The sequence below is a fragment of the Paraburkholderia sp. 32 genome, from assembly GCF_050435345.1.
Classification (GTDB): Bacteria; Pseudomonadota; Gammaproteobacteria; order Burkholderiales; family Burkholderiaceae; genus Paraburkholderia; species Paraburkholderia tuberum.
The window spans coordinates 2,638,457-2,696,127 of the sequence record NZ_JBNDKD010000001.1; the positions used below are offsets into that span (position 1 = coordinate 2,638,457).

General features: G+C 60.5%; 39 protein-coding genes and 4 pseudogenes (2 of these 43 running past the window's edge). 8 read left to right on the plus strand and 35 right to left on the minus strand.

The window, feature by feature from the left end; translation table 11 throughout:
• From OKW26_RS12295 to OKW26_RS12315, 5 genes and pseudogenes are all read right to left on the minus strand, one after another.
• Positions 1 to 1,077: pseudogene (locus OKW26_RS12295) on the minus strand (DUF1800 domain-containing protein); it reaches 421 nt to the left of the window's first position.
• 81 nt (positions 1,078 to 1,158) lie between these two features.
• On the minus strand, positions 1,159 to 1,671 hold the full coding sequence (locus tag OKW26_RS12300) for a periplasmic heavy metal sensor (RefSeq protein ID WP_429353778.1): 513 nt from the start codon (positions 1,669 to 1,671) through the stop codon (positions 1,159 to 1,161).
• Positions 1,668 to 2,084 (minus strand): hypothetical protein, encoded by a 417-nt coding sequence (locus tag OKW26_RS12305; RefSeq protein ID WP_429353779.1) that lies wholly within the window; start codon positions 2,082 to 2,084, stop codon positions 1,668 to 1,670. The genes OKW26_RS12300 and OKW26_RS12305 overlap by 4 nt, the downstream gene beginning before the upstream one ends.
• A pseudogene (locus OKW26_RS12310) lies at positions 2,081 to 2,671 on the minus strand (RNA polymerase sigma factor); the annotation flags it as partial. The gene OKW26_RS12305 and the pseudogene OKW26_RS12310, both read right to left, overlap by 4 nt.
• Positions 2,672 to 2,915: 244 nt before the next feature.
• A complete protein-coding gene (locus OKW26_RS12315) occupies positions 2,916 to 3,233 on the minus strand; it encodes a YXWGXW repeat-containing protein (protein ID WP_184060263.1) in 318 nt (105 codons plus the stop codon).
• A 289-nt stretch (positions 3,234 to 3,522) separates the two neighbouring features.
• On the opposite strand from OKW26_RS12315, the gene OKW26_RS12320 reads away from it, so the two are divergent.
• From OKW26_RS12320 to OKW26_RS12335, 4 genes are all read left to right on the plus strand, one after another.
• Positions 3,523 to 5,247 carry a phospholipase C gene (locus OKW26_RS12320; RefSeq protein WP_429353780.1) on the plus strand — a complete coding sequence of 575 codons (1,725 nt, stop codon included), beginning with the start codon at positions 3,523 to 3,525 and terminating at the stop codon, positions 5,245 to 5,247.
• Positions 5,248 to 5,409: 162 nt separating this feature from the next.
• Positions 5,410 to 6,855, plus strand: coding sequence for a cytochrome-c peroxidase (locus tag OKW26_RS12325; RefSeq protein WP_429353781.1), 1,446 nt, complete (start codon positions 5,410 to 5,412; stop codon positions 6,853 to 6,855).
• Positions 6,856 to 6,953: 98 nt separating this feature from the next.
• Entirely contained in the window at positions 6,954 to 7,640 is a 687-nt protein-coding gene (locus OKW26_RS12330) for an HAD family hydrolase (protein ID WP_184060269.1), read from the plus strand.
• 208 nt (positions 7,641 to 7,848) lie between these two features.
• Positions 7,849 to 8,103: a hypothetical protein gene (locus OKW26_RS12335; RefSeq protein ID WP_090805865.1), complete on the plus strand. Its 255-nt coding sequence runs from the start codon at positions 7,849 to 7,851 to the stop codon at positions 8,101 to 8,103.
• 95 nt (positions 8,104 to 8,198) lie between these two features.
• Here OKW26_RS12335 and OKW26_RS12340 read toward each other — a convergent pair whose 3' ends face one another.
• From OKW26_RS12340 to OKW26_RS12380, 9 genes are all read right to left on the minus strand, one after another.
• Positions 8,199 to 8,591: a carboxymuconolactone decarboxylase family protein gene (locus OKW26_RS12340; RefSeq protein WP_429353782.1), complete on the minus strand. Its 393-nt coding sequence runs from the start codon at positions 8,589 to 8,591 to the stop codon at positions 8,199 to 8,201.
• Positions 8,592 to 8,687: 96 nt separating this feature from the next.
• On the minus strand, positions 8,688 to 9,398 hold the full coding sequence (locus OKW26_RS12345; RefSeq protein WP_429353783.1) for a GNAT family N-acetyltransferase: 711 nt from the start codon (positions 9,396 to 9,398) through the stop codon (positions 8,688 to 8,690).
• A 99-nt stretch (positions 9,399 to 9,497) separates the two neighbouring features.
• Positions 9,498 to 10,973: a glycosyltransferase gene (locus OKW26_RS12350; protein ID WP_429353784.1), complete on the minus strand. Its 1,476-nt coding sequence runs from the start codon at positions 10,971 to 10,973 to the stop codon at positions 9,498 to 9,500.
• A gap of 13 nt (positions 10,974 to 10,986) precedes the next feature.
• On the minus strand, positions 10,987 to 12,072 hold the full coding sequence (locus OKW26_RS12355) for a CgeB family protein (RefSeq protein ID WP_429353785.1): 1,086 nt from the start codon (positions 12,070 to 12,072) through the stop codon (positions 10,987 to 10,989).
• Positions 12,073 to 12,077: 5 nt separating this feature from the next.
• Positions 12,078 to 13,391, minus strand: a complete 1,314-nt coding sequence (locus OKW26_RS12360) for a glycosyltransferase family 4 protein (protein ID WP_429353786.1) — start codon at positions 13,389 to 13,391, stop codon at positions 12,078 to 12,080.
• Positions 13,388 to 14,359 (minus strand): polysaccharide deacetylase, encoded by a 972-nt coding sequence (locus OKW26_RS12365; protein ID WP_260334548.1) that lies wholly within the window; start codon positions 14,357 to 14,359, stop codon positions 13,388 to 13,390. Before OKW26_RS12365 ends, OKW26_RS12360 begins: the two co-directional genes overlap by 4 nt.
• Positions 14,360 to 14,364: 5 nt before the next feature.
• Entirely contained in the window at positions 14,365 to 14,916 is a 552-nt protein-coding gene (locus OKW26_RS12370; protein WP_429353787.1) for a hypothetical protein, read from the minus strand.
• Positions 14,913 to 16,025: a glycosyltransferase gene (locus OKW26_RS12375; protein WP_429353788.1), complete on the minus strand. Its 1,113-nt coding sequence runs from the start codon at positions 16,023 to 16,025 to the stop codon at positions 14,913 to 14,915. Before OKW26_RS12375 ends, OKW26_RS12370 begins: the two co-directional genes overlap by 4 nt.
• Positions 16,022 to 17,191, minus strand: a complete 1,170-nt coding sequence (locus OKW26_RS12380) for a nucleotide sugar dehydrogenase (RefSeq protein WP_429353789.1) — start codon at positions 17,189 to 17,191, stop codon at positions 16,022 to 16,024. Before OKW26_RS12380 ends, OKW26_RS12375 begins: the two co-directional genes overlap by 4 nt.
• Before the next feature lie 822 nt (positions 17,192 to 18,013).
• Between OKW26_RS12380 and OKW26_RS12385 the strand changes: the two genes are divergently transcribed.
• Positions 18,014 to 18,691: an acyltransferase gene (locus OKW26_RS12385; protein WP_429353790.1), complete on the plus strand. Its 678-nt coding sequence runs from the start codon at positions 18,014 to 18,016 to the stop codon at positions 18,689 to 18,691.
• 113 nt (positions 18,692 to 18,804) lie between these two features.
• Here the strand turns inward: OKW26_RS12385 and OKW26_RS12390 are convergent, their stop codons facing one another.
• The 14 genes and pseudogenes from OKW26_RS12390 to OKW26_RS12455 all read right to left on the minus strand — a co-directional run bounded on the left by OKW26_RS12390 (position 18,805) and on the right by OKW26_RS12455 (position 44,003).
• Positions 18,805 to 19,887 (minus strand): alginate lyase family protein, encoded by a 1,083-nt coding sequence (locus OKW26_RS12390; protein ID WP_429353791.1) that lies wholly within the window; start codon positions 19,885 to 19,887, stop codon positions 18,805 to 18,807.
• A 249-nt stretch (positions 19,888 to 20,136) separates the two neighbouring features.
• Positions 20,137 to 21,234, minus strand: a complete 1,098-nt coding sequence (gene glf / locus OKW26_RS12395) for a UDP-galactopyranose mutase (RefSeq protein WP_429353792.1) — start codon at positions 21,232 to 21,234, stop codon at positions 20,137 to 20,139.
• The gene (locus OKW26_RS12400) at positions 21,227 to 23,284 is read right to left on the minus strand and encodes a glycosyltransferase family 2 protein (RefSeq protein ID WP_429353793.1); all 2,058 of its coding nucleotides are present in this window, start codon (positions 23,282 to 23,284) and stop codon (positions 21,227 to 21,229) included. The genes glf and OKW26_RS12400 overlap by 8 nt, the downstream gene beginning before the upstream one ends.
• Before the next feature lie 100 nt (positions 23,285 to 23,384).
• Positions 23,385 to 25,721 (minus strand): FkbM family methyltransferase, encoded by a 2,337-nt coding sequence (locus OKW26_RS12405; protein WP_429353794.1) that lies wholly within the window; start codon positions 25,719 to 25,721, stop codon positions 23,385 to 23,387.
• On the minus strand, positions 25,714 to 26,985 hold the full coding sequence (gene wecC, locus OKW26_RS12410) for a UDP-N-acetyl-D-mannosamine dehydrogenase (RefSeq protein WP_429354226.1): 1,272 nt from the start codon (positions 26,983 to 26,985) through the stop codon (positions 25,714 to 25,716). The genes OKW26_RS12405 and wecC overlap by 8 nt, the downstream gene beginning before the upstream one ends.
• Positions 26,986 to 27,146: 161 nt before the next feature.
• Positions 27,147 to 28,319 carry a chain-length determining protein gene (locus OKW26_RS12415; RefSeq protein ID WP_429353795.1) on the minus strand — a complete coding sequence of 391 codons (1,173 nt, stop codon included), beginning with the start codon at positions 28,317 to 28,319 and terminating at the stop codon, positions 27,147 to 27,149.
• Positions 28,316 to 28,978, minus strand: coding sequence for an ABC transporter ATP-binding protein (locus OKW26_RS12420; protein WP_184046778.1), 663 nt, complete (start codon positions 28,976 to 28,978; stop codon positions 28,316 to 28,318). Before OKW26_RS12420 ends, OKW26_RS12415 begins: the two co-directional genes overlap by 4 nt.
• The gene (locus OKW26_RS12425; RefSeq protein WP_429353796.1) at positions 28,975 to 29,793 is read right to left on the minus strand and encodes an ABC transporter permease; all 819 of its coding nucleotides are present in this window, start codon (positions 29,791 to 29,793) and stop codon (positions 28,975 to 28,977) included. Before OKW26_RS12425 ends, OKW26_RS12420 begins: the two co-directional genes overlap by 4 nt.
• 6 nt (positions 29,794 to 29,799) lie before the next feature.
• Positions 29,800 to 30,969: a polysaccharide biosynthesis/export family protein gene (locus OKW26_RS12430; protein ID WP_429353797.1), complete on the minus strand. Its 1,170-nt coding sequence runs from the start codon at positions 30,967 to 30,969 to the stop codon at positions 29,800 to 29,802.
• A gap of 754 nt (positions 30,970 to 31,723) precedes the next feature.
• Entirely contained in the window at positions 31,724 to 33,055 is a 1,332-nt protein-coding gene (locus OKW26_RS12435) for an aminotransferase class I/II-fold pyridoxal phosphate-dependent enzyme (RefSeq protein WP_429353798.1), read from the minus strand.
• A gap of 37 nt (positions 33,056 to 33,092) precedes the next feature.
• Positions 33,093 to 34,020 (minus strand): annotated as a pseudogene (locus tag OKW26_RS12440) (UDP-3-O-acyl N-acetylglycosamine deacetylase).
• Positions 34,017 to 41,681 (minus strand): SDR family NAD(P)-dependent oxidoreductase, encoded by a 7,665-nt coding sequence (locus tag OKW26_RS12445; RefSeq protein ID WP_429353799.1) that lies wholly within the window; start codon positions 41,679 to 41,681, stop codon positions 34,017 to 34,019. Before OKW26_RS12445 ends, OKW26_RS12440 begins: the two are co-directional and overlap by 4 nt.
• 2 nt (positions 41,682 to 41,683) lie before the next feature.
• Positions 41,684 to 43,204, minus strand: a complete 1,521-nt coding sequence (locus OKW26_RS12450) for an LTA synthase family protein (protein ID WP_429353800.1) — start codon at positions 43,202 to 43,204, stop codon at positions 41,684 to 41,686.
• 13 nt (positions 43,205 to 43,217) lie between these two features.
• Positions 43,218 to 44,003 (minus strand): SDR family NAD(P)-dependent oxidoreductase, encoded by a 786-nt coding sequence (locus OKW26_RS12455; protein ID WP_429354227.1) that lies wholly within the window; start codon positions 44,001 to 44,003, stop codon positions 43,218 to 43,220.
• Between the two features lie 412 nt (positions 44,004 to 44,415).
• On the opposite strand from OKW26_RS12455, the pseudogene OKW26_RS12460 reads away from it, so the two are divergent.
• Positions 44,416 to 45,507, plus strand: a pseudogene (locus OKW26_RS12460) (ISL3 family transposase); the annotation flags it as partial.
• Positions 45,508 to 45,618: 111 nt separating this feature from the next.
• Here the strand turns inward: OKW26_RS12460 and OKW26_RS12465 are convergent.
• The 7 genes from OKW26_RS12465 to OKW26_RS12495 form a co-directional block, all read right to left on the minus strand.
• The gene (locus tag OKW26_RS12465; protein WP_429353801.1) at positions 45,619 to 45,915 is read right to left on the minus strand and encodes a hypothetical protein; all 297 of its coding nucleotides are present in this window, start codon (positions 45,913 to 45,915) and stop codon (positions 45,619 to 45,621) included.
• 1,152 nt (positions 45,916 to 47,067) lie between these two features.
• Positions 47,068 to 47,472 (minus strand): hypothetical protein, encoded by a 405-nt coding sequence (locus tag OKW26_RS12470; RefSeq protein WP_429353802.1) that lies wholly within the window; start codon positions 47,470 to 47,472, stop codon positions 47,068 to 47,070.
• Positions 47,473 to 48,175: 703 nt separating this feature from the next.
• Positions 48,176 to 48,517: a cytochrome o ubiquinol oxidase subunit IV gene (gene cyoD, locus OKW26_RS12475; protein WP_090805900.1), complete on the minus strand. Its 342-nt coding sequence runs from the start codon at positions 48,515 to 48,517 to the stop codon at positions 48,176 to 48,178.
• Positions 48,518 to 49,123 carry a cytochrome o ubiquinol oxidase subunit III gene (gene cyoC, locus OKW26_RS12480; RefSeq protein ID WP_018425052.1) on the minus strand — a complete coding sequence of 202 codons (606 nt, stop codon included), beginning with the start codon at positions 49,121 to 49,123 and terminating at the stop codon, positions 48,518 to 48,520.
• Positions 49,123 to 51,144, minus strand: a complete 2,022-nt coding sequence (gene cyoB, locus OKW26_RS12485) for a cytochrome o ubiquinol oxidase subunit I (RefSeq protein ID WP_429353803.1) — start codon at positions 51,142 to 51,144, stop codon at positions 49,123 to 49,125. Before cyoB ends, cyoC begins: the two co-directional genes overlap by 1 nt.
• Before the next feature lie 3 nt (positions 51,145 to 51,147).
• Positions 51,148 to 52,038, minus strand: a complete 891-nt coding sequence (gene cyoA / locus OKW26_RS12490; RefSeq protein WP_184060279.1) for a ubiquinol oxidase subunit II — start codon at positions 52,036 to 52,038, stop codon at positions 51,148 to 51,150.
• A 391-nt stretch (positions 52,039 to 52,429) separates the two neighbouring features.
• Positions 52,430 to 53,986: an NADH-quinone oxidoreductase subunit M gene (locus OKW26_RS12495; protein ID WP_429353804.1), complete on the minus strand. Its 1,557-nt coding sequence runs from the start codon at positions 53,984 to 53,986 to the stop codon at positions 52,430 to 52,432.
• Positions 53,987 to 54,673: 687 nt separating this feature from the next.
• Here OKW26_RS12495 and OKW26_RS12500 point away from each other — a divergent pair.
• Positions 54,674 to 55,405, plus strand: coding sequence for an ABC transporter ATP-binding protein (locus OKW26_RS12500; protein WP_429353805.1), 732 nt, complete (start codon positions 54,674 to 54,676; stop codon positions 55,403 to 55,405).
• Positions 55,395 to 57,671, plus strand: the 5' portion of a protein-coding gene (locus OKW26_RS12505) for an FtsX-like permease family protein (protein ID WP_429353806.1). 303 nt of this gene lie beyond the right edge of the window; only the first 2,277 of its 2,580 coding nucleotides appear in the window; the start codon lies at positions 55,395 to 55,397; its stop codon lies off the right edge, out of view. Before OKW26_RS12500 ends, OKW26_RS12505 begins: the two co-directional genes overlap by 11 nt.

Here is a 57,671-nt window from a genome sequence, read left to right on the forward strand (position 1 = left end):
GGCAGATCGCCGTCGCTGCGCGCGAACGCATCGGCCAGACGTTCGCCGACGCCAGGTGGCGGATTGTCGGCGACGAAATGGCGCGCGAGCTTCGTGCCGATATGCTGCGCGGTGGCCGGTGCGTGCGCGAGGTCGTGCAGGATCGCGAGCGCCTGCTGTTCGCCGGCTTCGTCGTAGCGGCGTCCCATGATCGTGCACGAGCCGGGCTCGTGCAGCGCGGGACGAAACACGAAGCTGCCGGGTTCGCCGTTCTGTTCCAGCGCGCGCCGGTTCGCATTGGCGCCGCCGTTCCCCGGATTGCCGACGAGACTCCAGCCGGTCAGCGCACGCGCGAACTCGGTCACGTCGTCCTGGCTATAGCCGCTGCGCACGCCGAGCGTATGCAGCTCCATGATCTCGCGCGCGAGGTTCTCGTTGAGTCCACGTTTGTTGTCCGGATTGCGCTGCGCGGCGCGCAGCGCGGCCATGCTGTCGGGGACCGACCGAGCGGGTCTGGTCGAGGAATAGCTGCATGGCCGGATGACGCTCGACGGCCACCAGCATGTCCTCGAAACGGCCGAGCACGTGCGGGCGAATCGCCTCCGCTTCGAACGACCCGGCGAGCGCCGCGACGCCGGGCTTTTCGGTCGACACCGCGAAGTGATTCGCCCAGAAATGCACGAGGCGTTCGATGAACGGCGTCTGCGTGGTCAGCGCGCTTGCGACGCGCGCATTGACCGACGAGCGGTACATGTCGAGGATTTCGACGCGCAGTGCTTTTCTTTCGGCTTGCCTGGCGGCTTGCGCGTCGGTCTGGCTGGGTGCTGCGGTGTGGTTCGCATTCTGGCTCGGGTTGGTCTCCTCACCCGCTTTCTGTTTCGACTGCTGCTCCATCTGCATGCGCTGCTGCACGAGCTGCGTCGACAATGCGATCGAATCGGGTTGGTTCGCCCACGCGTCGGGCCGCGGCTGATATTGCTCGAACTGCGCGAGCAGCCAGCCCTTCGGATCGGCGGGCGGCGTGTCGTCGGCGCGCGCGCCGAGGCCGAAGCGGTTCAGTGCGATCGCCGCGGCATTCAGGTTCGGTGAGTTGGCCATACGATCCTCGTGGCAGGTAGGACACCTGCATGTCCGTTAAACGGACGACACGCTGAAATCCGTCGCCATCGCGCGCATTTTTTATTCGCTCGATGCGGCATTCGCCGCCGGTTTTTTCGCGTTCGGCGCCGGCTGCGCTTCGCGCCATTGCCCGCGCAACTTCAAACTCTCGGCGAATTCGACGCGCTCCTCGGGCGTCAGCGTCGCCGCGAAATCGGCGACGCTCGCTTCGACCATCGCGCGCAGGCTGACGTCGGCCGCGCGCGTGCGCGCGAGCGCGGCATCGAGTGCGGCGCGATCGAACTTCGGCGCGGCCAGCAGACGCAGCACCTCACGACGCCCTTCGCGAGCGTCGCGCGCATATTGGCGGCCTTCGCGCCGCGCGCTCTTCAGGCCGTCGATAAACGCCTGCCGCTGCTGCGCCGACAGCGGCTCGGCGGCGAACCGCAGCGCGCGCCGGTCCTGCGCCGCCGCCGGCGGATTCGCACCGTGCGCGGCGAACCATTGATACGCGCCGCCGGCGATCGCGCCGAGCAGAAACACGTTGAGCACCGCCGAGCCCAGCAGCGCAAATTTCCACGAGCGCCCGTTCATTCGCCGCTCCAATCGGCGGAGCTGCCGCCGAAGCTCGAAGTCAGATACGAGGATTCATGCACGACCGGCGCGTTCCCGGTCAGCACGAAGAACGACACCGCGAACGCCCCCGCCACGCCGCCGAGCAGCCCGACACCTGCCACCGCCGCGCCCGACCACCACAAACGCCAGCGCGCGGCTCGGCGTCGCGACGGCGCGCGGTCGATGATGCGACGCTGCAGTTCGAGGCTCGGCGGCTCGAGCTCGTCGGCGGCGAGCCACGCGTCGAGGCTGGCCGCGTCGCTCAACGCCGCATCGGCTTCGTCGCGATGCGCGCGCGCCCACGCCTGCGCGGCTTCGCGTTCGCGCTCCGGCCAGCGGCGCGCGTCGGCGCCGTACGCTGCAACGATCTGATGGAATCTTTCGGGCGTCATGACTTGTCCTTGCTAAGGCCGCTGCCGGCCAGTTGAGCGCGCAAACCGCGGCGCGCGCGGCTCAGCAGACTCTCCAGCGCATCGACGCTGACGCCCATCAAGGCGGCAGCGTCGAGGTTCGACATCTCCTGGTAGTAGGTCAGCACGAGTGCCTCGCGCTGTCGCGCCGGCAGCGCGGCGAGCGCCGCGCGCACGCGCGCGTGGTCGGCACGTGCTTCGAGCCGCGCGTCGGGCGGCGCGGCGGGATCGGCCGAATCGGGCAGTTCGTCGCTCGGGTCTTCGCGCTGGCCGCGCAGACGGTCATAGCAAAGATTGAGCGCGACCCGATGCATCCACGTATCGAACTTCGCTTCGCCTTCACGCCAGCGGGCCGCCTGTTTCCAGATTCGCACGAAGACCTCCTGCGCGACGTCCTCCGCTTCCATGCGATCGCCGAGCATGCGCGTGGCGAGCGCAAGTAGCCGCGGCAGCTTGCACGCGACCAGCGAGCGGACCGCGCCGGGCTCCGCGCGGCCCACCCGCGCGATCAGCTCGGCGTCCGGATCGGGTGGTGCGTCGCTCAAGGCGTGCGGCTCGGTCGCGACATCACGCGCGCGCTTTCGCGTGAGGACCGCATCACGGGATCAACGTCGTTCACTTGCCGCCGCTCCTTCAGCTGTCGTGTCGTTATGTTGTCGTGCCGCTACGCCGCTATCCGGCCAGGTATCACGTACGCGGTCAATATACGACGACCGCCGGCCGGTAATAGGCCGGGCGTGCCGGATAGACCACACAGCCGGCGAGCGAGGCCGCCAGCAGAATCATCACGAGTGTTTTCATCGCAAGACTCGTTCAAGCCCAATGTCCTTCGATCCAGCGCCAGTGCGGCCCACGTTGCGCCCAATGCCCGGGCACCCAGTGATAGCCGACGCGCACCGGCTGCCAGTGGCCCGGCACCCACGCATAGCGGCCGTGCTCCCAGCGCCAGCGGCCCTGATCCCACACATAGCCGTCCCGTGGCGCGGGCACGACTTCGACGCGCGGCGGCGGCGGTGCCATCGGCGCGATCATCACTTGTGCGGAGGCGGGCGCGGCCGTCAGCGTGGCCGCGCAGCACAGCGCGGCGCTCAGCGTGGAACCGAGCAGACGAGCGATGCGGTTGGTGTTCATGTCGATTTCTCCCTTCAAAGCTGGAACAAGTCGGCGCCCAGGACGGCCCCGTTTCTACTTGAACGCAGCAGCGGAAGAAATCCGTCGCGCTATTGGCAAAAAAGCACGAATACAGTCGGGTTCACGAAAGGCAATAGTCGGCGTATTGCCCGAAAACTTTCATTTTTTGATGGTCCAATGCCCGGGCTGCAATCAATGGCGTCGGCCGTTACGCTTCTAACAACAATTTCCAGCACCGTTCATACCTATCGATGGAAGGGCTGGACCGCGAATGTGGAGCCACCAAAAAATGTTTCGTAAAGCCCTTTTGCCCATTCCGTTTGCCGCCGCACTGTTCGTGCTGAGCGCATGCGGAAACAGCAGCGTCAGCTCTCCTTCGACTGCATCCGCGCCGGCCTCCGCACCGGCTGCTACCGTATCCGCCCAGGACGCGTTGGCCACGGCAACGCCGATCAAGCACCTCGTCGTGATCTTCGGTGAGAATCGTTCTTTCGATCACTACTTCGGCACCTATCCGAACGCGCAGAACCCGGTCGGTGAACCGGCGTTCACGGCGGCGAACACGCCGGCCCAGATCAACAATCTGAATCAGAATTCGCTTCTGGCGAGCAACCCGAACTTCCTGAACACGGCGAACAACGCGGCCTCCGCAGGCAGCGGTATCAATCCGTTCCGCCTCGACCGCAGCCAGGCCAATACCAACGGCCAGTCGCACGACTACATGAAGGAACAGCTCGCTTACGACAATGGCGCGGCGGACCTGTTCCCCAAGTACACGGGTAACAACAGCGCCGGCAGCGGTTCGACGTTCGGCACGCCGGGTCTCGTGATGGGTTATTTCGACGGCAACACGGTCACCGCGCTGTGGAATTACGCGCAGAACTTCGCGATGAGCGACAACATGTACACCGACACGTACGGTCCGTCGACACCGGGCGCGCTCGAGGTGGTTTCCGGCCAGACCAACGGCGCTATTCCTGCGAACGGTGCCGCTCAAGGCGACAACGTGATTGCCGACGGCGCGGGCAGCTTCACGATGAACGGCGATTCCGACCCGACCGGGGACGTGTGCAACACCTCGACGTCGAGCGGCCAGGCCACGCTGAGTTCGAATAACAAAAACATTGGTGACCTCCTCAACGCGAAAGGCATTACGTGGGGCGGCTTCATGGGCGGCTTCGACCTGAGCGCCACCAACTCGAACGGCACCACGGCGTGCAAGCGCAGTACCTACTCGTCGGTCCTCGGCGCAACGAAGACGGACTACGTACCTCACCACAACTGGTTCCAGTACTACGCTACGACGGCCAACCTGGCGCACACGCGCCCGACGTCGACCGCGCTGATTGGACAGACCGACCCGCTCGATTCGACGGCGACGCCGGTGCACCATCAATACGACGTCAACGACTTCTTCACGGCCGTCTCGGCGGGCAACTTCCCGTCGGTCAGCTACCTGAAGGCACCGGCCGTCGGCGATGCGCACCCGGGCAACTCGGATCCGATCGACGAGCAGGCGTTCGTCACGAAGGTCGTCAACTTCCTGCAACAACAGCCGGACTGGAAGAACACCGCCGTCATCATCACGTACGACGATTCGGATGGCTGGTACGACCACGCTTATGCGACGCCGACGACTTCGTCGTTTGACGCCACCGCCGACCAGCTGAACGGCGCCGGCACCTGCAACGCAACGGGCGCGAAGCAAGGCGTCGGCGTGACAGGCGCGGCTGTCAACGGCCGTTGCGGCCCGGGAACGCGTATTCCGCTTCTGGTGATCTCGCCGTACGCACGTAGCAACTACGTCGACCACACGGCGATCACTCAGGCTTCGGTTGTCAGGTTCATCGAAGACAACTGGCTCGGCGGCACCCGCATCGGCAACGGATCGCACGATGCGGCGACGGGGAGCATCGCGTCGCTGTTCGACTTCACCAACGGTGGCAAAACGCCGGCGTTGTACCTCGACACGAACCTTGGCACCAAGCTGTCGGCTCCTCCTGCAACGAACTAAGGAGCCACCGTTTATCCGTCCGTTCTGCCGCACAGGGAAGTACGCGGTGTGACGTTCAGGGAACGGAGCTGTTGATGCCCGTCAATCAGTGATGACGTCGAGCCAGCCGGTACGGTGGCTCGACGTGCTTGTTTGCAGTTCAGCTTGCCTACCGCTATCGCCATGAATCGTCGTTCGAACGCTACCTTGTCTTCGCAACTACCCACCGCAAGCGCCCCGTCCCCTCGCGCCGCGAGCAGCATGTGGCGTCGCCTGATCCTCCGGATAATTCTGGGCATCGTGCTGCTGGGCGCCGCTCTGGTTGGCTACGCGCTGATCTATCCCGAGCGTATGCCCGCGGCGATCGGCGATACGGTCGAGAATCTGACGGGCCTCAACGCCCATCCGGTCAAGCTCCTGCGTCCCCCCGTCGCGCCCCTTAGCGCGGTCGCGGTACTCGGCAGGGACCTGTTCAATGATCCGTCGCTTTCGGCGTCGGGCAAACAGTCGTGCGCGTCGTGCCACAGCGCCGCGCACGCTTTCTCGCCTCCCAACGACCTGACGGTACAACCGGGCGGCCTTCACATGACGGAAGCGGGCTATCGGCCTGTGCCATCGCTCGCGTACCTGTATCGCCAGGCGCCGTTCAGCATCGGTCCCGATCAGGGCGATACCGACGCCGCACCGGTCAGCCTCGATACGCAGGCCTCGGCCGCGCTAGGCGTGCAGCGCGCCCAGAAAACCGCGGGCGTTGCGCCTGCCGCGCCGGCTATGGTGCCGCAAGGGGGACTCTTCTGGGACGGCCGGGCAAGCACGCTGCAGGACCAGGCGCTTGGGCCGCTGACCAACCCGGTCGAGATGGCGAACCCCGACCTGGCTTCGGTTGCCGACAAGCTAAGGCACTCGAAGCACATCGATACACTCAGACAACTTTTCGGTCCGCACGTCGTCAACGATCCCGATCTGCTCGTGTCGGAAGCCATGTTCGCGATCGGTCGGTATGAATTCGAAGACCCGGCGTTCCATCCATTCTCGAGCAAATACGACGCCTGGCTCGAAGGACGTGCACGCCTCACGCGAGCCGAACTACGTGGCTTGCGTCTGTTCAACGACAAGGACAAGGCCAATTGCGCGGGTTGCCACCTGAGCCAGCCGACGTCGGACGGACTTCCACCTCTTTTTACCGACACGCAGTATGAAGCGCTCGGCGTGCCGCGCAATCGCGAACTTGCGCCGAACAGGAATCCGAAGTTCTACGACATGGGCATTTGTGGGCCCTTCCGGACCGACATGGCCAGGCAGACGCAGTATTGCGGCATGTTCCTGACGCCGACGCTGCGCAATGCCGCCGAACGCAAGACGTTCTTCCACAATGGCGTGTATCACGACCTCAAGCAGGTGCTGGACTTCTACGACCTGCGCAATACGTCGCCGGACAGAATCTATCCGCGCGATGCGTCGGGCAAGGTGCAGAAGTACGACGATCTGCCGCCGCAATACCATGCGAACGTGGATGTCGCCGATGCGCCGTTCGACCGCAAGTTCGGCGACCAGCCCGCAATGACCGATCAAGACATCCAGGACATCATCGCGTTCATGAAGACGCTGAGCGACGGGTACAAGGACTGAGCAGCCGCGCTGGACGCCGCCGCTGCAGCTTCCAGGCTGCGGCACGCGGCCCGGTGCGGTATCCTTGCCGGTCCGCGACCTTATCCCTACCCTCCCCGATGGCCGATTTTCCTTTCGACGCCGTGCTCTTCGACTGCGACGGCGTGCTCGTCGATTCCGAACCCATCACGAACCGCGTGCTCACCGAGATGCTCGGCGAGCTCGGCTGGCATTTGAGCGTCGAAGAGACGATGCGCATTTTCGTCGGCAAGATGGTCAGGGACGAAGCCGCGTTGATCGAGGCGCGCACCGGCTTCGCGATCACGGCCGGGTGGCTGGCGCAGTTCCGCGCGCGTCGCAACGTGGCGCTCGACAATGAGTTGCGCGCGATCGACGGCGCGCCTTTCGCGGTTCGCGCGCTGCAGCAGAGGTTGAATGGACGCATCGCGGTGGCGTCGGGCGCGGATCGCATCAAGATCGAATTGCAGCTCGTGAAGGCCGGCATCCTCGACTGCTTCGACGGACGCATCTTCAGCGGCCACGAAACGCCGCGCAGCAAGCCGTTTCCCGACGTCTACCTCGCCGCGGCCGCGGCACTCGGCGTCGAGCCGACACGCTGTGCGGTCATCGAGGATACGGTGACGGGCGCGACCGCGGGCGTCGCGGCCGGCGCGACGGTATTCGGCTATTGCCCGACGCACCTCGGCCATAGCAGCGCGACCGCGTTGCATGGCGCGGGCGCGGTGCACGTGTTCAGGGAGATGGCCGAGCTACCGGCGTTGCTCGCGGGATGGGGCACGCGCTGATCGACCGACGTGTTGGCGGTTGAACGACACCGGCTTGCCGCAAGTTGGCCAACGCCGATCAGTTTTCGACTGCGCAGATCCGGTCGATCAGCGCTCGACCCAGCACAGACGTTGAATCCCGCCGCATGGCATGGTGCGTGCAACTGGAACGACCGGGCGCAAAGCATTTGCGCGCTCGATACCCATCCAACGTTGCCGGAGATTCATCATGTCGAACTTGACCCTTGCCGACCTGTCGCGCTGCGACGACCTCGACCACGCAGCTGCACAGTCCGTGCGCGGCGGCCACTCGTGTTTCCCGCACGAATACCCGCCTTCGTGTTACGGCGAAAAACCGCCGGTTCGCGGCCCGTCGTACTACAACCCGCCCTCCTACAACCCCTGCCAGCCCGTGCATTACGGCTGCGGGCCGGTCTACACCCCGGTCTGCCATCCGGAGCCGGTCAAGATCGTGCCGCTGTAAGCACGAGGCCCAGCGCCGCTGCGTACGACGGCGCAATCACGCATGGGTTGCGGCCCGGGTTGGTACGATCGGGCCGCATCGCGCGCTTCGTGCTCTTATTTGAAGGCCGGATCGATTGGCACGCGATAGCCGACCGCTAGCCGGTTCGTTTCGTTAGCCATCCCGACGATGGCCTGCAGCTCGCCGAACATCTCGTCGGTCATGCCGGCGCGGCGTGCCGCCGCCGTGTGGCTCGCGACGCAATAGCCGCAGTTGTTCGTCACGCTGACCGCGACGTATAACAGCTCCTTGACGAGCGGGTCGAGCGCGCCGGGCGCCATCACTTCCTTCAGGCTGTCCCACGTGCGCGTGAGGGTCGGCGGATGCTGCGCGATGTACTTCCAGAAGTTGTTCACGTCGTCGACCTGGCGGGTCGCTTTGATGTCGTCGTAGACGGCTTTGACTTCGGGTGATGCGTCCGTGTATTCGATTGCTTTGGGCTGGTTCATGCGGGCTCCTTGGCGTGTCGGTTGGGGGTGTGCGTCGGGGTATTGTGCACTTGCAGTGGCGGATGCGTGAGGCGAATGTGTACCCCACCGCGCCTCTCAATCCTTCCTGACCCACTCCATCCGCACCGACTCGAGTTCTCGCGGCAAACGCGCTGAGACAGGCGCCCGGCGCGGCAATTCGACGAAGCCGAGACGCCGGTAGAGCGCGTATGCGCGCTTGTTGCTGATCAGCACATCGAGCACGAGTTGCTGCCGATCGCGTTCGCCACGCCCCGCACGAGCCTGCAAATTCATCAGCTCACCCGCGCGCATCGCATCCGCAAACAGCGTGCTGAAAACACCCGTGCCGCGCAGGCGCTCATGTGTCGCGCAATGCGCGATCAACCTCTGCGACGACTTCGGCGCCGGCAATTCGCTCTCGAGCACGAGGCCGCGCAACAACATGCGAACCGTGCGGCGCAAGCCAAAGAACAGCAGTAGCATCAGCGCGACGTGCGGATCGTCGAACCATGCGTGGCGTCCGTCGTGCAGCGCGAGCACCGCGACCGGCTGATCGTCCCCGGTCACGGCCACACGGTGGCGTCGATACGAAAAGCGCCCGAGCTTCGAGGCAAACGCAAACGCCAGAAATTCGATGCAAGCTTCGGCCGGCTCACCGAGAAAGAAACCGAATTCACGCACGCCAGATGCGAAGATCAGCGGCGCGCATGCTTCGGCATCGTCGGCGCGCGCGGCGCGAAAGCGCAGGAGGAGCGGTTCGTCGTCGCGAGCAGGCGCGTGCGCACGTGCGGGTTCTACGGCATACATAGCAGACTGCCCTTTCGTGGATTCGTTGATTCTTTGTGTTTAGCGCGGCAGGCGCGCGAGCGCGCACTGGTCTTTATAATTAGCCAAGCTGACAGGAAGTCAGAATCTTTTAAAAGTTCGCTTTTCCTTGTACGTCCAATAGAGCACCATGCCAAAACCGACGCACACAGTCACATTCAGTGGAATCAAAAAATAATTTCCTCTTTTGAATCCTAGCAGTACCGAAATCGCCGAATAGAGGAAGCTGAAGACCTCGCCCGCCAGCAACACGGTATTGATCCGCGGCATGATGGCGCGATAGCCATTCGTGCCTTTCGGCGTTCTGTGAAAGTCGCCATACACGCCGAACAGAGCACGCACGCCGCCGACGAAGTAGTACCAGGCCATCGGCAAAAACATCGCGATATAGCGGTAGGTGTCCCACAAATCTTTCACGGCGCCCCGCTTGTCATCGAAACGTGCCCCGCGGCGCGCACCGAGCGTATTTTCGAGCCCCCAGAGCACAGCCAGGCCGAAGAACGTAAACGCCCCCCAGCGCATGAATGCGGCATCGAAATGCACGAAACAGGTAAGCGGCAGGCTCAGCAAGATCAGTACATAGATTGACGCGAGCAGCACCGACGAAAACATCACGGAGATAGCGTGCATTCGCTTCATCAGAGGCATGCGTTGCACCACCATCTGCTTCACATGCTTGAAGCCGCTATGAATTAGTCCGCGCCCCCAACGCTCGCGTTGAATGCGAAATGCGCTAATGGTCTCGGGCAGCACCGACATCGACACCACGTCGCGCAAATAAGCGTATTTCCAGTCGCCGAATTGCGCGCGATAACCGAGATCGACGTCTTCCGTGACGGTCGACGCATTCCACCCGCCCAACGCATCGACGCACGCCTTGCGCCATACACACGAACTGCCGCTGAGCGATGCCATGTCGCCATCCTCGCTCAGGCCGACCGTCACGTATTGCTGATGGCCCATTTCCATCGCCTGGAAACGCGTCAGAAATGACACGTCGCGATTCTCGTAACCGATGCCCGTCTGCAGGAATCCCAGTTTTGGGTCCCGGAAACACGGAATCGTCTTCAGCAGAAAGTCGACGGGCGGCACGAAATCCGCGTCGAAAATAGCGAAGAACTCCCCGCGCGACTGCTGAATGCCGTTGACCAGATTGCCCGCTTTGTAGCCCTTGCGGTCGAGTCGCCTAAGCAGGCGAATATCGACGCCTTGCGCCGCGTATTGCGCGACTTTCCCGCGCGCGAGTTGTGTGGTGCCGTCCGACGAATCGTCGAGCACCAGAATTTCGAGCAATTCCGCGGGATAGCTCAGACGACAGGCGGCATCGATCAGCCGCTCCACCACCTCTGATTCATTGTAGATGGGCAGCAGCACGCTCACCGACGGCCGGCAATCGGCGTTGGCTTCGGCAGCCGAATGCTCGAGTTCGGTCAATTTGCGCCGCTCCACCTTTCGCGAAATCAGAAAGACCCGCAATTCAAGGAGCACGTACAGCGCGAAATAGACGACCACGACGAGAAAGACTGCCTGGCAAAACCAGGAAAGCAATGCGAGCATCGTGACCGGTCCCTCAAAGATTCACGACGGCGCAGATTTCTTCCAACCGATGTGCCCAGGTATGGTTCTCTCGCACGTATTTCGCACCGGCTTCGGCGCGATCGAGGTCCGCACGCGAAGGTCCGTGACGCAGCCGCGCGAACAGATCTCGCGTTTCTTCATAGGTATTCACAACGTGACAGAAATCGCGGAAATGGCGATCGACGGCTCGGCTCGGGTTCGTCACCGCGATACCCCCGCAGGCTAGAATCTCGAGCAAGCGGCGCGAAAACATCGTTTCGGAACTCGTGACCGAATTCACGTTGATCGAAACCGCGTGCGACTTGTAGACGTTCGCCGTTTCTCGATGTGGCACCTTGCCATGCAGGCGCATCTGGCTTGTCTTCGGAAATCGGAACTCGAAATGGCGCGACAGCCGGTCGTGATTCCGGTCGAACACATTGAGCGGCATCTCGTTGTGCTCGCAGATTTCGAACACCATGTCGAGAAAGCGGCGCCTCTCATTCAGAATGCGCCGGTAATAGCTGCCTGTAAAACAGACTTCGTTGCGCGTGAAATTGAAGCCCGTGAAGCTATGAAAAGCCGGCTGAAAGGGCATGATTAGCGTATTCACGGGCACGTGCGCCGGCACCTGCTGGCGATAGCGTGCGAGGCATTCTTCATCTGTGGTGAAGACGTAATCGAACGCCTTCGCCACGTCGATGAACGCTTCGAAGAACGGACCGTCGTCCTTGTTCCAGAATACGGTGGGAACGCCTGCTTTCCTCGCGAAATCGACCAGACGGAAAATCGCCGTTGGCTTTGTGAGGCGCAACGTTTTCGGCTGCTTCGCCAGTTCGTAGCGCCAGCTTCCGTCCACGCCGTGGAATGCGGATTCGGCGAGCACCAGATCCGGCATCCAGTTAGTGATGACGTCGCGGTAATTCGAGGGCGTCATCACACGAACACGGCATTCGGCAGACAGACAGTCTGCCGTGAAATAGTCCGTGACGAGCGCAATCTTCAGACGGCCAAATGGCCCGTCTCGTTCGACATCTTCCGATACTTTCGGATAGTCGTAGACCAGCGAACCCAGTCTTCTAATGACCCTGCCAACCATTCCCCTCACCCCGCACTTTTTGGTAGCGCCTTGATGACAAAATCGCGCCAGCAACGCTGTGTGGTCGCGTATTCTTTTGCTTGTTCGCCGAGCGCGGCGAGCGCCGCGCGATCACTTATTGCTGCCTCAATCACACGCGCAAGATCGGTCGCGTCGCCGGCATTGAAAAACCAGCCTGCGGGACGATCACCCATTTCGTCGCGAAACACCGGCAGATCCGGCACGATCACCGGCTTTCCCATTGCCATCGCTTCGACGAGCTTGATCGGCGGCACGATTTCGCAGACTTTGAAAGGCTTGCGCGGAATACAGACCAGCGCGCAGCGGCTCAACGTTTCCTGTGCTTTTTGCGGCGCCATGCGGCCCAGAAAGCGGATCTGTTCCGATAAGCCGAGCCGCTGCACCTGCGATTCGAGCGACAACCGCGCTTCACCATCACCGATGAGGCTCACGGAAATCCGCACGCGGCGTGCGCGCAGTTGCGCCACCGCGTCGATTAGGGTGTCGAGTCCCTCATAGGCCATCAACGAGCCCGCATAGCCGATCGTGTCATGCACTATTTCACGCGACGCGAGCGATACGAATCGCTCGGGTTCGACACAGTTGGGCAGCAGGAACATGCGTTCCTTGTCGATACCCCAGCGCGCGCGCGCGAAGCGTCCCAGTTGCTCTGAAATCACGAACACACGATCCGCATGGCGCGCGACGAGCCCTTCGAGTTCGAGGCCTTGCTGGAAGCCCTGGCGACCTTCGTAGTGCGGCGTGCGCGAAATACGCGTGAGTTCCCACAGGCCGCGCATTTCATACTGAAACGGAATGCCCAATTGGTGCGCCGCCAGCAATGCCGGCAATGCGTTCACATGATTCGACGCAGCGTGAATGACCGACACGCGATGTTGCTTCGCCCACTGCGCCACCACGCGCGCCGCCTGCATCGCATACAGCAGCACTGGCCGATTATTGGCTGGCCCCACGGCATGTAGATACCGTACTTCATCGACCTGGGTCTCTTCGCTCAACGCGTCGCGCAAACGGTCGATCCGATCAAATGGATAACCGGGCCGCGTCATCGCATGCACGCGCCCGCCCGCCAACGCCATTGCCCGAATGATCTCGTGCGTGCGCGTCGTATAGCCGCTCGTGTGATACGGCAACGCGCTCGCGGCCACATACAGAAGCCCCCCGGTACCGGTGTCGAATGACGCGGCGGGCGCACGCCGCTTCGCCTTGCGATCCAGCGTGCGGACCGTTAGCCAACGGCTCAATCCCAAATACGGCTCGCTAACGAACGTTTGCAGAGAATCGAATGTGCTGCTCATGCTCGCACGGTCCCCTGCTGCTTGAGTTCCGCGCGTGCGAGATCGACCGTTTGCGACACCCTGATCTTGCCGCGCGCGTGCAGGTCGAGAAATTCGGCGGTCGTGATCACGTCGTAGTCTTTTGTCAGACGGCGCAAGAGCTTGCGATAGCCCTCGACACGTTGATCGTCGCGATAAGTCGCGTACCCCTTTTCATCCCAGTACAGCAGCGACCACGAATGCAGCAGGAAAATGGAAAACGTCGGGCTGCCGCTGAACGCATCGAGCAGCAATTTGCCCCACCAGGGACGGAAGCGGAAATACGGCGACTCCGGATACGTGAGGCGCGCCCACCATTCGTCTTTGCCGACCTTCGGCAAGATCTTTTTTTCCGTCATCGGTACTTCGATCACACCATTCGACCATGCGTACGGCAGATTCGTCGGCTCGCTGAAAATGGCCTGTTTCGCGTGGACGGCGCACATCGAATTGTTGAACGACGCCTGCACGCCCGCGGCTTTCAAGGCGCGTATCGTGGACGCATTCCAGCGGAACGAACCTGCCCGATGCGCGAGAACCGGCTTGCCGGTTTGCTCCGAGATAAGCCCGCCAAAATGTTTGATGACGAACTCGGCGCGTGCGTCGTCGGTATATTGATTCATATACTGCGGACGGCGCGCGAGTCCATGCTCGGCCCAGAACGAATCGGGCAAATATTCCGGGTGCGTGTGCAGTTGCACGTCCTGACCCACGGAATCGAGCCAGCGCACCACTTCGCGCGTTTCTTCCAGATACGACCACGCGCCGCATTGATCGACGAAATAGACGTGCCTGGCGCCGAACTCGTCGCCAATCTCGGCCATTTCACGAATTCCCGCGGTTCCACGCTCGTGTACGCCCCACATGAGCCGCTTGACGTGATCGTGCGGCGCGCGTTTGGGCAGCGCTTCGGCATCGACCGTCAACATGGCATAACGATTCTTTTGCATCTTTCTCAGCTCAATTTCAGCAATGCATGCCATTGCGCGTCGCTGGCCAAACCAGCGCTCAACGGCAGGACGATTGCATCTCGATAGCGCCACGCGAGATACGCCTGCTTTCTCTGCTGTAGCGATGGGCCCTCGCCGCTTAATGACGGCACATATTCCACCAGCCAACCCAGCCGGGAATAAAAGGCGAAATCGGCGATATCCGTCACCAGAACCGGCGCCAGATCATCGCCGCCTTGAAGCTTTTTCGACAAGCCCTCGCATGCGGCGCGCAACTGATGACGATCGGCGCCGAGCGCCCAGATCATCACTGTCTTTACATCGGCAGAAAGCGGCCTGTGCTTGAGGGTCGGCAGCCACGGATATGGCGTTACGTGCGGCGAAATCAGATTTGCCGACGCCAACAAATGCCGAATGCGCCGCCAAACACGCTCCTGCCATGACGAAGGCGGTTTTTTCCCGAGCAGGTCGTAACGGACGAGCAGATCCCATTCGGGTCTGGCCGCGAGCGCTTTCACCTCACGCCGCAATGCTTTGGCTTCTGCAATCACGCTCACTGCATGCGCTCCCGTCTTGCTGCCAAAGCGAGGATTTTTTCCGCTGCGAGCACGGCGCCGTTCATCCGAATCGTTGCGCGTTCAGCGGGCGTATCGTTCAGCATATCGAGCAGTCTACCGACCGCAGCCTCACGTTCGTCATCGGTCTCGCAGGCAGACACGACAGCCGGCATAACGTCGGCAACCATGTGGGCGCGACGCACCTGATCGTCGGCGAGCTGCGCATTTGGTACGAGCAGCGCGGGCACGCCCGCCTGCACGAGTTCGCAGCAGGTGTTGTAGCCGGCGGCGCCGACAAAGGCGTCGAACGCACGCAAATAGCGCGCGAGCGGATAGACCGTCAGCGGCATCACGCCGGCCGGCAATTCGATGTCGCGCACGGAAATGGGCGCACGCACCCAGACTACTTTGAAACCGGCCGCCTCGAACACACGAATCAGCCCGTGGCCGATTCCTGCCACATCCTTCAGATTGCCAGGGCCCAACGCGAACAGGACAAAACGGCAATCCTTCGGAAGGCTCAACGCCTCGCGCGCTGTAGCGCGGTCAAGCAACTCATCGTCTTCGAGCACGCACACGGGCGGTACGAGCGCACGCGTGCCGCCGCCTTCGAGCGGCCGCTCGCTTTCCTGCGCGCCCAATTCGCCGGGCTGGATCACGAGATCGAAACGCGACTCGTCCACGGAGACCGTCTTGCCGCCCTCCTTGAGCAAACCTCGGTTCGACCAGACGAGCGCTGGCGAACCGAACGTCTCGCACGTCGCCAGAAACCCTTGAAACGGCCAAGTGCCGTCGAAGACGATTACGTCGGGACGAACGCGTTCGAGCATCATGCCGAAACGCACAGCCAGCTCGCTATTCCACGCAAACGTGGAGCTCGTCGACCAGTATGGCGAAACGAAATAATCCGCCTCGAATCCCATCTCTTCGATGAGCTCGATGGCCGACGCCAGGGAAAAGAAAACCGGACGGGCACGGCCGCGCAACCGCCGCGCATACGAAAGACAACGATTCAGATGGCCCATGCCTGAGCCATTCACGTTGAAGAACAGAATGCGGGGAAGCTGCGAGCCGGTCGAGTCGTTGCGAGCCGGTTGCGGATCGTTCATGCGTCGCCGCCGAACAGATCGCGCGTGTATAACTTGTCCGCCACGTCCGCCAGATCGGCCGTCATGCGATTTGCGACGATCACATCGGCCGAGCGCTTGAATTCAACCAGATCGTTGACCACTGACGAATTGAAAAAACTCGATTCGTGCATCGCCGGTTCGTAGACGATCACTTCCACGCCCTTCGCCTTGATGCGTTTCATCACACCCTGAATGCTCGACGCGCGGAAATTGTCGGAACCCGCTTTCATCACCAGCCGGTAGATGCCGACCACCTTCGGGCTACGTTGGAGCACGCTCTCGGCGATGAAGTCTTTCCGCGTGCCATTCGATTCGACGATAGCGTGAATCAGGTTTTGCGGCACGTCGCTGTAATTCGCGAGGAGTTGCTTGGTGTCCTTCGGCAGACAGTAACCGCCGTAGCCGAAGCTCGGATTGTTGTAATGCGAACCGATGCGCGAATCGAGGCACACACCATGAATGATCTGGTGGGTATCAAGGCCGTGCTGCGCGGCGTACGTGTCGAGTTCGTTGAAATACGCGACCCGCATCGCGAGATACGTATTGGCGAAAAGTTTGATCGCTTCTGCTTCGGTGCTGCCGGTGAAGAGCGTCGGAATGTCCTGCTTGACGGCGCCTTGCTTCAGCAACTCGGCGAAAACTTCAGCGCGCTCCGAACGCTCGCCGACGACGATACGCGACGGGTACAGATTGTCGTATAGCGCCTTGCCCTCACGCAGGAATTCCGGCGAGAAGATCAGATTTTGCGTGCCCAGTGTTTCGCGCGTGCGCTCGGTGTAACCGACCGGAATGGTCGACTTGATGACCATGACCGCTTGCGGATTGATTTCCTTCACATCGCGAACGACGCTTTCAATCGAGCGAGTGTTGAAATAGTTAGTTTCCGGATCGTAGTCGGTCGGCGTGGCGATGATCACATAGTCGGCGTTCGCATAGGCTTCAACCTTGTCGAGCGTGGCTCGGAAGTTGAGCGACTTGCGAGCGAGGAATTCCTCGATCTCCGCATCCTCGATCGGCGATTCCCTGCGGTTGAGCATCGCCACTTTCTCAGGAACGATGTCCAGCGCGATGACCTTGTTATTCTGAGCGAGCAATACAGCAAGAGAAAGTCCGACGTAGCCTGTGCCGGCGATTGCGATTTTCATTGGCTTACCTTATAAAACCTTTCGACGCGGGCTGGATTTGCATCGTTTCGCCAGATGCGACGCTCTCTTCACAACCAGCATATTTTATGTTTCCGCATACCTCTTGCGCCACGCGCAGAGTGCATTCCCTGTGCGAGGCTTGTACCTTGTTACCAGCCTCAATTCAGCGATCAAGGCTTTTCAGCACACTCCCGTCCATCATCCTTCGCTGCGCGATATCCGGGACATGCGGCATTGCAGCGAACGACGTCTCGATATACCCCAAAAATCCCACCTGCGCCAACTGGAAATTAATCGATCATTTGGAGCGTTGAGAACTGGGATAAGAAGTAAAATATTAAAAATCAATGCATCCAAACCCGTCAATCTCGAAGCAACCCCCACGACGCCCGCTCAAAACCGAGCCGCCATCTTATCATTTTGAGCGTCGGCAAAACGAGCCGCCGAGTCGAATTCCGTGGGTGGCGCACTACACGGACTCCACTGCATCAGGCTGGATGGAACACCGCCGTACCGACGACAACGCATCGCCGACATGGGCCGATCTAACTTCATCAAAAAGTTGTCGATAAACAACACGCGGCAATCGAGATTTCGCCGATTGACGAAGACGCGCGCGCAACAGTTTCCGAAAGTCGGCTGAACCAACACACTACCTTTGGGAGCAGCGATCGTATAATTGCCTCGCGAAGAATCCGCCGGGATGCCCTCCCATCGGCTCCGGCAAGTCGTGGCTCGCATCGCTCTCGAAACGCGTCGTCGGCTTCTGATTGAAATTGCATGTCTGATCACCCGGAAATAAGCATACGCTTGGAGCTAGTAATGGATGTAGAAGTGGGGAAATGCGTCTATCGTCTTCGTTGTAACGACGGCAGCATCATCGAAAACCCCCGTATAGACGGGCTCGAGGTCGAATTTCTGGGACGTCTCGGGGGCGTCGTCGAGATCGAAGAAGGGTCTATTTTCCGCAACACCCGGATTTCGGCGGGCGGCGCTGCACTGATCACCATTAAAAGAACTCACTCCAAAGGTATCAAAAATACCAGGATCGAAACCGCGTGCCCGTGTAAATTCAAGCAACTGTTCATCGATGAGGGTTGTTCCATCGAAGGGTCACGCTTTGCGTTGGTGAACGATGCAAATCTTTTCGTTTCCATTGGAAAAGATTGCATGATGAGTTCCAACATTCTTTTCCGTGGCGCGGACGGACACACGATCTTCAACGTCGCAACGGGCGAAGTATTGAATAGATCTACCCCTATTGTCGTAGGTGATCACGTCTGGATCGGCGCCGGAGCAACTTTTCTTAAGGGCGCTCAGATATCCAGCAACGTAATCGTGGGTTCGAACACGTTGCTTTCGCGAAGGTTCGAGGAGAAATTCGTCGCAATCGCCGGTATGCCAGCGCGCGTGGTCAAAACGGGCGTCAACTGGGACCGCGCAAGAATCCCAGAGTACGAGCTGGCGATGAGTCGCAATCTGCATCACGACAACAGATAAAAGCCCGAGCCGGCGACATGATAATTTGTTATCCGGCCAGCTCGATCTGTCAGATTGATGTGTGACTGTCGTTAGCGGACGCCTGGAGATCGTCGAGTCTTCGTCCACCACGACTATTTGACTGCTCTCACGTAGTTCACAACGCTCTCCCAATTGACGAACTTTTTATGAGGTGAGCCGCACCAGACTTTAGCAGCAAAGTTCTCCGCTTCCGGATCAACACAACTCGCCTCTGCAAACACCGGTCCAGCGTTGCAAGTGCTCCAAATGTGCGGCGCATATTCATGCTGCCCTGCAGCCGCGCGCGCCTGGTCGAACTTGGCTTTCGAATGTTTAAATTCTGTGTGGGTTTCCTGCCCTAACGCAAAGGGCTTGATGAAGTCTACGGCAAGCTTGAGTGACGCGCCCGACTTTGCCTGATAGCCGTACCAATCGTGATTGCGTTGATGCGCGACACACGCCAGCGTCAGCAACGGCTGAACGCTAAACAGATGGTAATGCATTGCGTCTCGCAGATCGAAATCGATACTCTTCCCATCGGCCAGGAAACTGGTATTCATCTGCTGCCTAAACCCGTCTTCGACGGCACTCCAGAGATCATTATCTTGAAGCACAGTGGCAATGAGTCCAACCGTTTTAAGGCGATGGCTCTGCCAATTCCCTGTGCGATGTCTGGGGTCGTTCCAAGTGGTTACCGCCGTGTTCCTCATCCAGTTGTCTACCGTGACGCGATCGCGTGGAGAAAACTGACTCCGTAAAATGTCGTAACCTACGATTAGCGGCTCAAGGGTCGTTTCGTTAATAGGATCACCATCGGGCCGATTTTCACGAGCCCACGCGAGAATGAAATCCCCCCCCTTTTGAGCATACTTCGCGTCTTGACCAACCAGCCACGCCCATGCTAAAGCCGAGATCTTGGGCATGTCCTTGAGCGCGACTTCCGTCTCCATCTTCGCCGGGTCCGAGTCAAGACGACCTTCGCCAACAATGACTGAGACAGGATGCGGAACGTCGTTGAGCGCGTCATTTGCAACCTTGACTATGCCCTTGTACAGAGTCTCGGCCTCCCGATCCTGCGCAATTAATTGCTTCAGCGTTTCAGCTTCAGCGCCGTTCAGACTGACCGGCCCTGCCCAGGCTGAGCTGGATGACAACGCATAAGCGCATAGCGCCAACATCAAGTTTCGTACAAGCATCAAGCGTCCTTATTCAAGGAATTCATCGGGAATCGGCTCCTCAAGCAGGGAGTGGTGCCGATGATCAAGCGAGAAATTCATTCGAAATCGAGAGCGACTTCGGGTTTCGTTAATTACAAAAATTGACCACGTCAGATCGATCAAGTTTCCTCGAATGCTGACCATGATCACCCGCAGTCAATTTTTGACTTCGGGCTCAGCAAAACTGATATGCAGTGGAAAAGATGAATTCGCTGCACCGGTCTCCGCTCACACCATCGACCTGTACTTCGCAAACGCCGACCCGATCACCTGGTGCATGTCGTAGTACTTGTATTCAGAAAGCCGTCCGCCAAACACAACCTTGTCTTCTTTTTCCGCGAGCTCGCAATACTTCTCATAACGGTCTGAGTTGACCTCGTCGCCGACCGGGTAATATGGAACCTTTCCGTTTGCCCAAGTCGCGGGAATCTCCTTCGTCACTACCGTCTTCTCGCTCTTGTTACCCGGCGCGAAATGCTTGTGCTCGATTATGCGAGTCCAAGGCACCTCGGCATCGCCGTAATTGACGACTGCATTACCCTGATAGTTGTCGGTATCTTCTACCCAGGTCTCGAAATCAAGGGTCCGATATTCGAGTTCGCCGAACTGACAATCGAAATAGTCATCGATCTTGCCAGTGAAGACGACGGTCTTCGCTTTCGCATTCCATGCTTCGCGATCAGCAAGATAGTCGACGCCGAGCTTCACCTCGATCCCTTCGAGCATTTTTTCAAACATGGCCGTGTAGCCGTCTTCAGGCACGCCCTGGTACTTGTCATTGAAGTAGTTGTTATCCCACGTCAGGCGCACAGGCAATCGCTTGATGATCGACGCCGGCAAATCTTTCGGGTCGCGCTTCCACTGTTTTGCCGTATAGCCCCGAATCAGCTTTTCGTAGATATCCGTGCCGACTTGCGACAACGCCTGCTCCTCGAGATTGCGTGGCTCGCGACCTTGAAGATCGAGTTTTTGCGACGCGATCTTCTCTTTCGCTTCTTGCGGCGTCTTCACACCCCACATGTGGTTAAAGGTGTACATATTGAAAGGAAGCGAATAGACCTTCCCATCAGATACGGAGATCGGCTGATTCCGGAAGTTATTGAAGCGTGAAAAGCGATTCACGAACGACCAGATCCGTTCGTCATTACAGTGAAAAATATGCGGCCCATAGACGTGGACCTGAATTCCTTCCTTCTCTTCCGTGTGACAATTGCCCGCAATGTGCTCGCGCTTGTCGATAATCAGACAGGACTTGCCATCATCGGCGGCCAGACGTGCAAAGGTAGAGCCGAACATACCGGCGCCAACGATCAGATAGTCATACATTGTGGGTTTCCTCTTCTTGGCGGCTTGCCAGCAGATCTAATAGTTTTGCTTTCCTGGCCTCGTATTGAGACTGTAAATCCTCGGGAACTCGGTCCTTCACCCATTTCACGAGGTTGCTGGCGAACTCGTTCCACACGTCGATCAGATAAGTGCCGTTCACGTGATTGACGATGCGATGATGAGTAAATTCCAACGCATCGAACGCAGCCAAACGCCGATGGTCCGAAACATTGGTGATTTGCGACCGTTGCTCGAACTTGCGGTGCGCGCAGACCTCACCTTCGCCGTAACCAATGTTGTTGGCCGCCAGCAGGCTTTCCCAATGGAAGGCAATGTCGTTATGAACCACCGTCGCCCCAAAAAAGATATTCGCGTCGTGGAGCAACTCCGTCTTGATAATCCGATTCCACGGATAGTTGATCAGCGACGATGCGATGCGGCGCAGTTCATTGTTGTCCTTTGCGTGACGGAAGCTCTCCCACAACGCTTTGTCCGCATTAAACATTTCGCGAACCTGGTTCTTCTCGTAGTATTCGATTCCGTATTTCATGAAATACAGGTCATTGCCGTGCCGTTTGGCTTCGATGACGGCCTTACCCAGCTCCTCGCCATCGACAACGTCGTCCGCGTCAAGGAAGAACGTATACAGCCCTGTGCATAAAGGGATCACAGCGTTGCGTGCGCGCCCCGCTCCGCGATTCTTCTGCTGGAAGAAATGCAGATTGTCGTGCTGCTCCTCGAGTTTGCGGCAAATCTCTGCGGTGCGGTCCTGCGAGCCGTCGTCGATCACGAGGAGATTGGTCGAGATGCCCGGTACATTTAGTACGCAGTTGATCGTTTCTTCAACGAACGTCTCGCAGTTGTACGTGGGAATCACGATGGTCAGATCATGCTGCGCGTAACCTTTGTAAAACTCCTCGATACGGCTATTGAAGTTCGAACGAAGGTTCTTTGCCGGGAGCCGTTTCTGATTTTTCGATACGATCTGGGCAATGCGTTTGCCGATAATTGCCTTGACCTCTTCGCGCTCCTGACGCTGCGAAATCCAACTGCTGCGATAACAGAAATCATAGAACTCGTCGACGATCAGCTGATCTGCCGGCAATTCGACGTGATCGGCCAGAAAGCAACCAATCGTGTTGATATGGCTGCACATGGCCGCGAGCTTGAAATCGGCTGCGCCCATCGTTTGACCTTCGCGCGCCATCCGATGGTAGCTGATAATGTCGTCGACCTTGACGAGCGTGCCATGCGACGCGAGCACAAACCAGTGAAGCGGATTGTCTTCGTAGAAGTAATCGCCTTCCGGATACGCAATCTGATTGTTTTCCAAAAATGCCCGACGATAAAGCTTTCGCCACGGCACAGGGGAGGTGCGGAATACCTCCGGAAAAGACTTTGCCGTAAAAGCTTTATCGGTCGAAATCTTTTCGAACATCTGCAGATCGTACGCTTCCGAATAGTGCCGACTATGTTCGACGAAGGTCCGAAAACCACCAATGACGACGTCTGCCTTATGCCGCTCGGCAGCAGCGACCATGTTCTCGAACGCCGTCTCTGTAATCCAGTCGTCACTGTCGACAAATCCGATATACGTCCCTGTCGCAGCACTGATACCGATATTGCTCGGAATGCCCGCACCGCCCAATGTGTTGTGATCGAGATGAATCACGCGGATGCGGCTATCCAGTTCCGCGTGCATCCTGATGATTTCCATACCATTATCGGTGGAAGCGTCATCGACAATAATCAGCTCGAAGTTGCTATAAGTCTGATAACGGACCGACAGAATACACGCATCAAGATACGGCCCCACATTAAAGACCGGCATGACAATCGAAATTTTTGGGCCGACGTGGCCCATTTCGCGACGCAGGTCTCGCACCGCCGGAATTGCGGGCGGATCAAGGCGAAGCTTTTTCTCAGCCCACGCAATATTAAATTCGGCAAATTTATACAGCGGATCGTTAGTCACGATTTTTTTGTACTCCCGGATTGCAGCGGCGAGATCGCCAGCGCGAACCAGGTCGTTTCCCTGCTTGATACTCATCACTACCCCGTTAGGACAGACGCTGCTGGATTAACCGAATTAAAGTTTCGTCGTGAAAAATCGACCGTTGGATACGATATTGCGAAAAATTCAACGTGGACTATCTTTCCGATTTTAACATGCCACCCGTTAGCTCATTGAGCCGGTTCTTCAGTTCCTGAAGCTCTTGCATCAATTTGAGCGGATGAGCATTTGCGAACCGTTCACTCATATATGCAATGTTCGCGCGACGCAACAACGGGGAATCGCGCATCCATTCTTCCTTCTGCTCATAAATGCGCAATACTCGATAACCAAATGCCTGCAGGAATTGATCAACTTCCGCGAAATAGGTCTGCTGCGTTCCAGAACGATTGAAACCGACCTCGATATAAATAATGTCGACGCTTTGACTCTCGAACAATTTGCGTGCACTCGCGAGCACGTCCATTTCCTTGCCTTCGACGTCGACCTTGAGCAGATTGATCTTGCCATCGGTAAAAATCGGAGCCTGACTATCAAGGCTCACGCAGCGCGCGGTAAACACGTCATCTGGACCAATTTCTGACACGAGGTCAGCCGATAAAGCTTTGGTCATGCTCTTTGCTGGGATGAAGCGATGCGCATCGCTCGATTCAGCAATTGCGAGGTTGTACGCGTGCACGACCGGACTATCGGAGCCGGCGATCTTGCTCATGAGTCGCGCGTAGCTGTTCGGATTAGGCTCGAACAAATGCGCTTCGTGAATTCGGAATTTCTTGCTCGAACGCTTGATCTTCAGGAACACGTCGCCCACATAGGCGCCGACGTCGACGTAGATAATCGCCTTGCCGTTAAAGAACAACTCCAGATCGGCGAGCAAGTCGTCGATATCGGCATCGCCCTTATTTGCTTTGGGAACAATCGTCTGCTTCAACTTCTCTAGAGCGGCTTTTTCCTGTTCCAGCTTGACCGTGGCCTGCTTCAATGACGTCAACTCGCGCTCACGCTCTTCTGCTAAACGCGCTTGCGTCTCGCGTCCTTCGGTCAGCGATTGTTTTTCCTGCTCCAACAGCGCCTTGGTCTGTCTCAGCGCGTCGAGTTCTCGAAGGCGTTCTTCGGCGATGCGACGCTCGACTTCATGCTTGACTTCCAACGCTCGCAGTTCCTGTTCGACGGTCGCCTTTGCGGCCCCAAGAGATTCCAGTTCCCGCGCGCGTTGTTGCGCTTCGCGTGCCTGCGCTTCAAGCTGCTCATTGACGCGCTGCAGACTCTCGCGCTCGGCAAGACCCTGCTCCACTTCTTCCTGAACCAGATGAAGACTTGCCAGCAGCGACTCGTTATCGCCGCTCTTCCGAATCGACGCGTCAAGCGCGTCGCGCAATTCCATTTCGCTTTGATCGCGCTCTGCGACTAGAACCACGTTCTCTTTCTGCAATTGTGAGTTTGCCTGCTTGAACGCTTCGAGTTCGCAATTGCGTTGGTCCAGCAGACGCGCCTGCGATTCGTAGCGCGCCGATAGCATGGCTTTTTCCTGCTCCAACTTCGCCTTCGACTGCTTCAGCTCTACAACTTCGCGCGCCCGATCAGTTGCTAGCCTGGACTGTTGATCACGTTCGCGTGCGAGATTGCTCAACTGCTTGTCGGCAGCCGCACGGCGCTCCGCAAACGCGGTTTTCTGCTTCGCTTCACTGTCGCGCGCACGCATTGCCTCATTGCGCAGTTGTTTGGCCTGACGAGCTTCAGACTCGCTGAACTGAGCGTCGACAGGCAGCAATTCGAGCATGGCCTCCGCTTCGACGACGTCGCCGGCCTCATGCAGCCGGAACGCCAACCACTTCAGACGAAACGCCTTCGGATCGAGGTCATAGGCACGGCGGGCCGCTTCCGCCGCATTTGCGCGGTCGCCTTTTCCCAAGTGTCGGGCGAGTGCCGTGTAGCCTTGGGCCTGCATCGCAGGAGCGATGGGCTGTGCGCCCATCGCCTTTTCGACAGCGTTGAAACCGCCGCTTTGCCACGCCGCGATGATCTTACTGAAATCTTTGCCGCCCAGCACTGCTGGCGGAGTCCGACGAGTCGATTGACGCCATATCTTGACGAGCTTGCCGGGCACCAAAAAAAGCGAACCGGGTGCATCCACGCCCTCGATCAGAATGTTGCCTAGCCGAGCATTCAATGCGTGATTCGATTCGCGCTCGTGAATCTTCTTCTGCGCGTCGACGAGCGCCCGCAGGCGTCGGTTTTCCGCGTACATTTCCGGCAGCTCATCGGCGACCCATCCGTTCGCGATTGTGGACGCATTCGCCACATTGGGATTCGAACTGGTCGTCAGTTTGGACGCGGCAGGTTGGGCCCTGGAATAATTGCGCTCCAGCTCCTCTTGCGCATGATGAAGTTGAACGAGCAACAGCTCGTTCTCCTGCTGAAGTTCCGAGACGCGGGATTCGAACGCTTCTTTGATACCAGTATTGTTAGCCATGTTTCTTCTTCCAGACGCCGCGGGTATCGACGAGTTTTTGAAAACGGGTCAATTGCGGAGAAATGTTCTTGAACTGCGAGTGATCGACCAGCAGCACAAGAACGCTCGCGCGCTCCATCGCGGCGTTCAAATCCATTTGCGCAACGCGACGATCGGTCAGGCTCTGCGGCAGACTCTCCAGGTTCGGTTCGACGACAAAAACCTTGCCTGCGTGACGATCTGCCAACGCCTCTGCGATATGAAGGGCTGGGCTTTCCCGCAAATCGTCGATGTCCGGCTTGAACGTGAGACCGAAGCACGCGATGCTGATGTCTGTCGCCGTCATCCCGTCCGTTTTCAGTTCCGCGATTGCTTCATCGACTTTCTGAAGCACCCATTTAGGTTTCGTATCATTAACGGAGCGCGCGGTCGCGATCAGCTTGGCGGTTTCCGGCGCGCTGTTCACAATGAACCAAGGGTCGACGGCAATGCAATGACCGCCCACGCCACAACCCGGTTGCAGAATATTCACGCGCGGATGCCGGTTTGCAAGACGGATCAGTTCCCATACATCGATGCCCTGGTCGTCGCAAATCATCGACAGTTCGTTGGCGAAAGCAATATTCACATCGCGGAAACTGTTCTCGGCCAGCTTGCACATTTCGGCCGCGCGCACCTGCGTCACCACGCATTCGCCCTGCACGAACGACTTGTAAAGCGCGACTGCCGCCTCCGAGCATTTGGGCGTCATGCCGCCAATCACGCGGTCATTGGCAACGAGTTCGTGCACGATGCGCCCGGGCAACACCCGCTCCGGACAGTAAGCGATGCGAATGTCGGAACCGTTACCGGCCTGCTGTGGAAACGTCAGGTCGGGACGCATTTCGGCCAGCCATTGCGCTAACTTCTCCGTGGTACCCACTGGCGACGTCGATTCCAGAATGACGAGATTGCCTTTTGCGAGCACCGGCGCGATCGATTTAGCTGCGGCCTCGATGCAGCTCACGTCGGGCTTCTGCTCAGCCGTCAGCGGCGTCGGCACCGCAATCACGAACGCATCGGCAGGCTCTGCTTGCATGGTTGCGCGCAAATAACCGGCGCCAACCGCCGCCTGAACCAGAATATCCAGTTCGGGTTCGACGATATGAATATTTCCCCGATTGATGGTATCGACGACATATTCCGAAACGTCGACACCGATCACTCGCATTTTTCGCGACGCGAACAGCGTTGCAGTCGGCAAACCGATATAGCCTAGACCTATTATTGATATTGTTTTCAAGATACGTTCACCAGAATTTTCGCAAATGCGCTGCGGTGCTGCGCCGTTACGCCGACTTTCTTGTCAATGTCCTGATTGTTGTTCAACAAATTGACCCGAGGCGCCCTTTTTGGTCGTCCCGGTCGTTTTCCGACGACAATCAGGGTTCTCACGCTTTGCCAATCTCAATCCACGTGATCGAGGATGATGCTTTCGAGCAGCTTGATTACGCCGATCAGTGCCAGCGTGATAAGCAGTGTGATAAGCACGTTATAGAAGCGTTGCGGCTCCATCGGATAGGATGGAGTGGTCGGAGACTGGAGAATCGAAACCATTTTAAGTTTGCGCGCCGCGTCCATCCGCCCTTGCTCCAGTGAAGAAAGTGCAGTTTTATAGAGGTCTTGCGTGAAATTGACCTGCATTTGCAAACGCTGGAATTCTTCAACCGTGTAATTCAGTGTCCGGCTCTTAGGCGACGCCAGTTCGGCACGCTTCAGCGCAATCTGCTGCTCCAGAGCGGCAAGATTCTTCTTAAGCATCACGACGGTCGGCTGATTCGGGCTGAGGTTTGCAGGCAGCGAGGCAATCTGCGTCTGAAGGTCCGTCTTCTGTCCTTCCAATCTGTCGATAATGGTATCCATATTGCCCGCCGTGGACGCAGGCGCCGCCAGCCCCTTCTCGTTCTGGAAATTCAAAACGTCTCGCGACGCATCGAGGAAACGATCGTGTGCGAAAGTGACCTGCTTCTGCAGAAAATCAACCTGCGACTGTGCGAGTTGATGTCCAAGCTCGTTCATATGCTGCTCGCCCAACTTGACCATCAGCGCAACGATCGCCTTTGCGGTTTTCGCGTCGTAGGCCTGAGCTTGAATGCGCAATACACCGCTGTAGTCGTCGTATTCAACGTCGATGCGGTTTAGCCAGTATTGGAAAAACCATTCTTCCGGCCCATTCTTAAACCACATACGTGAGATTGGGTCGCGGTGCCAATTGCTGTAGTGCGACCGCAGATCGAGAGCAGCGTCCAGTTGGTCAAGCATGTCCTGGGACAGCAAATACTCACGCAAAAGGAGCTGATCGGCGCTATTGACAGTTCCCCCGGCGGCGCTGAGTGCAGAAATTGCGACGCTTGGCCCATTGATCTGGTCCGTTCGCTGGATAATCACTGTCGCTTGTGAAACATAGCGATCAGAAGCCACGAGCACCCAATATGGCACCGACACGATTGCGAAGATGATCATCAAGCGAATGATCAGCTTAAAGAGCCGGAGGGAAAACAATGTGTTTTTTACTTTATCGTAGGCTGAAGTCCATCTACCGGACGAACGCCAATTTTCGATTGCTACTGTTTCTTTCATGGGAGAAGTTTCGTTTTGTAGGCGTTCAATCCTTGCTCCAGATCGTCGAACCAATATGCCTGGCCCTCGTCGATCCAGATCGCCGACTGACAAAATTGTTTGAGCGTCGCTTCGTCGTGAGAAACCATGATCACGCTTGCGCGACTCGTTCTGTTTTTGAAGGCTTCAGCAGTCTTTTTCCTGAATCGGGCGTCGCCGGCAGCCGTGACTTCGTCGGAAATAAATACGTCGAAGTCAAACGCGAGCGACAACGCAAACTGCAGACGCGACCGCATCCCGGAGGAATATGTCGTGACGGGCTGATCGAACGCGTCACCCAACTCTGCAAAGCTCTGAATGAACTCTAGTCTGTCCGAAAGTTCGTCCTGATGTCCGTGCACGCGACAAACAAATTTTGCGTTCTGGCGTCCACTCAGCGTTCCTTCCAGCCCGCCCGCACCCATGGGCCACGAAACCTTGCATAGGCGTTGAACGCGACCCTTATTCGGAAAATCGATACCGCCGATGATTCGTAAAAGTGTCGATTTTCCTGCGCCATTGCGTCCAATCAGAGCGACACTCCTCGTTGTAGGAATCGTCATAGTGATGCCGCGCAGCACCCACTTTCCTGCCCCATGCTCAGACACGTAACGCTTATGAACATTTTCGATGAGAATCACCGCATCACCAGCTTTTTCGAAAAACGCCTGTACAGAGCCAAGCCGAGCAAATTGAGCCCCAGCGCCCATGCGTACAAATAGCCCAACCTAATCCCCTCCATGGTTCGGTACGACGGCATAAAGCCCTGCCTCATCAATTCGAGACCATTTACGATGGGATTTGCGGCAAAGATGTACTGATAGGGTTCCGGCACGAGGATCGACAATGGAAGCAGTGCGCCCGATATGTAATAGAGCGGCAAATAGATGATCTTGAAGATGTGGTCAAGTTCGCGCACGAAGCGCATGGCCACTGACGTGACCAAACCGAAGCCCAGACCAAGCAACCAAAGCCCAATGACGCTCGCGATCACCATCAGCGGGTCTTGGGGTAGCCAGACCGGATTGAGAAGGTCTGGCGTGATCGCATGGCCTGTGGCAATCACAATGCACATCAGGACAATAGCAACCGGCACCATCAGGAACAGTTCGAGAACTGCCCGGACGATGGCGACATCGAAAGGCTTCACTTGCCGATAAGCGAAGAAGGCCTTGTTCGAGTCAACTCCATGCAGCACCTGAGTCCACGTGCGACGCCAGAGCAGAAACCCGATGAAGCCGGCGATGATCCACATGTTGATTCCAATACCACCCACCTGTCGAATACGAAGCGTCTCGAATCCGAATGCGTGAAGCGATATGTAGATAATCGGTTCGAGTAGCAGCCAGAACCACGCCGCGCGCGCCTCAAAAAGGCGATCTAGCGCCTCCCTCAAAAACAGGGCGCGCCAGACAGCGAATGAGACCTCAAACGGCGTACGAATTTTTTCCGTCATAACCCGTTACTGCAAATCATGAGTAAACGTCACCGTCGGATCGGCAACCATGACGACATACGTCAGGAATTTGCGGAATTCGGCACCAGGCGAGTTCGAAACATAAACGACGTCGTGATTCTGAATCGGGAAATTCTGCGTGACGAAGAACGCCGCTGGATCGCGAAGGTTGATTTCGTACACGACCGGCACCTTGCCATTGCTTGCCTTCACCGAAGGATCGGTCTTGTCCAGCAGCTTCGCGTCTTCGAAGCGGAATACAAAAATCGCGCGTGCGTCCGCGCGACTGTCGTTCAGCCCGCCTGAACGCGCGAGCGCCTGCGCGAGAGAAATGCCCTGTGCCTCGAACGGAACTTCGTCGTTCTTGCCCGTTGCGCCCAGCACCGAGAAGGTCTGCGGCTGGAACAACGCCGTCACCACGTCGCCCGGCTTGAGTATCACGTTCTGCTTCGGATCCCGAATCACGGCATCGAGCGCCATCGTCGCTGTCGTGTCACCGCGCGAAAGCTGCACTGCCATATGGCTGACGGGCTGCTTCAGACCGCCTGCAAACGCGATCGCATCCAGCAGACGCTCGCCCTTCGGCGTGATCGGCATCATCGTGCTCGTATTGACTTCGCCGACGATCGTGACATTGGACGCATTGTTCTTGGTCACGCCCACGAGCACTTGCGGCTGATTCGCCTTACCTTTGAGATGGCTGACGATGCTCGACTCGATTTGTTCGGTCGTGCGGCCGGCCACGCCGATGCGGCCCGCGAACGGAATAGAGATGGTGCCGTCGGCCGCCACCATTTGCGTCGGCAGCGTGATGCTATTCGACGTGCCGGCTCCAGCCGACGGCAGCGAAACCGGCGACATCGAGCCAAACAACATCGCAGGCGGCGCTTCCCAGATTGTGACTTCGATCACATCGCCCAGGCCAATCACATAGTTATTGGCCGTCTTGCTCACAAAGACATCGGAGAACTGGCCGAGTTGCTTTCCGGCCGCGAGCTTGCGCGCGATCGCGTCGTCGACGTCGATGATCTGGATGCCTTCGACGTTGCCCGCTGCGCTCTGCTCCTGTATCTGCTGACGGCTCGGTCCCGACGCCGGCAACCATCCTGGAAATGTCCCGCACCCCGAAAGCGTTAGCACAGCGGGAAGGCAAAGTACCAAAATATTTTTCTTCATGAACCGTGAATTCTGGATCTGGCGTTGTCTTTCCGCCGGACTTGCCGCAAGGCTCACCACGCATGACCCTATCAGCCAGCGCCTCGCGTTACGCAAGCCCGCCCGGTTGAGCGCGCCTTTTAAAAACCATTCCGAAGTGTCGGCAGAGCGGTTGGTAATTTATGGAATTAATCCACGGTCTCACCGTCTGGCGACAATACAGCGGTCGTGCCGAGCACTTCCGCAACTATTGTTTCCATTCCGCGAGCTGATCGGATCGCTATCGAAGCGCGGTGCCGGCGCTTTCTTCGAGCTCGCGGCAAAGTCCGCGGGCCTGGACGCAATCGCATGCGTCCGTTTCGTTTTGCACCCTCCAGCAAGCCACTGTGTCTGGTCGATCTCCGTCGCTGCGAAGACTAAAATTCAATGCCGAACGTGTGCCTTTCGTCTCCGAATACCACTATCGACATCAATGAAGGCAGCCTGGACCGCGTGCATTCTAGCCGGATTTCATCGCCTGGAACGCATTTTCCTCGACCTGTGGAAGACTGAATACGGTCCTAAAAAAACTATCTCGAATAAATTCGCCAGTTTCGCCAACGGGTACGGACGAATCAAATTTCCAACGTGAAAACGGACGCTGCAAGGCAACGGGGCATGCCGCCACTCACAAACGGAAATTCAATCACCTTCTATTTACGGCCAGTCCATCCGCGACCTTGACTGCTTTCACGCCGCGCCGACGAAAAAAGCATCAGCGAAGTAACGACAACCGTCACCGCCCCGCCAACCGCGCCACCGCCGCCACCGTCCGGCTAATCTGCTCCGCCTCATGCGTCGAACAGATAAAAAAGCGCAACCGTGCCGCTTTTTCCTCGACGGCCGGATAAAAAATCGGCTGCACGTTAATGCCTTCCTCGAACAAAGCGTTCGCCCACTGCGCGGCCTTCAACGAGCTGCCCGTGATCACCGGCACGACCGCGTAGCCCTCGCTTGTGCCGACATTGAGACCAGCCGCACGCGCTTCGGCAAGAAACTGATGCCCCCGCTCCTGCAGTTGCGCTACCCGTTCGGGTTGCGCAATCAAACTTTCAAGCGCCGCAAGCGATGCTTCAGCGAGCGCCGGCGCAAGCCCGACGCTATACAAAAATCCCGGCGCCAGATGACGCAGCATGTCGGCGAGCGGCTGGCAACCGGCGATGAAACCGCCGCAGCCCGCCAGCGTCTTGCTCATCGTGCCCATCCACAGATCGACGCGATCGGGGGCCACGCCGCACTGCTCGCGAATGCCCCGTCCCGTCGCGCCAAGCACCCCGAGCGAATGCGCTTCATCGACCAGCAGAAACGCACCGTGCCGCTCCTTCACCTCACAAAAGCGCTGCAGATCGGGAAAGTCGCCGTCCATGCTGTACAGCCCTTCGATCGCGATCAGCACATGACGATACTCGCGGCGCACGCGCGCGAGCTGCTCGTCGAGCGCCTGCCAATCGTTGTGCGCGAAGCTCAGACGCTTCGCACCGCTCAGTTGCGCGCCCTGCACGATACTGTTGTGCGCGAGCGCATCGTGCACGATCAGATCGCCGGGCCCGAACAGCGCGCCGATCACGGTCACGTTCGTCGCATGTCCGCTAACGAACGCGACGCAATCGTCGGTTTCATAAAACGCTGCAATCGCACGCTCGAGTTCGCGATGCACGGGCCGTTCGCCCGCGACAATGCGGCTCGCTGACGCCGACGTGCCATACCGGTCGATGGCGGCCTTCGCACGCGACGCGATCACAGGGTCGCCGGCGAACCCGAGATAGCTGTAGTTCGCGAAGTTCACGTACTCGCGACCGCCGATTTGTGTCGTCGCGCCCGCAATACCGTCATGTACCCGAAAAAACGGCGACTCGACGCCCAGCGTCTCGCCCATCTCGCGCATCAGCTTGACCTGCTGGAATTGCGGCATCGCTTCGAAGCGGCTGCGCGCAGACAGTGTCTGCGCGGCCTGCGCCGCCTGGCCATCAGGCATGCCGGGCGCCGCAACCGCATCGGTCGCGCGCTCGAGTTGCCGCTTCAGCGCTTTGGCCGCCAATTGCTGGCGTAGTGTTTCCCCGAGTCCCATGTAATCCGATCTAACCTGTTTATGTGGCATGCCTGCGTTATGCGTGCGCCTCGACCCACTCGTATGCGCCCGGTGTGCCCAACAGCGCAGCAAGCAGCCGGTAGTTCATTTCATGCGTTGGCCGCCGCGCGCTCACGTGACCGAGCAGCGGCCCACCGGCGAGCGCGAGGTCACCGACCAGATCGAGCACGCGATGGCGCACGAACTCGTCGGGTTGACGCAAGCCGCCTACTACACGCTTGCCGACAATTGCCGCCGTGCATGACATCCGTGCGCCGCGCAGAATGGGCCAGCCGCGCAGATAGCCCACGACGATCGCGGGCACCGCCCACTTGATCTGCCCATACGAGCGCGACGAAGCGATCTCATCGGCAAAGACGCGCGGCGTGAGCCGGCCGTGCCATTCCATGTCGCCGAACCCCTTGAGGTCGTTGTTGTGCACGCTGAGCGCATAGTCGTCGGCGGGCTCGACGCGCATTTCACGGCGCGCGGCGCCCTCACCGTCGGCGACGCTCACAGTCTCGAGCACGCGCAAGAAGCGCTTCGGCTGCGGCAGCGCGGCGCGCCCGCATGCCAGGATCGCATCGATCCATGGCTGCGCGCTGCCGTCGAGAATCGGCACTTCTTCAGCGTCGAGTTCGACGATCGCGTGATCGATCTCGCACGCGAGCAACGACGCGAGCAGGTGCTCGACCGTGCGCACGCCGAGGCCATCCTTCGCGCGCAACATCGTGCAGAGCGGCTGCCCCCGGCGCAACGACGGATCGGCGGCCACCGTGCCGAGCGCTTGCCCCTTGTGCAGGCGCCGAAACACGATGCCGTGTCGTCCGCCCGCCGTCGCCGAGGTCTCGACGGGCAAAATGCGCACGTTCACGCGCCGTCCGGTGTGCAAGCCGTGCCCCGACAGTTCGAGCGGCCCGCGCCAGCGTGCCTTCGCTCGGCCGCCAGCCCGCAGGCAGCGTCACTCCGCAAACGCCGGCGTCGACTGACATGACTCGTCTCCCTGTTGATCCTGATCGTCGTTGCCCGCGTTTCGATTACGTTCGAGCAGCGCGTGCGCCTCGTTCTCGTCGAGCGCGTGGCGCGCGACCAGCGCCGCGAATTCCTCGTTCGCGCCATTCGCGGCCCGCTGCGTGCCGGGCTCGTTTTCGCCGCTCTCGTCGTCGAGCATGTCGACGATGCGCACGGCGAGCGTGTGCACCGTCGCGCCTTCCGCAATCGCCATGATCGACAGCTTCACGCCGAACGACTCCTCGACCGCCATGCCGAGTTCCATCCCCATCAGCGAGTCCATGCCGAGATCGAGCACCGAACGGTCGAGCGCGATGCGCTCCGGCGACATGTGCAGGATGCGCGCGATGTGGCCGCGCAACGCGGTCTCGACCGCCGCGGCCGCTTCGGCCTTCGGGAGAGCGCGCAGCTGTTCGAGCAGTGCGCCGTCCTCGCTCGTTGTCTCGCTAGCGCCGCCGCCTTGCAATGCCATGTAGCGACGCGCCTGCGCGGCGGGCATGCCGCGCGCGATCGCCGCCCAGTCCAGACGCACCACAGCCTCGCCGACCGCACCGGTTGCGAGCGCGCGCTCGAGCGCCGTCATCGCCTCGTCAGAGGTGATCGACGCACCGCCGATGCGCGCCTGCAGCGCTTCACGCGTCGTGCTGTTGCGCGCGAGGAAGCCGACATCCTCGATCGGCCCCCACGCCATGAAGGTGGCGGCCAGCCCGGCCGCGCGGCGATGGGCGACAAGCGCTTCGAGGAAGCTGTTGGCCGCCACATACGCGCCCTGGCCCGGATTGCCGAGATAAGTCGTGGCCGAGGAATACAGCACGAAGAAGTCGAGCGCGCAGCGCTGCGTCGCGCGGTGCAGATTCCATGCACCCGCAACTTTGGGTTCGAGCACGGCGAGCATGCGCGCGTCGTCGATGTTGCGCAGCAGGCCGTCGTCGATGCGCATCGCGGAGTGCAGCACGCCCTTGAGCGGCGTTCCGCGCGCCTCGATGCGCTCGATCAGACCATCGAGCGCCGCCGCATCGGTCACGTCGCACGACACCACTGTCACGGTCGCGCCATGCTCGGCACGCCAGCGTTCGAGTTCCTGCTGCTTCGCCGGGTCGAGTGCGCCGCCGCGGCTCGCGAGCGTCACGTGACGCGCGCCGCGCGCGATCATCCAGCGCGCGCTTGCGTAACCGAGACCACCCGTTCCGCCGACGATCAGATACGCCGCCTGCGGGTCGAGGCGCAGCACGGGCTGCGCGACGCCCCGCGTAGGCGCCGGCGTACCCGACGGATAGGTGACGAGCACCTTGCCGATCTGGCGCGCCTGCTGCATGTAGCGGAACGCCTCCTCCGCGCGCGCGGCCGGGAAGGCACGATACGGCAACGGATGCAGCACGCCGTTCACGAAGAGCGCCATGACTTCCTCGAAGAGGCGCGTGGTGAGTGCGGGCAGCACGCCCATGAGCTGATCGGCGTCGATGCCAAAATAGCTGATGTTGTTGCGGAACGGCCGCAGGCCGATCTGGCTGTTCTCGTAGAAGTCGCGCTTGCCCAGTTCAAGGAAGCGGCCAAACGGACGCAGCGTGTCGATGCCGCGCACCATCGCCTCGCCCGCGAGCGAGTTGAGCACGATGTCGACGCCCTCGCCGTTCGTGCAGGCGCGCACCTCGTCGGCGAACGCCAGGCTGCGCGAGTCGAACACACGATCGGCGCCGAGCAGGCGCACGAACTCGCGCTTCTCGTCGGCGCCAGCGGTGGCGAACACTTCCGCGCCGAGATGATGGGCGATCTGGATAGCCGCGATGCCGACGCCGCCCGCACCGCCGTGTACGAGCACGCGCTCGCCTCGGCGCAGCCGTGCTAGCTCGCACAGTGCGTAGTACGCGGTGAAGAAGGTCGTGGGAATCGTAGCGGCTGCTTCGAAGGAAATCGTTTCGGGCTTGCGCGCGATCGCGTTCGCACGTGTGAACACGCGCGTGGCGAACGAAGCCGGCGCGAAGCCGAGCACCGCGTCGCCGGGCGCCCAGCCTTTGACGCCCGCGCCGACGCGCACGATGCGCCCCGAGAGTTCCATGCCGATCGTCGCGCCCGCGAAACCGGTCTCGACCGCTTCGTCGGAGAGCAGGCCCATCGAATACATGACGTCGCGGAAGTTCAGACCGGTCGCCATCGGCGCGATCTCAACTTCGCCTGGACTCAGTTCGCGCTCGGGCAACGCGAACCATTCGAGGTTGCGTAGCGAGCCGGGCATATCGAACGCCAGCACGGCGGGCACGGGGTCGGCCACCTGTTCAGCCGTGGATTCGTCGCGCGGCGTCTGCCGTTCCGCTGTTTGCGCCGGCAGCATGCGTGGCACGTAGCGGCCCTGCGCCGTGAGCAGCACCTCTTCCTCGCCGTCATAGTGCGTGAGCGCGTGCGCCAACTGCGATACGGCCTCGCCATCCGCGCCCGCCACGTCGATAAGGCGCAGCGCAAGCGTCGGGTATTCGTTCGCCATCACGCGGCCGAGGCCCCATAGGCTCGCCTGCTCGGGCTGCGCCGCTGTGCCCGAGCCTTGACTGAACGGCGCGCCTCCGCGTGTCACCACGGACAGGCGCGCCAGCGCGGCCACGCCGGCTGCGTCGAATTCGCGTGCGAGCATGGCGAGCGCGAGCACGCCGTCCTGCTGCGCGCGCATGATGTCGGCGCCGCTGGCGTCGTCGAGCTGTACGAGCGGTGCCACGAACACGATCTGCGCTTGCGTGTTCTTGCGTTCGAGCCATGCGGCCGCTTCGCGCACGCTCGTCGCTTCAACCTGGCAGCCAAAGCGCTCGAGTTCTTCCGCGAGCGCGGACCCGAACGCGTCGTTGCCGCTCTGCACGATCAGCCACGGCTGCGCGTCGGTCGAACGGGGTTGCATCTGCTGAGCGGACGCAGGCTTGCGCGCGACCATCAGCGTCGGCGCACCTTCGAGATCGAGGCCCTGCTCTGAGTGACGCACGACGTCCTGCAGACCGGCGCGTTCGCAAAGCGTGCGAAGCGCGGCCGGTGCGAGCGCGCCGTAGGCCTGTGCGGCGACCTCGTGGCCCGCCACGCCGAAGACGATGTCGGCGAAACGGCTGCGGCGCGCGTCGGCGAGCACGACTACCCCGCCCGGCGCGAGCCGTTCGGCAATTGCTTGCAGCGCGGAGAGTGGATCGGCCTGTTCGCCGATCATGCGATTGACGACGATCACGTCGAACGGCGCGGCGTCACGGTAATGCGTGAAAAGCGGTTCGTTCACTCCGAGCTGCAGCGTCTGAACGTGCGCGTGCGCTTCCGCGTCGAGCGCGGCGAGCTGCTGGTGCGTGCCTGCAATCACGTGTTCGCACCGCGAAGCCGGCACGCCGATGTCGAGCGGCTGGAGCACTTCGACGCTCGTCGCGCCGATTTCCAGCATACGCAGGCGACGAGTGCCCGGCCACGCTGCCAGCGCTTCTTTCGCGCAGGCGGCGAGCATCGCGCGGGCATGCGACCACGTGGGCGAAGCGTCGAAAAACTGCTCGACGAGGCTGCGCCCCGTCGGCGACAGCAACGCGGGCGCATCGGCATCGGATGCTCCATCGCGCAGCACGCGTGGCAGCGCCGCGCCCACGTGCGCGAGCAGTGTCAGTTCGGCGACGTGCGCGGGCGAAGTCGCCAGCACATCGCGCCACAGCGCATCATGCGAAGGCATCGCCGCGAAGGCGGCCGCGTCGTCGCGCACGAGACGCTCGCCCTCGAAGCGGGCGAGTCCGTCTTCCACGACGATCTGCGCAAGGCGCGCGAGCAGTGGCGTATTGGCGAGCGTGGGCAGCACGAGCTGCGCGAATGCGCCGATCGCTTCTAGCGCGTTCAACGCGTACAGGCCCGCGAGCACGTCGAGCAACGGCAGCGTTTCGGTCAAGTGACGCGTACGTTGCGCGCTGTCCTCATGCGAAGCGAGACGCGCGCTCGCACGTTCGACGAGCGCAGCCGGCGTGGGCAGCGCGGCAGCCGTGAAGCCCTCAGGCAGCGGACGCGCTTCAAGCGCGTAGGCAAAGCGCGCCGGTGCGGCGTGGCGTCGGCCCGTAAGGTCGACGCGGCGGAAACGGCACGCAGAAAGACGGGCGACGATTGCATTGTCGGCGTCGAGGAATTCGAACGACGCAACGATCGAATGCGGGCTGCGCCGCTGCACACGCGCCAGCACACGCCGTACCGAGTCGCCACGCAGAAAGTCGACGCGGCCGATCTGTACCGGCACGAAGGCTGCTCGCGCTTCGCCTGGCGCGGCGCCGGCCTGGCCCAGCACGGCGAAGAGCGGATGAAAACCGCTGTCCATCAGCGCGGGATGCAGCAGCCAGCCGGCCATCGAGTGCGCGCCGGCAAGCACCTGCGGCACTTCAAAGTCAGCGAGCGCGTCGTCGCCTTGCACCTGCACCTTGTGCACCCAGCGGAACGCCGGACCATAGCTCAGACCGATAGCGGTCGTGCTTGCGTAGAGGGCGTCGCCGGGCATCGCGCGGATAGCTTCGAGGCGCGCCAGCACCGATTCATCGGCCGTGCTCTGCGCGCCTAGCGTGCTGCCGCTTTCGAGCAGGCGGCCCGTCACGTTGAGATTCCACGGCCCGTCACTCATGCGCTCGCGCGTCTCGATCGTAAACGACGCGGTGCGCGCGTCGATCACGAAGCGCAACAGCTTCGCGTGCTGCGGCTGGAACACGACCGGCATGCGGATCTCGAGGTTCTCGAGCGCGACGTCCGACGTGCGGAAGAACACGCGCGCAGCGGCCAGCGCCATTTCCACGTAGCCCGCGCCCGGAAATGCAACGCCACCATCGACGACGTGATCGGCGAGCATCGGCACGCGCTGCGGATCGAGCTGGTTTTCCCATGCAAACGCATGCTCGTGCAGACGGTAGCCGAGCAGCGGATGATCGACGCGGCGATTCACGAGGTTGTAGCCCTCGATGGTGGCCGTCTGCCAGTGGCGTTCGCGCTGCCACGGGTAAGTCGGCAGCGCCACATGTGAGCCCTGAGACGCCACTGGCACGAAGCGGTCGACATCGACGCGCGCGCCGTGCGCGACCGCCGATAGCGTCGAATGCGCGAGCATCTGCGCGCTGTCGTGATGGCGCTTGAGTGTGGGCACGACCTCACCGGCGAGATTCAGGCTCGCGAGCGTCTGCTTGACGTAGTGGCGCAGAATCGAATGCGGGGCGATTTCGATGAACACGCTTACGCCTGTATCGGCGAGACGCGTGAGCGCTTCGCCAAAACGCACCGGCTCGCGGATGTTGCGCCACCAGTAGCCTGCGTCGAGCGACGTGCCGGCAAGCGTGTCGCCGGTGACAGTCGAGACGTAGCGCTTCGTGCCTTCGCGCGGAGCCAGATCGGCGAGACCGGCGCGCACGACCGGCTCGATGGCGTCCATGCGGCTGCTGTGGAACGCGTAATCGAGATCGAGCAGCTGGAAGAAGCTGCCGCTCGCGGCGAGCGAAGCGCCGATCGCTTCGAGTTCTTCGGGCGATCCGGCCAGCGTGACGGCTTCGGGGCTGTTGGTGCCGGCCAGCTCGACCATCTCCGCGAGACCGAGGTGTGCGATCAACTGCCGTGCCTCGGCTTCGCCAATGCCCGCCGCAGCCATCTTGCCGGTGCCGCGCGTCAGGCCCTGCGCGCTGCTGCGAACGCGGATCACGCGCACGGCCTGGGCAAGCGTCAGCGCGCCCGATGCCCACGCGGCCGCGATTTCACCAACGCTATGACCGACCGCCGCATCGAAACAGATGCCGCGCGCTTCGAGTGCGCGCGTGATGCCAACCTGGATCGCGAAGAGTAGCGGCTGCGCGTTCTCCGTCGCGGCGAGCCATTCGGCGCTCGCGCCGGCGCGCAGCACGTCGACGAGCGAGTCGCTGCCGTCGGCACGCCAAAGCACGTCGACTTCGTCGAGCGCCATGCGGAACACTGCGTCTTCCGCATAGAGCTGCTTGCCCATGCCGGCCCATTGGCAGCCGTTGCCAGCATAAACGAACGCCACCTTGGCGGCCGCCGCCACGGCCTGGCCGCGAGCGACGTAAGCCGGAAGCGCCTGATCGGACGATTCCGCGAGCATCAAGAGTGCGGCGCAACCGGCTTTCAGGTCGGGCGGCGCAATGACTACGCGCTGTTCGAGCCATTCACGGCGGCGCGCGGCGCTGGCCGCGAGCGCAGACCAATCGGCGCCGCTCGCGAGGCGCGCGTGGTAGCGCGCGGCGAGTGCGGCAAGCGCAACCTGCGAGCGCGCCGTAAGGACGAGTGGCGGCAAGGCTGCGTACGCAACCGCCAGCATGCCGGCGACAGGCGCGGCGGGTGCGGCTGCCCTCACCGCCTCCGCTAGCACGACGTGCGCGTTGGTGCCGCCGAAGCCGAACGAGTTGACGCCAATCGTCAGCGGCGCACCATCACGCCGCGAGAGTGGGGTGAAGCGGTCGACGACGCGTAGGCGTCCGCCCTCGAAATCGATGGCGGGATTGGGTGTTTCGAAATGGAGCGAGCGCGGCACCGCGCCGTGCTTCAGGCATAGGATCGCCTTGAAGAGGCCGGCCATGCCCGAGGCGGTTTCGAGGTGCCCGACGTTGGTCTTGACCGAGCCGATCAGGAGCGGATCGTCGGCCGGCCGGCCGCCCGCGACTGCCTCTATTAGCGCGCGCGCCTCGATCGGGTCGCCGACTGCGGTACCCGTGCCGTGAGCTTCCAGATAGGCGAGCGAGCGCGGATCAACGCCCGCGCGGCGGTAGACCGAGCGCAGCAGTTCGGCCTGCATGGCCGTCGTCGGCACACTGATACCGCCGTGCGAATGGCCGTTGGAATTCACGCCCGAACCGGCGATGACCGCGTGAATTGTGTCGCCGTCCGCAAGCGCGTGCTCGAGCGGCTTGAGCAGCACGAAGGCGCCGCCCTCGGCGCGCACATAGCCGTCGCCGGTCGCGTCGAATGCGCGGCAGCGGCCTCGCGGCGACAGCATCGACGCCTTCGAGAAGCTCACGAAGCCAAACGGATGAAGCAGCAGATTGACGCCACCCGCGAGCGCCATTTCGGTTTCGCCCGACTGCAATGCCTGCACGGCCTGATGCAGCGCGACGATCGACGACGAGCAGGCAGTGTCCACCGACATGCTCGGACCGCGCAGATCGAACAGATAGGAAACGCGATTGGACGCAATGCTGAGCGTGTTGCCCGTGGCCGAGTACGGATCGATCCAGTTCAGGTCGTCCATGCTGCGGTTGCCGTAGTCCATGCTTGCGGCGCCGACGAACACGCCGCAGTCCCGGCCGCGCATCTCCGCTGGACGCACACCGGCGTCCTCGAACGCTTCCCACGCGAGTTCGAGCAGCAGACGCTGCTGCGGGTCCATCTGGGTCGCCTCGCGCGGCGAAACGCCGAAGAAAGCGGCATCGAAACCGGCCACGCTGTCGAGGACACCCGCCGAGAACGTGTAGCTCTTCCCCGGCTCTTTCCTGGACGGATGCTGATAGAACTCCGTGCCGAATCGATCGGGTGGCACGACGGTCACTGCGTCGCGCTCATCGCACAGCAGTTGCCAGAAGTCTTCGGGCCCGGTCACTCCGCCGGGAAAGCGACATGCCATCCCGATAATTGCTATTTTTCTTTCCATCATCATGCCGGCATGTGCTGCAATTCGTTTCGCGAGTCGGTGTCGCCACCATCGGCAGGCATCATCGCGCGCTGTATCGTGGAACCGAGAGTCTCGACACCAACATCTCGGCGCTTGCCGATGTCGCTTTCGAAATTGCGCCAAATAAAGTAATCACTGTTCGTCGGTTCCGTTTCGAGCGCATCGAATACGGAAGACATAGCAGGAACGTGATCGCCATAAAAACACAGGACCGTCGGCCGATTACGCCCGCGCAGATAGTCGGTCAACCTGACGATCATCGCGTCCGCGTTTTCCACATGCCGAAGGTACGCGGTCAGGTCGAGCCAGCGTGCGTCGTCTCCTAGCGTGTGCCGCGATGAGGACTCCCCAGGGGAAACCGTCTCCAGATGCAAAGGGCCGTGATTTTCCATCGTGATCGCAAACGCAAACAGCGGTTTGTCATCACTGGCCTGCAGGAGGGCGATGAGCTTGTCCGCTACCGCAAGATCCCCAACGTATGGCCCCACACGAGACGCACTTTCGAAATGCTCAATGTCCAGAAAGCGGTCGAAGTGCATGTGCGCGAATGCCCGTCGACGGCCAAAGAAGTTCGCTTGGTACGGATGCAGGGCCACCGTGCGATATCCTCCGCGCCGGAAATAACCCGCCAGCGACGCGCACGCCCGGCGCACGAACATATACGGATAAAAGCGCGCGTATCCAAGTTCGACCGACGTCAGGCCGGTGAGCATGGCGAATTCGCTGCGCATCGTATTCGCGCCCCAGGCCGGCACGGACAATTCGCCTTGCTCGAACGACTCGCGTTTTGCGCGATCGAAGTGCGCATAGGGCTCGCCAGACACGCATTCGCCGAGCCGGCGGGCATCGAAATACGACTCGCTTTGAATGACGATGACGTCCGGATGAACGTCTGGGCGCCCGACCGAAAACGGGCTGTTACCTTCGGCGCGAGTGAACGCGCGCCGTTGCGCACTGCTCAATCCGTTGATCAAATAGGCAGCGGACGCCGCGAAAAAACCGAATCGGCGCTGGTCCGAAAAGGGTTGCAGCGTGAGCGGCAAGCGACGAGAAAGCGCGATGCACACTGGTAGACAAATCAATGCGACGACGGCCTCAGCCCATCTTTGCCGCAGCGCCACGGGACGTTCGGCAATGAACGCCCCCGCCGCTGCCCCTATTCCGACGAGCACGATGATGAGCTTGCCAAAACCAAGAAACGGCAAATACAGGCGCGGATGCGAGAAGACCTGGCTGAAAAGGCTCAGGTCGCTGAAGACCAGCGGTTCGCGCAGCGAGGCGTATTTGGCGTTGCCGACGACCGCGAGCAAGCCAATCAACACGAACGCGACGCCCATCGAAAATAACGGCCGTCCCGTCAGTGCGACGCAACCTGCCGTCACGACAGCGAGCGCCGCCAGATGCAGCATCAGCGCGACAGGCGGCCTACGGAGCGACGATCTTGTGACAGAGATCGCTTCAACGGCGAAGGAGCATGCGACCATGGCGGCCGCGATCGTCATACCGTGCGGCACTTCACATATTCCGACGAGGGATCTGAAACAGGAGACCGAGGATTGCGTCACCGACAGCCGCTGGCAACAGGCGTAGTAACTTGAGGCCGAGCGTCAAACTGAAAGGGAAAGCGATTTCCACGCGGCGCCGAGTCAGGCGCTTCTTGATAAACAAGGCGGCCTTTTCGGCGCTCCATATGAAGGGCTTGTTGCCAGGAAAAACGTCGCTCATCCCAGTTCGCACGAAGCCGGGCATCACGACTGAGATTCCAATATGGTCGCGTGCGAGAACCGGACGCACGGAATCGCAGTACGCCACGAGCGCGGCCTTGCTCACGCAATAGGCCGGCGAGATTGCCATCCCCCTCAATCCGGCGAGCGAACTGACAATCGCGATCTGGCCGCGCCGCCGATTCCGCATGCGCTCGATGGAAGGCAGCACTGCGTGCAAAGCACCGTAGAGATTGGTATCGACGACTTCGGCAGTCCGACTAACGCCTTCCCAGTCGTCAGATGAGCGGAGTGTGCTGGCGACGCCGGCGTTGGCAATCAGCAAGTCGATTGGATGTCGCGAGTCGAAATCGAGGATCCACGCCTGAAGCGCCGCTGCATCACGGACGTCCACGCTGCCAACCACGACCTCGGCGCCGCGCGCGCGACACGCCTCGGCAACGTCGTCGAGACGTTCAGCGTTTCTTCCGATTAACCCTAGCGTGATACCGGGCGCGCAATAGCTTAAGGCCAGCGCACGCCCGAGTCCGGCACTACCGCCAGTGATAACGACTACACGTGGCACACTCGTTCTCACTCTCCCCCCGATCTCAAGCAATATTGTTTTGCCACGGTCTGTGAATGGAGTTATTTGCTTCTTTGTAGTGGTCGCACGGAATGAAACGCGCAGACCTTCATTGAAAAACATGCGGGGCAGACAACCACTGTTCGCTAACGTCGATTTGAGCGAATCAAAACTTTGAGGGATCTTCGCGGAAAAGTGTGATGGTTTTTCATGATGAAAACGTCGGAGAGCCAATCTGGGTAAGGGTTCGCGCGTCTTGATGGCCTCGCGAAATCGGGCATGATTTCGCGATGGCTACTTCACGCAAACTCAAGCGTCTTTCTGACGCATACCGGTTCGACGGATTCCGTCCTTGCGAAGCGCTGCGCGGTGTCTTCGGTGATCGCATGGCACGCGTAGTCACGCTGGTTCGGCGCTCAAAAAAACGGCCTGCAAGGGATGTGGTCGACGGTGCTCGATCCACGATCGCACGGTGCGTCGCGTTCGAGATCTGCCGAACGGCGACGTACGGATTTACCTGGAACTCGAAGCTCGTCGGGTCCGCTGTCGATGCGATGGCAGCGTGAAAGGCGAACGACTGAGCTTTCTGGCGGACAACCCTCACTACACGAAGCGCTTCGCGTGGTACGTCGGTCGTCGCTGTCGCGAGAGCACGATCAAGGACGTGGCCGACGAACTGCGATTGCACTGGCACACGGTCAAGGACCTCGAGATGCAGTACATGCGGGCGCAACTGGAGCGGTTCGGCACGCCTGGGCCGAAGGTCATCGGCATCGACGAGATTTCGATTGGCAGGGGACAGACGTACCGCATTGTTGTGAGCGACCTGATACGGGGCCGTGCGATCTGGTTCGGTGGCGAAGATCGAAAGGAGGCCAGCATGCATCAGTTCTATGACTGGCTGGGCGAGAAAAAGGCCCGCGGCATCCGGCTTGTCGTGATGGACATGTGGCGGCCGTTTTACAACGTCGCGCAGGAACGCGTGCCGCATGCGGCCATCCTGTACGACAAATTCCACGTCATAAAGCAGCTCAACGAAGCCCTGGATGAAGTGCGCAAGAGCGAATACGCTCGCCTGCAAGGCGAGCAGCGGCGCTACATCAAAGGCCAGAAGTACGTTCTGCTTAGTCATCGCGAAAACCTGTCGATGGAAGGCAGGAACTCGTTGAAGACGCTTCTCGCAGCGAACCGACGGCTGAATACCGCGTACCTGCTCAAGGAGTCGTTCGGGCAGTTGTGGGACTACGAGCGCGAAGGCTGGGCACGTCGCTTCTTCGAGAACTGGAAATCCAGCCTGAGGTGGCAGCGTTTGAAGCCCTATGAGAAGTTTGCCGCGATGGTCGAGCGTCATTGGGAGGGGATTGCTTCCTATTGCAAGCCAGAAAACAAGGTGCCGCTCGGCTTCGTTGAGGGACTCAATAACAAGATTCGGGTCATCCAACGACGCGCGTACGGATTGCGAGATGAGCAGTATCTGCGCCTGAAGATCCTCACTTGCATGCTGCCTCGAATCTGAAAAATGGAGATTTTTCATCACTCTTTTCCGCGAAGACCCACTTTGAGGTCGGAACGTCCGCTCTTGCAGCGCCGATCCTTTCACCGTCCTCTAGCGACGACACGGGAACATTCAATCCAGCGCAACACGGATAGTGCTGAGCGAAGAGACGTACTGAAAGAGACGAAATGGCAAGCTTGTAAGCGCCGGCAGAATATTAGCGCAGGAAGATTCTTTCGCACCATTACAATTGACGAATATTTCTGTAAGAGTCGCGTCTTCACAACAGGCGGAAAATTTCCAGTTGTTACGATCCCAATCGATCGCCGCCCTCGCGTGAGCGGTAAAAAATTTCTTCTTGCCTGCGTCGCAAATATCTGCATCTTCAACTGTGCAACTTTGCCGGTAGCCACTGGCAGGCTGTTCCACTGAAGATCAATGCAGTAGTTCGCAAAGTGCAAAGTTTATTTTTCAACATGGCACCTGAATTTCCGTAAAACAAGCCAGCACCGCAAACGTTTGGTCATGCTCAAATGAAGCGAAAATAGGTCAATTGGGACAATTGTTAAAATAGGTTAGCGGCCTCAAATCTGAAGCGCAACACCTGTTTCGATCCGATTCGTTCGTTCGCCATCCATACGATAGACGTGCGGCGCAGTCGAGACGTCATCACAGATGTCTCGACGATCGGGGGGCCTGCTCGCATTGCCCCCGTTGTTGCATCTTTGCCAAAGCAGTTCTTCAGCCTATCTGTCAGGCATTAGTTTGATATAAAAATTATCACGAGTTGTGCGCGATCGCGCAACTGCGATGCAACGCATTTCATGATTGGCCCAGCGGCACCCTTGTCGCAGTTCACATTGCTCACCGTAACGCTGGCATTCGCAACTGCGCGACCTACCGCGACCGGCTATCGTGTTGAACGACAACGCCAGCGCGTCCGCCACGCTCGCCGCACTCTCGGTGGTTGATCGCGTCTCTCGCACTGTTTGCAGAGGACGTCGATCGTTTGCGCCAGCGCGATCGATTCGGCTTACCTCGAGGCCGGTTTCCACTCGTGGAGCGACGATCTGCGTATCCGATCCCACGTGCGTTACCTTGATGATCATCCAGTGCTTATTCGCGCCGGAGTAATTGGGAGGTGCCCGTGCCGATGTTCGCGCTTGACCTCGACTGAGTTTCCCGCGTGGACTCCATCGGCGAGTTGGCCCCTGGAGGCGCAGGCACGAATACAATTAAACCACAGCGTTAGCCCCAGTTGTCGTTGGTTTCGTTCTGCGCGTGCGCGTCAAGACATGGCAAGACGAGGTCGCGATCAAATGCACTTCACGCAGAGAAGAGCTACAGGAATGCGATCGAGACACGCCGGCGTGGCGGCTTTCGTTGGGTGCCCGCAGTTGCATGTGCGCACGAATCGACATGCACACTCAAAGCCGTCCCGATTTCGGCACGCGCAGGACAGCGTCACCGCCTCTGTTTCAATGGCTTATGGCAGGTACCCTCGCCCGACGTCCAGTACACCGCAATAGCTTCTTCTTTCGGCACGAATTTCTTTCTCAACAATACATATAGGACCCGCACCTAAAACAGCGAAACAGGTCCTCTGTAACCATGCGTGGCCATGGCGATCAGCATCGCGGACAGCGCCGGCAGCAACAGATCTAGTACTTTGTAGGCGTCCCAGTGCCATGGGAGCCAGCCAATCGCCCAGGTGTAAGCGTGCGACTCGAAAGCAAGCAATTCTTCCTTATCCAAGGTTTCGAGTTCACACTCGAGTTTTTTGCGCGACCAATACCAGACGATTACGGCAAGGGCTCCAATTCGGAAGTCGAACAGTAGCCCAACCGGTGTCTGCACCAGCAACCCTTCCAGACAGTGAGACAGGGACATGCGCCACCTTGCCGCCGCGAACCAGTCAAGTAGAGACGTCATTGGAATATCCTCCTTGTTCCAACCTGCCAATGTTTCAAATTGAATTGGCTTCATCTTAACTGCACGTTGAGTTTCCGGGTTATGCGGTATTCCGATGCTATCGCGTGCCAACTGCCGTCATGTCCCCCGCGCCGATAGCCCGTGGACGTATGTGATGTAACCAGGCTGTGCCGACACCCGAATCATGCCGCGCCAAGGTCGCGGATCAGATCGATCATGTCTTTTCTGACCGTCGAGTCGGCATGCGGTCGCAACGGGTACCCCCGACCTCCGGAGGTACCACGAGTTGGAAGCGAAAGGTCCGCCTTCGGCCAGCCAGGTATTACCCTCCGCTGTAGGGTGTGGCACTCCCTCATCCGGGCGCGAGAGGGACTTGAACCGTCCTGAACAAACGCGCTGCTCAGGGCACACTACGGTATCTGCCGAGTTCTCGCCCCGGCTCGAAGCCCCTGCCCTTTCAGGCATGAGGCGAGCCATTTCGCCCTGCTCACTAAAGCTCCGCGATTTCGTACTTGCTCGCTCCGCTGGACATCGCCTTCCATACGGTCTTTGCTCATCGTCTCGCGATTCACGCTCCACGTCGGGTTTCGTCACTCGGTCACCCTCCTGCGGTTGCGCTTCGCTTCGTCCGCCGTGACCAGCGTATGGCGAGACTTGCACCAGCGGGAATGCGCCGATTCCAGGCGTACATGACAAAAGCCCCGCAAGAACTTTCATTCTTACGGGGCTTCTCTTTTGACGCTAAAGCGTTATCCGCTTAGCGCGACATCATATTCATGCTGACGTTATGCAACACCCACAACGTCCCGCCAACCACGATAACAGCGGTCAGCACCGTGAACGCAAACGCCGTCACATTCCAGCGCTGCGACGACGACGTGTTCATGTGCAGGAAGAACACCAGATGCACGAGGATCTGCACGAACGCCAGACCCGCGATCGCGAGCAACGCGCTCTGGCCCGTCAACGTGCCGGTCATCACGATCGCGAAGGCCGCGACGGTCAGAATGACGGAGAGCACGAAGCCCGCCGTATAGCTGCCGAAGCTGCCGTGACCGCCTTCCGAGTGTGCGCCATGGGCGCTATGACTATGATCCATTTAGATCACGCTCGCAAGATAGACAAAGGTGAAAACGCCGATCCACACGACGTCGAGGAAGTGCCAGAAAAGGCTCAGGCACGTCAGACGGATCATGTCGCGTTCGGTCAGGTCGCGATGACGCATCACCTGCAGCGCCAGCACGACCATCCAGATCAGGCCGAACGTCACGTGCAGGCCGTGCGTGCCGACCAGCGTGAAGAACGACGACAGGAACGCGCTGCGGCTCGGACCCGCGCCTTCGGCGATCAGGTGCGAGAACTCGCGCATTTCCAGCACGAGGAACGCGAGGCCCAGCAGGAACGTCACGCCGAGCCAGCCGAGCAGCACGCCCTTGCGGTTCTTGTGCGCGCCGAGCATCGCGAAGCCGTACGTGATACTCGAGAGCAGCAGCATCGTCGTTTCAAGTGCGACGCCCGGAATCTCGAACAGGTCCTTGCCGCTCGGACCGCCCGCGAACTGGTGGCTCATCACCGCGAACACCGCGAACAGCGCCGCGAAGATGATGCAGTCGGTCATCAGGTACAGCCAGAAACCGAACACCGAGTGCGACGGCACATGGTCCGGCGCGAGTTGCGGCTCAACCGCAATTGTCTTCTGTAACATCAGTCCACCTCCAGCGCGACCTGCTTGCCGGCGCTTGCGCCGACACCGGCCACGGCACCAGCACCGCCGTTGCGATTCTCTTCAATCAGCGCAACAGTGTCGGCAGGAATGTAATAGCCGTCGTTGTCCATGAAGCTGTAGATGATCACGGTGGCGATCGCGCCGACCGCGCCAACGATCGCAAGCCACCAGATGTGCCACACACCGGCAAAACCGAGCACCAGCGAGAACAGACCCACCAACAGACCCGCGGACGTATTCGACGGCATGTGAATGTCGCGATACGCCGGCACTTTCACACCGCCCTTGCGCGACTTCATTTCGGTGAACGCGTCGAGCGAGCGGACGTCCGGGATGTGCGCGAAGTTATAAGCCGGCGGCGGCGAACTCGTCGCCCATTCCAGCGTATGACCGTCCCACGGATCGCCCGTGAGGTCGCGGTTTTCCTTCAGGTTGCGATCGCGGATGCTGACGACCAGTTGCAGCAGTTGGCAAGCGATACCGATCGCGATCAGCACCGCGCCGAACGCGGCGGCGATCAGCCACGGATGCCAGGTCGGGTTGTCGTAGTGGTTCAGACGACGCGTCATGCCCATGAAGCCGAGCACGTACAGCGGCGTGAACGCAACCCAGAAGCCGATCTGCCAGAACCAGAACGCGGCCTTGCCGAGCTTCTCGTTCAGCTTGAAGCCGAACGCCTTCGGGAACCAGTAGTTGAAGCCGGCCAGATAGCCGAACAGCACGCCACCGATAATTACGTTATGGAAGTGAGCGATCAGGAACAGGCTGTTGTGCAGCATGAAGTCCGCGCCCGGAATCGCCATCATCACGCCGGTCATACCGCCGATCGTGAAAGTGATGATGAAGCCGATCGTCCACAAAACCGGCGTCGTGAATTGCAGACGGCCCTTGTAGATCGTGAACAGCCAGTTGAACACTTTGACGCCAGTCGGGATCGAGATGATCATCGTCGCGATACCGAAGAACGCATTGACGTCCGCGCCGGAACCCATCGTGAAGAAGTGGTGCAACCACACGAGGAACGACAGCACCATGATCGCGCAGGTCGCCCACACCATCGTCTTGTAGCCGAACAGCGGCTTTTTAGCGAAGGTCGCGACGACTTCCGAGAAGATACCGAACGCCGGCAGGATCAGGATGTACACCTCGGGGTGACCCCATGCCCAGATCAGGTTCAGGTACAGCATCGCGTTGCCGCCGGCATCGTTCGTGAAGAAGTGCATGCCGAGGTAACGGTCCAGACCGAGCAGCGCGAGCGTGACGGTCAGGATCGGGAACGACGCCATGATCAGCACGTTGGTGCACAGCGCGGTCCACGTGAACACCGGCATCTTCATGAACGACATGCCCGGCGCGCGCATCTTCACGATGGTCACGAAGAAGTTCACCCCGGTCAGCAACGTGCCGATACCGGAGAGCTGCAAGCTCCACAGGTAGTAGTCGACGCCGACGCCGGGGCTGAACTGCAATTCGGACAGCGGCGGATAAGCGAGCCAGCCCGTCTGCGCGAATTCACCGATCACCAGCGAGATATTGATCAGGATCGCGCTGATTGCCGTCATCCAGAAGCTCAGCGAGTTGATGAACGGGAACGCGACGTCGCGTGCGCCGATCTGCAGGGGCACGATGAGGTTCATCAGACCGACCATGAACGCCATCGCCATGAAGAAGATCATGATGACGCCGTGCGCGGTGAAGATCTGGTCGTAGTGATGCGGCGGCAAAAAGCCCGGGGCCAGGTACGACAGCGCCAGTTGCATACGCATCATGATCGCGTCGGCGAAGCCGCGCAGCAGCATGATGAAGGCAATGACGATATACATGACACCGATCTTCTTGTGGTCGACCGAGGTCAACCATTCGGCCCACAAGTAGCGCCATTTGCCGAAATACGTGATTGCGCCGAGCACGGCCAGCGCAGCGAGAATCATCCCCGCGCCCGCCGTAACGATGATTGGCTCGTGATACGGGATCGCATCGAGCGTTAGTTTTCCGAACATGCGTTACCCCTTAGGCGCACAGTTAGCGTCCTTGTTGTCGAGGACGTTGCCGTTGTTGTAGCGGGCGATGATGTTGTTGAACAGCTTCGGATCGACCGTCGAAAAGTACCGCACCGGGTCCTTTTCGCTCGGCTCGGACACCGCGTGATAGCGGTCCATGTCGAGACGATCCGACGAAGCGCGAACCTTGGCGACCCACGCGTTGAAGTCTTCAGGAGAGCTGGCGAGCGTGCGGAACTTCATGTCCGAGAAGCCCTTGCCGCTGAAGTTTGCCGAGGTGCCCGCGTAGTCGCCGGCGTGATCGGCGATCAGGTGCAGGCGCGTCTGCATGCCCGCCATCGCGTAGATCTGGCCGCCCAGCTGCGGGATGAAGAACGAGTTCATCACCGTGTCCGACGTGATCCGGAAGTTCACCGGCGTGCCGACCGGGATCGCGAGCTGGTTCACCGACGCGATGCCGAGGTCCGGATAGATGAAGAGCCACTTCCAATCGAGCGCGACGACTTCGACGTTGATCGGCTTGACCTGCGATTCGAGCGGGCGATACGGATCGAGCTCATGCGTCGTCCGCCACGTCAACACTGCGAGGAACAGAATGATCAAAGTCGGAATCGTCCAGACGACGACTTCAACCGCGGTGGAATGCGTCCACCCTGGCTGGTAGTCGGCGTTCCTGTTCGATGCGCGGTAACGCCACGCGAAAAACAGTGTCATCAGAATCACCGGCACCACGACGATCAGCATGGCCCACACCGAAGTCGCGATCAGATCACGCTCCGCGAGTCCCACACTCCCCTTCGGATTCAGAATATCGAGGTTGCTGCAACCCGAAAGCAGCAACATGAGGCTGGCGGAAATGAAACTTGCCGGCCTTCTCAGCGTCCGTCCTTTCATATCCACTGCCTCGTTTTTTTGACTTCAACGAACGTCATTCGACGGCTCTCCATTAATAAGCGCTCGCATAATAGGGGGGCATCGGATGCTAATAAACACTCGATTTAGCAACGAACTATTGCGTCGCGACGCAGTGCGACACGTTGCCGCATCTCCCCGCGCACCCTATTCACCAGCGTCGTTTGCGACGCTTCGAAACGAAGCATCGAAAAGCTGACGCATCGCAAAAGTCCCCTGAAATAAGCGCTAAAAATCGCTGGACGCGCAGCGGTTTTCGACGTACTGCAACACGCATGCATTCACAAAGGGATTGATAACGACGCGCAAAAGCGCAAGAGCGTCGCCGCATCCTGACGCGCGGATGCGACAACGACTCTTGCGCTCTGTTCTTTCAACCCGGAGTCTGCGTGGCGACGGGAGCCGGTCCGGGCGCCGCTGCCTGCAGATGCTCGCCGCCCTCCGTCGGCACGGAGTCCGAAGGCAGCGCCGAGCGTTCCGATTGCGCGAGCAGCGTGGCGACCGACGGATCGATCGCATCGGTGAACGGCTTCGGGTCGAGACCGATCGCGAGCACCAGCAGCGCCAACGCACCGAGCAGCGCGAACTCGCGCTTGCCGAGGTCCTTCAGCTTCGCCACGCGCGCGTTGGCAATCGCACCGAAGATCACGCGCTTGTACATCCACAGCGTGTAGGCCGCGCTCAGAATCAGGGTGGTCGCGGCGATCGCACCGATCCAGAAGTTGAAGCGGATCGCGCCCATCAGCACCATGAATTCGCCGACGAAACCCGACGTGCCCGGCAGACCGATGTTGGCCATCGAGAACAGCATCACGAAAGCGGCAAAGCGCGGCATCGTGTTGGCGACGCCGCCGTATTCGGCGATCGACGCGGATTTCGTGCGGTCGTAGAGCATGCCGGTGCACAACAGCATCGCGCCGGACACCACGCCGTACGAGATCATCTGCACGATTGCGCCGGACTGGCCGAAGCGGTTGAAGACGAACAGACCGAGCGTGACGAGGCCCATATGCGCGACCGTCGAATACGCGAGCAGGCGGCGCATGTCGGTCTGCACGAGTGCGAGCAGGCTCGAATAGATCACCGCGACGAGCGACAGCGTGATCATCATCGGCGCGAAGAAATGGCTCGCTTGCGGCGCGATCGGCAGCGCGAAACGCAGCAGACCGTAACCGCCGATCTTCAGCATGCCGATCATCACCGCGGCGCCCGTCGGGCCGTCGAGGTGCACGTCGGGCAGCCACGTGTGCAGCGGCCACATCGGCACCTTCACGCCGAACGCGGCAAGGAAGCCGAGGAAGATCAGCGCCTGCGGCACCATGTCGAGGTGCGCTTCGCGCCACACGGCGAGGTCGAAGCTGTGCGTCTGGCTATACAGGTAGAGCAGCGACATCAGCATCATCAGCGAGCCGAGGAACGACACGAAGAAGAACTTCACCGCCGCGTACGCGCGGTTCTTGTGACCGTAGGTGCCGATCAGCAGATACAGCGGGATCAGCGTCGCCTCGAACGCAATGAAGAACATCATGCCGTCGAGGGACGTGAACACACCCTGCATGAAGCCCGACAGCATCAGGAACGCGCCGAAGTACTGCGCGGTGCGCTGCGTGATCGACTCCCACGATGCGATCACGATGATGATCGTCGTCAGCGCGGTCAGCGCGACGAGCCACAGCGAAATCCCGTCGATTCCCACATGCCATGCGATATCGAACGTCGGCGACCAGCGGACGTTCTCGACGAACTGCATCGAGGTCACGTCGTTACGGAAACTCGTCACGAGCGGGATCACCGGCAAGAAACCCGCCACCGCGCCGATCAGCGCGAGCCAGCGCGTGCGATTACGCGCCGCGTCCGACCCGGCGCGCAGAACCACGAACCCGGCGACGATGGGGATCCAGATGAGAAGACTTAGGAGAGGCAATGGCATGTGCTCTGTCAAAACTTGAAGTACAAAACGCCGCGTCAACGCCCCCTTGAAACAAGCAGACATTGAAATGGAAATGTAAGTTGGAGTTCGCTGAAATTGACGCGTGGAGCGGTTTCCCGCTACACGTTTACCCGCAGCCGACTGACCAAGGGTGGGAGATTACCAAGATAAGAATAATTTTGCATCGCAACAGCCGCGAAATCCGCGCCACAATACATTGTTGCGACGTGGGCGCTTGCAAAATGGATCGAAATGTGCACTTGCACATTGTTACAAATGCGTCGTTAGGCCTTGGCAGTTTGGCAGCAAAAGCTGGCAATTAGCCGGAGGTTGGCCGCTGTTAGACATTCGCTGTTTATGGGGCTGGTTCGACTGGAACGGATCGTGCTGTCGAATGCTTTTTGACGGCCGCGGACGAGCGGCAACCAAACAAAAATTTGCCTCGTCGGCGATAAAAAAATTTTTGTACGAGCGGTCTAAACCGACCGACGAGGAGGTCGCCAGCGGTGCCGCGCGCCTCGATCAAGGTGCGCTGAAAATGTTCCACTCCAGGCGCACGAATCTTCCGTTTTCCTTACACGGACCGGCGCCGCGCCATGGTAACTGCTGCAGAAACTCGCGCGGCGAGGCACACTCAATTCGCGCAGCGGGCTCCCCTCGCCCGACTCCTTTTCCGGACCTCCTCGCATGGCGCTTCGTGACGACGTCGTACCCGCACTCGAATGCCGCGGCCTCAGCAAGCGGTACGGCACCGGCCGCATCGTGCTCGCGCGGCTCGACTTCACACTCGCTGCGGGCGAGTTCGTCGCGATCATGGGCGACTCGGGCGTCGGCAAGTCGACATTGCTCAACCTGATCGCCGGGCTCGACCGCGCCGATAGCGGCAGCGTGCTAATCGACGGACGCCCGGTCGAACAACTCGACGACAACGCCGCGACGCGACTGCGGCGCCAGAAGCTCGGCTTCGTGTTCCAGGCGTTTCACGTGCTGCCGCATCTGACGCTCGCGCAGAACGTCGCGCTGCCACTGCTGCTCAATGATCTACCGACGGCCGCCGCGCTCGACATGCTCGCGGCGGTCGGCCTCGGCGGACGCGGCGACGACTTTCCGCGCGATCTCTCCGGCGGCGAATTGCAGCGTGTAGCTATTGCACGCGCACTCGTGCATCGTCCGACGCTGCTTCTCGCCGACGAACCGACCGGCAACCTCGACCCCGCCACCGCGCGCGACGTGCTCGGCCTGTTCCGCGCGCAAAGCAAGGCGACCGGCGCGGCGACGATCATGGTCACGCATTCCGAGGCCGCGGCCGCCGTGGCGGACCGCGTGTTGATCCTGAGCGACGGCGACTTGCATGGCGCGCGCGACAAGGCCGCGAACGTCGCGCACGCCGCGGCCCGCTCGACCCACGATGGCCGTTGACCTTCGTCCACTGCCGCGCGCGCCGGGATATCGTGTTCTCGCGCGCTGGCTGATGGTCGCGGAATGGCGCAGTCATCGCGCACGCGCACTCGTCGCCATCGCGACGATCGCGCTAGGCGTCGCGCTCGGCTACGCGGTGCAATTGATCAACAGCGCCGCCTTCAACGAATTCTCGGCGGCCGCGCGCAGTCTGTCAGGCGAAGCGGATCTGCAGGTGCGCGGCGCGCAGCCTTTCGTCGACGAGTCCCTCTATCCGCGACTCGCCAACGAACCGGGCGTGGTGCTGGCGAGTCCCGTGCTCGCGCTCGACGTCGCGGTGCCGGGCCGCACCGGCGCACTGCCCGTTCTCGGCATCGACGTCTTCAAGGCGAGGTCGATCACACCCGATCTGATCGGCGTGCCCTCGCCTGATCGCCCGTTCGACACGCTCGCCTCCGATGCGATATTTCTGTCGACGGCCGCGCAGCAATGGCTGAACGTCAAGACCGGCGACGACGTCACGCTACGCCGCGGTACGTCGGATCTGCATCTGCGCGTCGCGGGTGGGCTCGTGCGCACGCGGCCGGGTCAGCGGCTCGCGGTGATGGACATCGCCGCCGCGCAATGGCGATTCGGCAAGGTGGGCAAGCTGACGCGCGTTGACGTGCAACTCGCACGCGGCGTCGATCGGCGACGCTTCAAACGCGATCTGCAACAGCAGCTCGGCAGCACATGGGTAGTCGCCGAGACGCGCGACACCGAGAGCCGCACCGATCGCCTGTCGCGTGCTTACCGGATCAACATGAACGTGCTCGCGCTGGTCGCGCTGTTCACGGGCGCGTTCCTCGTGTTTTCGACTCAGGCACTCGGTGTCGTGCGACGCCGATCGCAATTCGCGATGCTGCGCGTGCTCGGGCTCACGCGAGCTCAGCTATTGCGGCAGATCCTGCTTGAAGGCGCGCTGCTCGGCTTGCTCGGCTCGTTGTGTGGACTTGCGCTCGGCTACGCGATGGCCAGCAGTGCGCTGCGCTTCTTCGGCAGCGATCTCGGCGGCGGCTATTTTCCGGGGGTGCAACCGCGAGTCGGCTTCGAGCCGCTCGCGAGCGCGGTGTTTCTCGCGCTCGGGGTCGCGGTGTCGGTGTTGGGCAGCGTCGCGCCCGCTATCGACGCGGCGCGCGCACGGCCTGCCCCGGCACTCAAGGCCGGTGCCGAGGAAAGCGCATTGGCGCGGCTCGCCACGCCGTGGCCGGCGTTCGGCTGTTTGCTGGCGGCCGCCGCGCTGACGCGCGTGCCGCCGTGGTTCGATGCGCCGATCGCCGGTTATCTGGCGGTCGCGTTGCTGCTCGTCGGCGGCATTGCGCTGATGCCGCGCGTGACCGCGCTGATATTCGGCGCGGCAGGCCGCGCGCGCGGCACGCGACGCCGCGCGGCCGCGACGGGCACCCTCGCGATTGCGCGTCTCGCGAATGCGCCGGGGCAGGCGTCGATCGCGATGGGCGGCGTGCTGTCGAGCTTTGCGCTGATCGTCGCGATGGCGATCATGGTGGCCAGCTTCCGCGTGTCTGTCGACGACTGGATCACGCATCTGCTGTCCGCCGATCTGTATGTGCGCGTAGCGTCGGGCGGCAATAGCGGCGACAGTGGCGGCTTGCGGCCCGACGAACAGACGCGCATCGCGAGGGTGCCCGGCATCGGCAACGCCGCGTTCGCGCGCATCACGCATCTGACGCTCGATCCCGCGCGCCCGGACGTCGCGCTGCTCGCCCGCGAAATCGACGCGACCGATCCGGGCGCGACTCTGCAGATGACCGGCGCGGTGCTGCCGCCGTCCGCGCTTCGGGCCGGCGACATACCTATTTGGGTCTCCGAAGCAATGATCGACCTGTATGGGTATGAGCTAGGTCAACGTGTGCGGTTGTCGCTCGGCGAGCATGGCCAGACGTTCGTCGTAGCCGGCGTCTGGCGCGACTACGCGCGGCAGAGCGGCGCGATCCAGATACGGCTTGCCGATTATCGGCGGCTGACCGGCGACTCCACCGCAACCGATGTCGCCTTGACCGTCGAGCCGGGCGTGACCGTCGAACGCGTCGTCGCAAGTTTGAAGGCGTTGCCGTTCGGCGCTTCGCTCGAGGTGTCGCAACCGGGCGAGATCCGTGCGCGCACGCTGGTGATCTTCGATCGCAGTTTCGCGGTCACGTATCTGCTCGAGGCGGTGGCGATCGTGATCGGATTGTTCGGCGTCGCAGCGACGTTTTCCGCGCAGACGCTCGCGCGCGCCCGTGAGTTC

Coding starts and splice junctions, on each gene's coding strand:
- OKW26_RS12335 (WP_090805865.1), top strand. CDS start 7,849: ATGTCGAACTTGACCCTTGCCGACCTGTCGCGCTGCGACGACCTCGAC.
- OKW26_RS12435 (WP_429353798.1), bottom strand. CDS start 33,055: ATGGGACTCGGGGAAACACTACGCCAGCAATTGGCGGCCAAAGCGCTG.
- OKW26_RS12355 (WP_429353785.1), bottom strand. CDS start 12,072: ATGGTTGGCAGGGTCATTAGAAGACTGGGTTCGCTGGTCTACGACTAT.
- OKW26_RS12450 (WP_429353800.1), bottom strand. CDS start 43,204: ATGACGATCGCGGCCGCCATGGTCGCATGCTCCTTCGCCGTTGAAGCG.
- OKW26_RS12445 (WP_429353799.1), bottom strand. CDS start 41,681: ATGGAAAGAAAAATAGCAATTATCGGGATGGCATGTCGCTTTCCCGGC.
- OKW26_RS12500 (WP_429353805.1), top strand. CDS start 54,674: ATGGCGCTTCGTGACGACGTCGTACCCGCACTCGAATGCCGCGGCCTC.
- OKW26_RS12380 (WP_429353789.1), bottom strand. CDS start 17,191: ATGAAAATCGCAATCGCCGGCACAGGCTACGTCGGACTTTCTCTTGCT.
- OKW26_RS12345 (WP_429353783.1), bottom strand. CDS start 9,398: ATGTATGCCGTAGAACCCGCACGTGCGCACGCGCCTGCTCGCGACGAC.
- OKW26_RS12495 (WP_429353804.1), bottom strand. CDS start 53,986: ATGCCATTGCCTCTCCTAAGTCTTCTCATCTGGATCCCCATCGTCGCC.
- cyoD (WP_090805900.1), bottom strand. CDS start 48,517: ATGGATCATAGTCATAGCGCCCATGGCGCACACTCGGAAGGCGGTCAC.
- cyoB (WP_429353803.1), bottom strand. CDS start 51,144: ATGTTCGGAAAACTAACGCTCGATGCGATCCCGTATCACGAGCCAATC.
- OKW26_RS12360 (WP_429353786.1), bottom strand. CDS start 13,391: ATGAGCAGCACATTCGATTCTCTGCAAACGTTCGTTAGCGAGCCGTAT.
- OKW26_RS12365 (WP_260334548.1), bottom strand. CDS start 14,359: ATGCAAAAGAATCGTTATGCCATGTTGACGGTCGATGCCGAAGCGCTG.
- OKW26_RS12340 (WP_429353782.1), bottom strand. CDS start 8,591: ATGAACCAGCCCAAAGCAATCGAATACACGGACGCATCACCCGAAGTC.
- OKW26_RS12330 (WP_184060269.1), top strand. CDS start 6,954: ATGGCCGATTTTCCTTTCGACGCCGTGCTCTTCGACTGCGACGGCGTG.
- OKW26_RS12425 (WP_429353796.1), bottom strand. CDS start 29,793: ATGACGGAAAAAATTCGTACGCCGTTTGAGGTCTCATTCGCTGTCTGG.
- OKW26_RS12350 (WP_429353784.1), bottom strand. CDS start 10,973: ATGCTCGCATTGCTTTCCTGGTTTTGCCAGGCAGTCTTTCTCGTCGTG.
- OKW26_RS12315 (WP_184060263.1), bottom strand. CDS start 3,233: ATGAACACCAACCGCATCGCTCGTCTGCTCGGTTCCACGCTGAGCGCC.
- OKW26_RS12385 (WP_429353790.1), top strand. CDS start 18,014: ATGGATGTAGAAGTGGGGAAATGCGTCTATCGTCTTCGTTGTAACGAC.
- OKW26_RS12405 (WP_429353794.1), bottom strand. CDS start 25,721: ATGGCTAACAATACTGGTATCAAAGAAGCGTTCGAATCCCGCGTCTCG.
- OKW26_RS12305 (WP_429353779.1), bottom strand. CDS start 2,084: ATGACGCCCGAAAGATTCCATCAGATCGTTGCAGCGTACGGCGCCGAC.
- OKW26_RS12375 (WP_429353788.1), bottom strand. CDS start 16,025: ATGAACGATCCGCAACCGGCTCGCAACGACTCGACCGGCTCGCAGCTT.
- glf (WP_429353792.1), bottom strand. CDS start 21,234: ATGTATGACTATCTGATCGTTGGCGCCGGTATGTTCGGCTCTACCTTT.
- OKW26_RS12320 (WP_429353780.1), top strand. CDS start 3,523: ATGTTTCGTAAAGCCCTTTTGCCCATTCCGTTTGCCGCCGCACTGTTC.
- OKW26_RS12430 (WP_429353797.1), bottom strand. CDS start 30,969: ATGAAGAAAAATATTTTGGTACTTTGCCTTCCCGCTGTGCTAACGCTT.
- OKW26_RS12470 (WP_429353802.1), bottom strand. CDS start 47,472: ATGAAGCCAATTCAATTTGAAACATTGGCAGGTTGGAACAAGGAGGAT.
- OKW26_RS12390 (WP_429353791.1), bottom strand. CDS start 19,887: ATGCTTGTACGAAACTTGATGTTGGCGCTATGCGCTTATGCGTTGTCA.
- OKW26_RS12300 (WP_429353778.1), bottom strand. CDS start 1,671: ATGAACGGGCGCTCGTGGAAATTTGCGCTGCTGGGCTCGGCGGTGCTC.
- OKW26_RS12400 (WP_429353793.1), bottom strand. CDS start 23,284: ATGAGTATCAAGCAGGGAAACGACCTGGTTCGCGCTGGCGATCTCGCC.
- OKW26_RS12325 (WP_429353781.1), top strand. CDS start 5,410: ATGAATCGTCGTTCGAACGCTACCTTGTCTTCGCAACTACCCACCGCA.
- OKW26_RS12415 (WP_429353795.1), bottom strand. CDS start 28,319: ATGAAAGAAACAGTAGCAATCGAAAATTGGCGTTCGTCCGGTAGATGG.
- cyoA (WP_184060279.1), bottom strand. CDS start 52,038: ATGAAAGGACGGACGCTGAGAAGGCCGGCAAGTTTCATTTCCGCCAGC.
- cyoC (WP_018425052.1), bottom strand. CDS start 49,123: ATGTTACAGAAGACAATTGCGGTTGAGCCGCAACTCGCGCCGGACCAT.